47 protein-coding genes (1 of these 47 running past the window's edge) are annotated in these 47,714 nt (G+C 60.1%); 24 read left to right on the top strand and 23 right to left on the bottom strand.

The annotated features are described in order from the left end of the window. The first annotated feature begins 266 nt into the window (after window positions 1-266). Together NW812_RS06600 and NW812_RS06595 are read left to right on the top strand one after the other, a co-directional pair. A complete protein-coding gene (locus NW812_RS06600) occupies window positions 267-674 on the top strand; it encodes a hypothetical protein (protein WP_414395143.1) in 408 nt (135 codons plus the stop codon). Window positions 675-876: 202 nt separating this feature from the next. Beyond that, window positions 877-1,884, top strand: a complete 1,008-nt coding sequence (locus NW812_RS06595; protein WP_414395142.1) for an SPOR domain-containing protein — start codon at window positions 877-879, stop codon at window positions 1,882-1,884. Window positions 1,885-1,936: 52 nt separating this feature from the next. On the opposite strand, the gene NW812_RS06590 is transcribed toward NW812_RS06595, so the two are convergent. From NW812_RS06590 to NW812_RS06580, 3 genes are all read right to left on the bottom strand, one after another. After that, on the bottom strand, window positions 1,937-2,731 hold the full coding sequence (locus tag NW812_RS06590; protein WP_414395140.1) for a DsbA family protein: 795 nt from the start codon (window positions 2,729-2,731) through the stop codon (window positions 1,937-1,939). Window positions 2,732-2,807: 76 nt separating this feature from the next. Continuing rightward, window positions 2,808-3,290 carry an RNA recognition motif domain-containing protein gene (locus NW812_RS06585; RefSeq protein ID WP_414395138.1) on the bottom strand — a complete coding sequence of 161 codons (483 nt, stop codon included), beginning with the start codon at window positions 3,288-3,290 and terminating at the stop codon, window positions 2,808-2,810. Window positions 3,291-3,437: 147 nt separating this feature from the next. Next, on the bottom strand, window positions 3,438-4,790 hold the full coding sequence (locus tag NW812_RS06580; RefSeq protein WP_414395136.1) for a glutamate-5-semialdehyde dehydrogenase: 1,353 nt from the start codon (window positions 4,788-4,790) through the stop codon (window positions 3,438-3,440). A 223-nt stretch (window positions 4,791-5,013) separates the two neighbouring features. Here NW812_RS06580 and ctpC point away from each other — a divergent pair, with 223 nt between their 5' ends. Together ctpC and argF are read left to right on the top strand one after the other, a co-directional pair. Further along, on the top strand, window positions 5,014-6,309 hold the full coding sequence (ctpC, locus tag NW812_RS06575; protein ID WP_414395134.1) for a carboxyl-terminal processing protease CtpC: 1,296 nt from the start codon (window positions 5,014-5,016) through the stop codon (window positions 6,307-6,309). Window positions 6,310-6,383: 74 nt separating this feature from the next. Then, a complete protein-coding gene (gene argF / locus NW812_RS06570; RefSeq protein WP_414395162.1) occupies window positions 6,384-7,301 on the top strand; it encodes an ornithine carbamoyltransferase in 918 nt (305 codons plus the stop codon). A 29-nt stretch (window positions 7,302-7,330) separates the two neighbouring features. Here the strand turns inward: argF and NW812_RS06565 are convergent, their stop codons facing one another. After that, the gene (locus tag NW812_RS06565) at window positions 7,331-7,753 is read right to left on the bottom strand and encodes an ExbD/TolR family protein (RefSeq protein WP_414395132.1); all 423 of its coding nucleotides are present in this window, start codon (window positions 7,751-7,753) and stop codon (window positions 7,331-7,333) included. Between the two features lie 3 nt (window positions 7,754-7,756). After that, entirely contained in the window at window positions 7,757-8,443 is a 687-nt protein-coding gene (locus NW812_RS06560) for a MotA/TolQ/ExbB proton channel family protein (RefSeq protein WP_414395161.1), read from the bottom strand. 209 nt (window positions 8,444-8,652) lie between these two features. On the opposite strand from NW812_RS06560, the gene purH reads away from it, so the two are divergent. Continuing rightward, window positions 8,653-10,266 carry a bifunctional phosphoribosylaminoimidazolecarboxamide formyltransferase/IMP cyclohydrolase gene (gene purH / locus NW812_RS06555; RefSeq protein ID WP_414395130.1) on the top strand — a complete coding sequence of 538 codons (1,614 nt, stop codon included), beginning with the start codon at window positions 8,653-8,655 and terminating at the stop codon, window positions 10,264-10,266. A 10-nt stretch (window positions 10,267-10,276) separates the two neighbouring features. Here the strand turns inward: purH and NW812_RS06550 are convergent, their stop codons facing one another. The 4 genes from NW812_RS06550 to NW812_RS06535 all read right to left on the bottom strand — a co-directional run bounded on the left by NW812_RS06550 (window position 10,277) and on the right by NW812_RS06535 (window position 13,045). Next, window positions 10,277-11,077 carry a transporter substrate-binding domain-containing protein gene (locus NW812_RS06550; protein WP_414395128.1) on the bottom strand — a complete coding sequence of 267 codons (801 nt, stop codon included), beginning with the start codon at window positions 11,075-11,077 and terminating at the stop codon, window positions 10,277-10,279. A gap of 5 nt (window positions 11,078-11,082) precedes the next feature. Beyond that, on the bottom strand, window positions 11,083-11,439 hold the full coding sequence (rplT, locus tag NW812_RS06545) for a 50S ribosomal protein L20 (RefSeq protein ID WP_414395127.1): 357 nt from the start codon (window positions 11,437-11,439) through the stop codon (window positions 11,083-11,085). Window positions 11,440-11,519: 80 nt separating this feature from the next. After that, window positions 11,520-11,720, bottom strand: coding sequence for a 50S ribosomal protein L35 (rpmI, locus tag NW812_RS06540; protein WP_414395125.1), 201 nt, complete (start codon window positions 11,718-11,720; stop codon window positions 11,520-11,522). 92 nt (window positions 11,721-11,812) lie between these two features. Beyond that, a complete protein-coding gene (locus NW812_RS06535; protein ID WP_414395124.1) occupies window positions 11,813-13,045 on the bottom strand; it encodes a class I SAM-dependent methyltransferase in 1,233 nt (410 codons plus the stop codon). A 61-nt stretch (window positions 13,046-13,106) separates the two neighbouring features. On the opposite strand from NW812_RS06535, the gene glcD reads away from it, so the two are divergent. Then, the gene (gene glcD, locus NW812_RS06530; RefSeq protein WP_414395122.1) at window positions 13,107-14,597 is read left to right on the top strand and encodes a glycolate oxidase subunit GlcD; all 1,491 of its coding nucleotides are present in this window, start codon (window positions 13,107-13,109) and stop codon (window positions 14,595-14,597) included. Here glcD and NW812_RS06525 read toward each other — a convergent pair. From NW812_RS06525 to NW812_RS06515, 3 genes are all read right to left on the bottom strand, one after another. Further along, window positions 14,594-16,459: an AAA family ATPase gene (locus NW812_RS06525; RefSeq protein ID WP_414395121.1), complete on the bottom strand. Its 1,866-nt coding sequence runs from the start codon at window positions 16,457-16,459 to the stop codon at window positions 14,594-14,596. The genes glcD and NW812_RS06525 overlap by 4 nt on opposite strands. Before the next feature lie 83 nt (window positions 16,460-16,542). Next, window positions 16,543-17,091, bottom strand: coding sequence for a phycobiliprotein lyase (locus tag NW812_RS06520; RefSeq protein WP_414395120.1), 549 nt, complete (start codon window positions 17,089-17,091; stop codon window positions 16,543-16,545). Window positions 17,092-17,138: 47 nt separating this feature from the next. Continuing rightward, on the bottom strand, window positions 17,139-17,681 hold the full coding sequence (locus NW812_RS06515; RefSeq protein WP_414395118.1) for an HNH endonuclease: 543 nt from the start codon (window positions 17,679-17,681) through the stop codon (window positions 17,139-17,141). Between the two features lie 119 nt (window positions 17,682-17,800). On the opposite strand from NW812_RS06515, the gene NW812_RS06510 reads away from it, so the two are divergent. Both NW812_RS06510 and pip read left to right on the top strand, forming a co-directional pair. Then, window positions 17,801-20,002, top strand: coding sequence for a glycoside hydrolase (locus NW812_RS06510; protein ID WP_414395116.1), 2,202 nt, complete (start codon window positions 17,801-17,803; stop codon window positions 20,000-20,002). Between the two features lie 14 nt (window positions 20,003-20,016). Further along, window positions 20,017-20,967 carry a prolyl aminopeptidase gene (pip, locus tag NW812_RS06505; protein ID WP_414395115.1) on the top strand — a complete coding sequence of 317 codons (951 nt, stop codon included), beginning with the start codon at window positions 20,017-20,019 and terminating at the stop codon, window positions 20,965-20,967. Window positions 20,968-21,012: 45 nt separating this feature from the next. Here the strand turns inward: pip and NW812_RS06500 are convergent, their stop codons facing one another. The 6 genes from NW812_RS06500 to pstS all read right to left on the bottom strand — a co-directional run bounded on the left by NW812_RS06500 (window position 21,013) and on the right by pstS (window position 26,422). After that, on the bottom strand, window positions 21,013-21,189 hold the full coding sequence (locus NW812_RS06500) for a hypothetical protein (RefSeq protein ID WP_414395113.1): 177 nt from the start codon (window positions 21,187-21,189) through the stop codon (window positions 21,013-21,015). 450 nt (window positions 21,190-21,639) lie between these two features. Continuing rightward, window positions 21,640-22,467, bottom strand: a complete 828-nt coding sequence (locus NW812_RS06495) for a TlyA family RNA methyltransferase (RefSeq protein ID WP_414395112.1) — start codon at window positions 22,465-22,467, stop codon at window positions 21,640-21,642. Between the two features lie 65 nt (window positions 22,468-22,532). Beyond that, on the bottom strand, window positions 22,533-23,360 hold the full coding sequence (gene pstB, locus NW812_RS06490; RefSeq protein ID WP_414395110.1) for a phosphate ABC transporter ATP-binding protein PstB: 828 nt from the start codon (window positions 23,358-23,360) through the stop codon (window positions 22,533-22,535). 36 nt (window positions 23,361-23,396) lie between these two features. Then, window positions 23,397-24,296: a phosphate ABC transporter permease PstA gene (gene pstA / locus NW812_RS06485; RefSeq protein WP_099883929.1), complete on the bottom strand. Its 900-nt coding sequence runs from the start codon at window positions 24,294-24,296 to the stop codon at window positions 23,397-23,399. A gap of 6 nt (window positions 24,297-24,302) precedes the next feature. Continuing rightward, the gene (gene pstC / locus NW812_RS06480) at window positions 24,303-25,271 is read right to left on the bottom strand and encodes a phosphate ABC transporter permease subunit PstC (RefSeq protein ID WP_414395108.1); all 969 of its coding nucleotides are present in this window, start codon (window positions 25,269-25,271) and stop codon (window positions 24,303-24,305) included. Window positions 25,272-25,342: 71 nt separating this feature from the next. Continuing rightward, on the bottom strand, window positions 25,343-26,422 hold the full coding sequence (gene pstS, locus NW812_RS06475; RefSeq protein WP_414395107.1) for a phosphate ABC transporter substrate-binding protein PstS: 1,080 nt from the start codon (window positions 26,420-26,422) through the stop codon (window positions 25,343-25,345). A gap of 348 nt (window positions 26,423-26,770) precedes the next feature. Here pstS and rplI point away from each other — a divergent pair, with 348 nt between their 5' ends. From rplI to glmS, 8 genes are all read left to right on the top strand, one after another. Then, window positions 26,771-27,232, top strand: coding sequence for a 50S ribosomal protein L9 (gene rplI / locus NW812_RS06470; protein WP_414395105.1), 462 nt, complete (start codon window positions 26,771-26,773; stop codon window positions 27,230-27,232). 110 nt (window positions 27,233-27,342) lie between these two features. After that, window positions 27,343-29,118, top strand: a complete 1,776-nt coding sequence (dnaB, locus tag NW812_RS06465; RefSeq protein WP_011430392.1) for a replicative DNA helicase — start codon at window positions 27,343-27,345, stop codon at window positions 29,116-29,118. A 109-nt stretch (window positions 29,119-29,227) separates the two neighbouring features. Further along, entirely contained in the window at window positions 29,228-30,121 is an 894-nt protein-coding gene (locus NW812_RS06460) for a universal stress protein (protein WP_414395103.1), read from the top strand. A gap of 23 nt (window positions 30,122-30,144) precedes the next feature. Next, a complete protein-coding gene (gene larB, locus NW812_RS06455; RefSeq protein ID WP_414395101.1) occupies window positions 30,145-30,951 on the top strand; it encodes a nickel pincer cofactor biosynthesis protein LarB in 807 nt (268 codons plus the stop codon). Window positions 30,952-31,193: 242 nt separating this feature from the next. Continuing rightward, window positions 31,194-32,006, top strand: a complete 813-nt coding sequence (locus NW812_RS06450) for a TerC family protein (protein WP_414395099.1) — start codon at window positions 31,194-31,196, stop codon at window positions 32,004-32,006. 256 nt (window positions 32,007-32,262) lie between these two features. Beyond that, complete coding sequence (locus NW812_RS06445) at window positions 32,263-33,000, top strand: ABC transporter ATP-binding protein (protein ID WP_414395097.1); 738 nt, start codon at window positions 32,263-32,265, stop codon at window positions 32,998-33,000. Beyond that, window positions 33,000-34,226: an MlaD family protein gene (locus NW812_RS06440; protein WP_414395158.1), complete on the top strand. Its 1,227-nt coding sequence runs from the start codon at window positions 33,000-33,002 to the stop codon at window positions 34,224-34,226. Before NW812_RS06445 ends, NW812_RS06440 begins: the two co-directional genes overlap by 1 nt. Window positions 34,227-34,299: 73 nt before the next feature. Continuing rightward, window positions 34,300-36,147 carry a glutamine--fructose-6-phosphate transaminase (isomerizing) gene (glmS, locus tag NW812_RS06435; RefSeq protein ID WP_414395096.1) on the top strand — a complete coding sequence of 616 codons (1,848 nt, stop codon included), beginning with the start codon at window positions 34,300-34,302 and terminating at the stop codon, window positions 36,145-36,147. 23 nt (window positions 36,148-36,170) lie between these two features. Here glmS and kaiC read toward each other — a convergent pair whose 3' ends face one another. From kaiC to NW812_RS06420, 3 genes are read right to left on the bottom strand one after another with little or no spacing between them, the layout of a single operon-like run. After that, complete coding sequence (gene kaiC / locus NW812_RS06430; RefSeq protein ID WP_414395094.1) at window positions 36,171-37,760, bottom strand: circadian clock protein KaiC; 1,590 nt, start codon at window positions 37,758-37,760, stop codon at window positions 36,171-36,173. A 14-nt stretch (window positions 37,761-37,774) separates the two neighbouring features. Continuing rightward, a complete protein-coding gene (gene kaiB, locus NW812_RS06425) occupies window positions 37,775-38,077 on the bottom strand; it encodes a circadian clock protein KaiB (protein WP_414395092.1) in 303 nt (100 codons plus the stop codon). 2 nt (window positions 38,078-38,079) lie between these two features. Then, window positions 38,080-38,967 (bottom strand): circadian clock protein KaiA, encoded by an 888-nt coding sequence (locus NW812_RS06420; protein WP_414395091.1) that lies wholly within the window; start codon window positions 38,965-38,967, stop codon window positions 38,080-38,082. Between the two features lie 179 nt (window positions 38,968-39,146). On the opposite strand from NW812_RS06420, the gene NW812_RS06415 reads away from it, so the two are divergent. Genes NW812_RS06415 through NW812_RS06395 form a run of 5 tightly spaced genes read left to right on the top strand, consistent with a single transcriptional unit; the run spans window position 39,147 to window position 43,064 of the window. Then, entirely contained in the window at window positions 39,147-40,079 is a 933-nt protein-coding gene (locus NW812_RS06415; RefSeq protein ID WP_414395089.1) for a nucleoside hydrolase, read from the top strand. A 16-nt stretch (window positions 40,080-40,095) separates the two neighbouring features. Then, window positions 40,096-40,665: a CDP-diacylglycerol--glycerol-3-phosphate 3-phosphatidyltransferase gene (gene pgsA / locus NW812_RS06410; RefSeq protein ID WP_414395087.1), complete on the top strand. Its 570-nt coding sequence runs from the start codon at window positions 40,096-40,098 to the stop codon at window positions 40,663-40,665. Continuing rightward, complete coding sequence (ruvC, locus tag NW812_RS06405; RefSeq protein WP_414395085.1) at window positions 40,622-41,149, top strand: crossover junction endodeoxyribonuclease RuvC; 528 nt, start codon at window positions 40,622-40,624, stop codon at window positions 41,147-41,149. Before pgsA ends, ruvC begins: the two co-directional genes overlap by 44 nt. Window positions 41,150-41,202: 53 nt before the next feature. Further along, entirely contained in the window at window positions 41,203-41,850 is a 648-nt protein-coding gene (locus NW812_RS06400; protein ID WP_414395084.1) for an LON peptidase substrate-binding domain-containing protein, read from the top strand. A gap of 26 nt (window positions 41,851-41,876) precedes the next feature. Continuing rightward, window positions 41,877-43,064 (top strand): GNAT family N-acetyltransferase, encoded by a 1,188-nt coding sequence (locus NW812_RS06395; RefSeq protein WP_414395082.1) that lies wholly within the window; start codon window positions 41,877-41,879, stop codon window positions 43,062-43,064. A gap of 4 nt (window positions 43,065-43,068) precedes the next feature. On the opposite strand, the gene NW812_RS06390 is transcribed toward NW812_RS06395, so the two are convergent. Beyond that, window positions 43,069-43,743, bottom strand: a complete 675-nt coding sequence (locus tag NW812_RS06390) for a response regulator transcription factor (RefSeq protein WP_414395080.1) — start codon at window positions 43,741-43,743, stop codon at window positions 43,069-43,071. 158 nt (window positions 43,744-43,901) lie between these two features. Here NW812_RS06390 and NW812_RS06385 point away from each other — a divergent pair, with 158 nt between their 5' ends. Together NW812_RS06385 and NW812_RS06380 are read left to right on the top strand one after the other, a co-directional pair. Then, window positions 43,902-44,639, top strand: coding sequence for a rhomboid family intramembrane serine protease (locus NW812_RS06385; protein WP_414395078.1), 738 nt, complete (start codon window positions 43,902-43,904; stop codon window positions 44,637-44,639). Between the two features lie 43 nt (window positions 44,640-44,682). Next, window positions 44,683-45,246 (top strand): Uma2 family endonuclease, encoded by a 564-nt coding sequence (locus tag NW812_RS06380; protein ID WP_414395076.1) that lies wholly within the window; start codon window positions 44,683-44,685, stop codon window positions 45,244-45,246. A gap of 24 nt (window positions 45,247-45,270) precedes the next feature. Here NW812_RS06380 and NW812_RS06375 read toward each other — a convergent pair whose 3' ends face one another. Beyond that, on the bottom strand, window positions 45,271-46,863 hold the full coding sequence (locus tag NW812_RS06375) for an NAD(P)H-quinone oxidoreductase subunit 4 (protein ID WP_414395156.1): 1,593 nt from the start codon (window positions 46,861-46,863) through the stop codon (window positions 45,271-45,273). Window positions 46,864-47,195: 332 nt separating this feature from the next. Here NW812_RS06375 and NW812_RS06370 point away from each other — a divergent pair, with 332 nt between their 5' ends. Further along, window positions 47,196-47,714 carry the 5' portion of an adenosine deaminase gene (locus NW812_RS06370; RefSeq protein ID WP_414395074.1) on the top strand. Its footprint extends 516 nt past the window's final position, so only the first 519 of its 1,035 coding nucleotides appear in the window; its start codon is at window positions 47,196-47,198; the stop codon falls past the right edge of the window.

Genomic DNA, 47,714 nt, shown 5'->3' with positions numbered 1-47,714 from the left:
GGCAGGAGGGATCCGGCTGCAGGTAGTGGCGAACCTCGGCAGGGCTGCGGAGGCCGCGGTTGAGCAGGATCTGAGCCAGCAGAGGCGAAATCCCCACCGCCTCCGCCAACTGGCGCGCCCTTGGCTGGTCCTCAGGCTGGAATAGCCAGCGCTGCTCGAGGATTGCCGCCATCGCCGGAGTTAGATAGCCAAATGGCAGTGCTACAGTGAGCCTAGAGATCCTTTTTGAGCTTACTTCAAAACGCTCCTCCGCTGGCTGGCTGCCGATGTACTCTCTCCTACTTACCTACAGCCTCAACCCCCTGAGGGGACTGAAGCTGCTGGTCCGAGCCTCTGAGCAGGCGTCCCTGGGGAGTTTGGCGCGTCAGCTCTGGAGATCCCGGCAAGGGGGGCCGCGTCTTCAGATTGCGCTAGGCCGCCTGGTGCCCGAGCAAACCAAGCCCCTTTCCCCCTGGGAGGTGCTGCTGCGCTCGCAGTTTTTCATCGCCCTCGAAGCTGCTTGGCCAGATTCCTCTCTGCCAGCTCTTCCCTCTGGCCAGGGATCCGCCATTCAGCTTGCCCGCTACACGGAAGGCTCCCAACCCTACAAGACTGAGATCATTCGCTTTTCCCTGGGAGGATCCCCTGCCCCTGCTGTCCCGCGTCGCTACAGCTACCGTCGCCGTCGCTTCTAGGGAGTGCAGGCAGCAAGCGTTGCCAAATCCTCCTCACTATACTGGAGGTAGACCTCATTGCGCTTCTCCTGTGAACGCTGGGCTGCGCCACTGCCGCCAAAGGAGAGACCAACAGTGGGCTAGGTGGGGGGGAGAGACTAGTCTCTTGCCTAGCAGGGCTTGGCCAAGGCTGACAATGGCGGCTTGGTGGGGCAGCTCCCTGGTGGCTAGTCTCCTTGCCCTGCCGCCTGCCTTTGCCCTAATCCGTTACCAAGTCCATGTCCTGGCTGAGCGACCAGAAGCCTTAGCTCAGGTGCGCAGGCAGGTGCCGGATGCCTATTTTGTGCAGGGGGATGGCCAGGTCTTCATTCTGGCGGGAACGTTTGTCAACCGCAGCCACGCCCAACGCCGCCAGGCCGAGTTGGAACAGCTAGGGCTGCCCGTGCGGGTGGTGAGCCGCCAAGACAGGGATCCACCCCTGCTGCCGGCCTTTCTTGCCCCGCCAACGGCTCCTCCTTTCGACCCGCAGCGGCCCTTTGCCACCCAAGTGCCCAACCCCAGCAGAGATCCACGGCTGGAGGAGCGGGTGCGCCGCTTCTTTCCCCAGGCTATAGAGGTGCGTTACCGCGGCCAGCCTGCCCTACAGACGGGGACTTTCTCTCGCCTATCACTGGCGCAGGAACAGGCCCGCTGGCTGACTGCTCAGGGCTTGCCGGCAGTGGTCGTGTCGCTGGCAGAAGAGAATGCCGCTTCACCACCTGAGGAGCCTGCCCAAGGGGAACGCTATTGGGTGTTGGTGGCCGATCCCAGCGGCGAAAAATTGGCTGCTTTGGAGCACCTGCTGCCGGGATCCCTGCCCCTAATCTACGACAGCCGGCGGGTTGTGCGCACCGGCGGCTTTGCCGATCTGGCAACGGCCAGCGAGCAAGTGCGCTACCTAGCTAGCCACGGCTACAAGGCAGGGATCTTTCCCGCTGACCTGCGCCGCTCCCAACCTATCCTGGTTCGGGACTCTCCTCCCTCCTTGCCTGAGGCTAGCTCGGCCGGGTTTTGGGTGGTGGTTCAGGCTGGCGAAGAGGCGCTGCCCAAGGTGCGGCAGTTTGCCCCCAATGCCTTTGTGCGCGGCTCAGTGATTCAGGTGGGCACCTACCGGCAGCGGGCCAATGCCGAACGAGCGCGGCGCAGCCTAGCCGAGGCGGGGTTTGATGCCCGCATTTTGCCGGTGAAGTAAATGCTCCCCCTTCAGGCCTGCCGTGCCGTGAGAGGGAGACAGGGGTGGAGTCCTAGCGAGCCTGCTTGGCCTGTTGCAGCGTCTGCTCAAACACTTCCAAAGGCTGAGCCCCCGAGAAGGCAATGCCGTTCAAGATGAAATGGGGGGTACCGCTGATGCCCAGTTGAGAGGCCAGATCCATGTCTCGCTGTACAGCCCGCTCTGCCGCCCGGCTGCGCCGATCCCGATTGAACTTCTCCACGTTCAAGCCCAGCTTTTGGGCTGTAGCTACGTAAAATTCCTCCCCCAGCTGGGACTGGTTGGCAAACAGCTCGTCGTGGAACTCCCAAAACTTGCCCTGGCGGTGAGCAGCCCAAGCGGCGCGCGCTGCCGCCATCGCCTCAGGGTGAATGCTGGTCAAGGGCAGGTGCTTGTACACCAAGGTTACCTCGTCCCCATGTCTAGCCATGAACTCCTTCAGAGTCTGATGGGCACGGGCACAGAAGGGACACTGAAAGTCGGAAAACTCCACCAAAACTAGCCGCAAGGACTCGGAGCCGGTTCTGGGGGAATCGCCAATGACAGCGCGGGGGTTCTGCCGCAACTGCCGGCCAAACTCTTCTGCTAGCTTCTGCTGTTGCCGCTGCTGCTCTTCATACTGCCGCTGCTGGTACTCCTGCACGGCCTCCAGGATCACCTGCGGATTCTTGCGGATGATCTCCAGCACCTGCTTTTCTAGCTCTGCCGGAGCTGCAAAGACAACAGGTGCCGTGCCGCTCATTCCCAGCCAAACTAGGAGCATGCCGAGCAGGCCGAGCTTGGCCAGCCCTTGTCCCCACCTGCCAAAAGCCCTCGCCAGACTTCCCATCCCAACTCCCCCTCGAGTACAAGCTTTTATTAGGCTAAGCCCAGGCGGCAGCCCTGTCTACCACCCCTTCGGGGGGTTAGGAGTGGGTGGCTTGCAAAAGCTGCTCCTTGATCCGCTGCAACTGGCTGGCCCAGCGGGGATCCGGCTCAACAGCCTCTTTTGCCTCAGGGCCCGCCTTGACACGCTGGCGCTGCTTCTTGCCTGAAGTAGACTTCTCCCCTGCCGTTTTGGAACCTTTGGCCGGTTCCCGGGCGGAGTCCTTGGCGGGGGAAGGGGAGACTGCTGCTTTGGCTTCGGCACCTTCCCGTTTCTCGCGCGGCTGGGCAAGTTCAATGCGCAAGTTGACGTCGCCAAAGCTGTGGCCGTTGAATTTCTCGATATACTGCTGCGCCTGTTCCTCAGTGCTTACCGTAACAAAACCAAAGCCGCGGCACTTGCCGGTCTTCCGATCCCGAATGACCTTGGTGGAAATGACCTCACCTGCAGATCTGAAGAGCTTCTCCAGGGCCTCGCGATCTACCTCTGCCGGCAGATTTCCAACGTACAGACGAACGGGCATAAAACCGTGAAGCTCCTTAGCGAGAGGACAGAAGTCCAGCCTGCACAGGGCCAATCCAGAAGCGCCGCATAAGGCCACCTTTTAAAAATTTACCTCAACTTTTAGCCAAAAAAGTTAAGACAACCCAGCTGGTCAAGGGGATCCCTTCTAGGCTAAGCCGGTAACGTTTAAGCGATCCCGATGCAGGAAGGGACGGGCCTGAGGGCCGGTATAGTCAGCTACAAGATGGCCTCGCCCCCGCAGTTGGTAGCGGTAGGTTACTAGGCCTTCCAAGCCTACCGGGCCCCGGGGTGGCAGCTTTTGGGTGCTAATGCCCACTTCTGCCCCAAAGCCGTAGCGAAAGCCATCGGCAAAGCGGGTGGAGGCGTTGTGAAAGACCCCTGCTGCGTCCACTTCGTCGAGAAAGCGCTGGGCAGCGACGGCATCTTCGGTCACGATGGCCTCGGTGTGCCGGGATCCGTACTGTTGGATGTGGGCAATGGCCTCGTCGAGGGAATCCACCATTTTAATGGCTAGAATCAAGTCGGCGTACTCAGTGCTCCAGTCAGCTTCAGTGGCCGGGATCAGATCGGGCACCAGCTCGCGGCAGCGGGGATCCCCGCGCAACTCTACCCCTTTCTCGCGCAGCGCTTGCACGGCCAGAGGCAAAAACCGGGGAGCAATCTCTGCATGGACTAATAGGGTCTCGATAGCGTTGCAGGCGGCAGGGTACTGGGTTTTGCTATCTAGGGTTAGCCTCACCGCCATGTCCACATCAGCAGCCCGATCCACGTACAGGTGGCACAGCCCATCCGCATGGCCCAGAACCGGGATGCGGGTATTCTCCATAATGTAGCGGACAAAGCTGCTGGAGCCGCGGGGAATGATTAGGTCCACCAGACCTTCCAGTTGCAGCAGCTCTTTAATCTCCTCGCGACGGGTGAGCAACTGCAAAGATCCCCTAGGAAAGTCGGGAACTTGCCGCAGCCCCGCCTGCAGCGCGGCCATCAACGCTTGGCAGGAGCAGAGCGCCTCCGATCCGCCTTTGAGCAGGACGCTGTTGCCCGTCTTGACTGCTAGGGCAGCAATTTGCACCAGGGCGTCGGGCCGCGACTCAAAGATGACGCCTAGCACTCCCAGGGGATAGGTGCGCCGCTCCAGCACCAGCCCCTCGTCCAGCTCGCGGATGAGGAGGGATCGCCCTACCGGGTCGGGCAGCCGCCTCACCTGCTGGACTCCGGCTACCATCTCCGCCAACTTGTGGGCATCCAACTTTAGGCGGGCATAGGCCGCAGCCGACAACTCCCCCCTTTTAACCTGCTCCGCTGCCCGCTCCAGATCTTCCCGATTGGCCGCTAGGATGGCCTCTTGCTGTTCCAGTAAAGCTGTGGCCATGGCCTCGAGAGCCGCATCCCGAACCTCAGTGGGCAAGGTGGCTGTGCGCTGGGCGGCAGCTCGAGCCGTCTGCACCTGGACTAGCAGGGAGGAGTTGGCAGTTCTTGCAGGAGCTCCACGAGACATGGGCAGAGAGGCAACAAAACCCAACCCAAAAGGCTACAAAAAGTTCCAACCTAATGGGATCCTGGGAGCAGCCTTGCCAGAATCCCTATGCTAGCTTGGGCAAAACTGGGCAGCACTCTCAGCAGCCTATCAGAATTTGGGCACTGCTAGCTGCCCCTAGAGGATCCTAGTCTGGCGAAACCCAGCCCATCTTCAACCAGTACCGTGTTTTCCAGGAGGGTCAATGAGAAAGCGGGGGTTTGTGGTGAGTGCAACGGCTGCCGTGGTTACAGCCGTGTCGTTGGTTGGCGTGCAGCTATCCATGCCAGGTTGGGCGGGGTTTCGCCGGGATCCCAAAGAAGTGGTGGACGAAGTTTGGCAGATTGTCAATCGGGAGTACGTCGATCCTTCCTTTAACTCCGTCGACTGGGAAGCGGTGCGCCGCGAGCTGCTCAGCAGAGAATATGCCACCCGCGAGGAGGCCTACAAGGCCATTCGCGAGGCCCTCAAGAAGCTCAACGATCCCTACACCCGCTTCTTGGATCCGGAGCAGTTTGCCAGCATGCAGATCGACACCTCGGGGGAGCTGACCGGCGTGGGGATCACGCTGGGTGTGGATCAGGAGACCAATGAGCTGGTTGTGATCTCGCCAATTGAGGGATCCCCTGCCGATCGCGCTGGGATCAAGTCCAAGGACGTTATCGTGCGTATCGACGACAGATCCACCGAGGGCATGGACACCAATACTGCCGTCAGCCTCATTCGCGGTGAGCCAGGCACCCGGGTGCGGCTAACCATTCGCCGCGAGGGAGAAGGGCTGAAGGTGTTTGACTTGGTGCGGGAGAGAATTGAGCTAGCTACAGTACGCCACGAGGCTCGCAAAGAAAATGGCCTGCTCATTGGCTATATCCGCATCACCCAATTTTCCGGCAACGCCGCCGAAAAGGTGCGCCAGGCCATTCGCGACCTAGAAAAACAAGGGGTGGCTGGCTACGTGCTGGATCTGCGGGCCAATCCTGGGGGGCTGCTCCACGCCAGTGCCGAAATTGCGCGCATGTGGATCAATCGGGGGAGCATTGTCTCGACGGTGAATCGGCAAGGGGAGCAGGATCGCCTTGTGGCCAACAACAGCGCCCTCACCGACAAGCCTTTGGCAGTCTTGGTGGATGGGGGTTCTGCCAGCGCCAGCGAGATCCTCTCCGGCGCCTTGCAAGATAACCGGCGCGCTGTGATTGTTGGCACGCCAACCTTTGGCAAGGGCCTGGTGCAGTCGGTGCATCCCCTCTCCGACGGGTCGGGGTTGGCAGTCACCATTGCCCGCTACCGCACTCCCAAGGGCACCGAGATTGACCAAAAGGGCCTCACCCCCGACATTGTGGTGGAGCTGTCGGAAGCAGATCTGAAGCGCCTCAGCAAGAACCGCGAACTGGTAGCCACTGCCGCTGATCCGCAGTACGCGGCTGCTATTCGCGCCCTCCAGGCCCAAATTGCGGCCCGCCAGCAAAAGGCTCCCAGTGTTGCTCGTTCCTCTTCTCGGTAGCCGGTGCTAACCCTGGGTAGGAAAGGCCTTATTCTCGGCAGGTAGGGTAGGCAAGGAGGGGAGGATCCATGAATTTGAACTTGGCCGGACGGGATCTGCTCAAACTCAGCGACCTGAGCCCGGCGGAGCTGGCGGCCTTGCTGGCCCAAGCGGCGGAGCTGAAGCGGGATCCCTACCGGGCAGACCTGCGGGGTCGAGTGCTGGGACTGCTATTTCAGAAGGCTTCCACCCGTACCCGGGTTAGCTTTACCGTTGCCATGGCCCAGTGCGGGGGCAGCACCCTGGACTTGGTGCCAGCGGCAATGCAAATAAGCCGCGGCGAGCCCCTGTCGGATACAGCCCGCGTCCTCTCCCGCTACTTGGACGCCATTGCCATCCGCACCTACGACCAGCGGGAGCTGGAGCTCTTTGCCGAGTATGCCGAGATCCCCGTGATCAACGCCCTCACGGATCAGTTTCACCCCTGCCAAGTTTTGGCCGATCTGCTCACCATTCAAGAGAACTTCGGGCAACTGGCAGGCCTGACCTTGGCCTATTGTGGCGACGGCAACAATGTTGCCCATTCCCTCCTGCTGGGCTGTGCTCTAAGCGGGATCCACATCCGCGTTGCCACACCCCCTGGCTACGAGCCGGACGCGGCAGTGGTGGCAGAAGCGCAGGCCTTGGCCCAGGGATCGCAGGTGCTGGTTTTGCGGGATCCCTACGAAGCCGTTGCGGGAGCCCAGGTGGTCTATACCGACGTCTGGGCCAGCATGGGCCAAGAGGATCAGGCGGCAGCCCGCAAAGCCCACTTCCTGCCCTACCAGGTCAATGCCGAGCTCATGAAACACGCAGATCCGGAGGCGATTGTGCTCCACTGCCTGCCCGCCCACCGGGAGGAGGAGATTACTGCCGAGGTTTTGGAGGGATCCCAGTCCCGCGTTTGGGATCAGGCGGAAAATCGCCTTCACGTGCAAAAGGCGCTGCTAATCCAACTGCTGGGAGCAGGGTGAGGATCCTCACCCCCGGCTCGAAGAGAGGGTCAGCGGTTGTTGGGGCGGCGGGCAGCGATCGCCAGGCTGACGTTGGGCAGCCGCTGCAGAGCATCCATGACCTCCACCACCTTGCCGTGGGAGAGGGCCAAGTCAGCGTTGATGACCACTAAGCGCCGCCCTTCAGCCGGCTTCTCGGCCAGAATACGTTCCACCGTGGGGATCAGGGCACCAAGATTGGCAATTTTCTGCCGGTTGACAGCAATTTGGCCTTCGGCCGTGATGCTCACCGTAACGTCTGGCTGACGGCGGGCTTCGGCTGTGGAGGCCTCTGGCAAGTTGACATCGAGCGCCTCGGACCGGGTAAGCACTAGGCTGGCGATGACGAAAAACACCAAGATCGAGAAGATGACATCGATTAAGGGCACGATGTTGATCTCGGCGGGCCTGAAGTTCTCCTCTGGGATGCGCATAGGCTAGGAGGGCTCAAGCGGGGAGTAGGGAGGAAGAGTGGAGCTGGGGCCGGGCTTGGCGTAGGAATACTGGGGAAGCTGCTGGGCTTGCATCTCTAGCCGCTGCCGATGCAGCAACTCCAGCTCGCCGCCGTACTCCTGGATCTTGGAGAGTTGCCGCAGGTACAGAGAGCGAAAGACATTGGAGATCAGCAAGGTGGGAATAGCCACGATCAACCCGAAAGCCGTCGAGTAGAGGGCTTCGGCGATGCCTTGTCCCACCCCCTGCGTATTGGTGCCGCCAATATCCCCCAGTTGGATGGAGCTGAGGATTTGGATGATGCCGGTAACCGTGCCCAAGAGGCCCAGGAAGGGAGCAACGGTAATCACCGTGTCAAAGAGAGTGTTGAAGCGCTTTAATAGCGGCACCTCTGCAGCCAGGGCTGTCTCAAGGGCCAGTTTAAAATCCTCAGGGCTGGCTTCGTTGAGCTCCAGGGCAGCCAAAAAGATGCGCGCAATGGGCAGGTCGGCATTTTGCTCCAGCAGGTACTGGGCGGCCCTGGGGTTGCGGCGGTACTGGCTGAGGGCTTGCCGCACCACCTCCTCCTGCCGATGGGTAACCTTCCACCAGAACAAGGCCCGCTCGAGGCAACAAGCCACCGAGAGAACCGAGAAGGTCAACAGAGGGATGGAGTAGTACCAACCCTGGATCAGAAGCTGCAGGACTCTAGCCATAGGATCCGGATGACCCCCTCCCAGCGGCACCTCACGCTCATCCTGTCATAGCACTTTCCCGCCGGAGCTGGGATCCCTTTTTGCCCACTTGGGGTTGCTTTTTAGGACAAGCTGCTGATTTTCTGGCAAGGGCGCTATCCTATGGCGTGGAATCCAGAGGCCACCAGCGTATCTACCGACAACCTATGCCTACTCAGCCCTTCCCCCCTTTGGCCCTCCTCAGCGTCTTTGATAAAACTGGCCTTGTCCCCCTGGCTAAGGCACTTGTCCAGGAGCACGGCTTTCAACTGGTCAGCAGCGGCGGTACGGCCAAGGTGCTCTCTGAAGCTGGGATCCCGGTTACCCCCATCTCGGCCCACACCGGTGCGCGGGAGATTCTGGGGGGACGGGTGAAAACGCTGCACCCCCGCATCTACGGCGGCATTTTGGCTCGCCTGGAGCGCAGCGAAGACCGGGCAGACTTGGAGGCGCTGGGGATCCCGCCCATCCAACTGGTGGTGGTCAACTTCTACCCTTTCGAGCAGACGGTGGCCCAACCCGGAGGGGCTCTGGAGGAGGCTTTGGAGCAGATCGACATCGGCGGGCCGACGTTAGTGCGGGCAGCGGCCAAAAATTATCCCTATGTTACGGTGCTCACGGATCCCAGCCAGTACCCTCAGTATTTGCAACTGCTCTCTAGCGCCTCCAGCGAGGCGGAACGGCTGGCCTTTCGCTTCCAGTGTGCCCGCCGCGCCTTTGAGCGGGTCTTAGCTTACGACCGCGCCATCGTCAACTATCTGGCCCGCTCAGAGCTGTCCCAACCCTCTCAACCTCCAGCTTCTGCAGGCGCTGCTGAACAGGTTTTTCACCTGCAAGGGATCCCGTGGCAACGCCTGCGCTACGGGGAAAACCCCCACCAGGCTGCCACCTGGTATGTGGTGGATGCGGCTGCCCCTGGCTGGCATCGAGCCAAGCAGTTACAGGGGAAAGAGCTAAGCTACAACAACCTGCTGGATCTGGAAGCGGCCCGCGCCCTGGCGGCAGAACTGAGCATAGGACTTGCCAACGGCTCTAAGCCAGCGGTAGCGGTGGTTGTCAAGCACAACAACCCCTGTGGGGTAGCCGTTCGCCCAACCCTAGCTGCCGCTCTGGAGGCTGCTTTGGCTGCCGATCCCGTTTCCGCCTTTGGGGGCATCGTTGCCCTCAACCAAACCTTGGATGCGGAGACCGCCCGGCGGCTGGCGGAGCCTTTTTTGGAGTGCGTGGTTGTCCCCGGCTGCACGCCTGAAGCGGCAGAGCAACTGGCGGCCAAAAAGAACTTGCGGCTTTTGGTTTTGCCGGACTTTGAGGTGGGGCCAGCCCAAACCATTCGCACCTTGGCCGGCGGCTTTCTGGTGCAAGAGGCCGACCGACTGCAGGGATCCGTTCGCCAACCCTCCTGGCAGGTGGTGACCGAGCGCCAGCCTACCCCCGAGGAGTGGGCGGATCTGGAGTTTGCCTGGATAGTCTGCAAACACGTGAAATCCAACGCCATCGTCGTTGCTCGCCAGGGGCAAACCCTCGGCATCGGGGCAGGGCAGATGAACCGGGTGGGGGCCGTCGAGCTTGCCCTTCGCCAGGCCGGTCCACGGGCCGCGGGAGCGGTTTTGGCCAGCGACGGCTTTTTCCCCTTTGCCGACAGCGTCGAGGCGGCAGCCCGCGCTGGGATCCGCGCCATCATTCAGCCGGGAGGCAGCATCCGCGATGCCGACTCCATTGCCGCCGCCAATGCTGCGGGTATCGCCATGGTCTGCACCGGCATCCGTCACTTTTGGCACTGAGGTCAAGAGCTCAGGGCAGACCCCAGGCTCTGGCCCGCTCTGCCAGCCAGCCCTCGGCACGCAGGTTTTCTAGCTCGCGGCGCACCCGCAGCCGCAACTCAGCGTGCTCCAGCCCCTTGGGCATGGCAATGCCCAGCCCCACCGCCCCCAAGGGGGATCCCAAGAACTGAAACTGGGGGTGCTCCGCCAGCCACCCGGCCAGCACCGACCGGTCTGCTGTCCAGGCCTGCACCGATCCTTTCAAGAGCAACTCCGCCCCTTCCCGATAGGAATCCACCGGCACCAACTCGACCCCTGAGAGGTAGCGATTGAGGTGAGGAATAGCGGCAGATCCGCGCAGGACGGCAACGCGAGCGCCGCGTAGCTCCGACCAGCTTGTCCAGTTCTGGGAGCGGGCCACCACCAAGCTGGGGCCATCCTGATAGTAGGCAGAGGTAAACTCCACCTGGCGGGCCCGATCCGGCGTGATGCCAATCTGGGCAACGGCCAGATCCACCTCCCCCGCGGCCACTGCCTGCAGCCGCTCCACATTGGCCACCGGCACCAGCTCCACCGCCTCTCTTGACCCCAGGAGCCGGGATCCCAGCTCGCGGGCTAGCTCAATCTCAAACCCCTGCAGCTTGCCCTCGGGATCGCGAAAGCCCAGCGGCCTCAAGTTGTCTTTGACCGCAACTCGCAACTGCCCCGAACGGACAATCTCCGGCCAAGGGCGGGCAGCGGCAGGGCTCCCCCTTCCCAGGCAAACCAAAGCCAAGCTGGCCGCCAAGCAAGATTTCTGGATTGCCGCGGCCAACGGAGACCAGGATCCCATTCCCCCTAGGAAGCGCGGGACTGGCGGGCTGCTTCCACCACCCGGGTAAAGGCCTCGGGATCCAGGAAAGCCAGGCGGGCCAGCATTTTGCGGTTGAGCTGGATATTGGCTTTTTTGAGGCCGTCGATGAATTCGCTGTAGCGCAGGCCCTGGGCGCGGGTGGCGGCATTGATGCGGGCAATCCAGAGGCGGCGGAAATCCCGCTTCTTGCGGCGGCGATCCCGGTAGGCGCTGCGCAGGGCTTTCATCACCTGCTGGTTAGCCGTGCGGAACAGCTTGGAGCCAGCTCCGCGGAAGCCTTTGGCCAGCTTGAGGATCTTCTTGCGACGCTTGCGAGCAACGTTGCCGCGTTTAACTCTCATAGCAGTAACCCAATACCGGCAAGTACACCTTGCAATTGACAAGCCCAAAGACTTTTGGCTGGGCCGCAACCGGTGAGGACCTAGTGGGCGTTGGGCAGCATCAGGCGCACGTTGGCCAGATCCTGTTTGCTCACCAGGGCCACGCCAGCCAACTTGCGTTTGCGGTTGCTGGTTTTGTGCTCGAGCAAGTGGTTGTGCCCCGCCCGGCGGCGCATAAACTTGCCGTTGCCGGTGAGGCGAAAGCGTTTTGCGGCGGCCTTGCGAGTTTTGATTTTGGGCATGGGAGTGAGCTGGAGCAAAGTCACAGCCTTCCAGCATAGGGTAGAAAGGCCTGGGGGAGCAAGTTTTCTCCGCGGCTAAGTGGCGAGGGCGCTCAAAAACCGTTCTCTTGCGGCTCCAACAGCAGCACTTGCCAGCGCAGCAACTGCTGTAGCTGCGACCAGCTTAGGGGAGAGGCTAGGCTCTCTTGAATGGCTTGGACGGTGCGGATCCCGTCTACCTGCTGCAGGAAGGCAAAGGCCTCCTCGCTTAGGGAAATGGCCTCGTAGGCGTAGTTGAAAATGCTCCGCCCCGGCCACAGGCCCAGGCAGGGACTGAGGTGGGCCACAGCCGAGGCCACAGCTTCTGGACTGGTCCATTCCCAGCGGGGGAGGGGGGGCCTGCCAAGAAACAGCTCGTAGTGGGCCACCACCGGGTCCAGCAACTCAATCAAGCGGTAGCGCTCCAGCTCCGGCAGTTGAGCCGCCTGGGCCAGTAGGGCCTCGTCCTGCCCCAACACCCGTTCCAGCCGCCAGAACTCGGGGTTGGAAAAGCGCAGAAACTGCAGCCCTGAAGCCCGAATGAGCTCAAACAGGGTCTCAATGTTGTAGTCCACCTCCTGCGGGTGCAGGTACATGTCAGCAAAGCATTCGTCGTCCACGTTCTCGAGGGCCCAGCGGGCCTGTTCCTGCTGCTGGATGCGGTTGCTTGCCGGCAAGATCTCGAAAAGGCGGCGACCTACCTGGAGGCCCTTTTGCAATTGCTCGGGGGAGGCGAGAGGTTGGTGTTCGGAGCCGGTGACCAAGAGGCGAATGGCCTTCTGCATCAGGCGAATCTCATGGCGGCCCAGCTCGCCGTAGACAAACAAATGCAGGATCCCGCCAGGAGCTAGTTTGCTCGCCAAAGCCTGCAGCCCCGCCACCGGGTCCGGCAAGTGGTGGAGCATGCCCACGCAGTTGATGAAGTCGAACTGCCCTGGCAGCCGGTCGATGTCGTAAACGTTGAGCTGGCAAAACTGCACTGGCGGCGCCTGGGAAGCCCGACAGCGAGCCTCGGCAATTTCAAGGGCGCGGCTACTTAGGTCAAAAGCCCAGATTTCGGCGTTGGGGTTCTGGTGGGCGATATACTCCGTCCCTACTCCGGAGCCGCAGCCGGCATCCAAGATGCGCACCTTGCGCCGGCCCGGATGGGATCCCGTGCAAAAGGCATAGGCCTGGGGCCAACTCCAGCGCCAGTTCCACCCCGGCGGGGGAACAGTGCCGATGGGCTGCGGTGGGAAAGGGTAGAGCTCGTAGAGCTGCCGCACTTGCTGGAGGATCTCTTCTGCACTGCGGGAGGAGGGCTGCATAGGCGCTGTCGGGTTAAGCTGGACCTCAAGACTCCAGAGACGATATCCCCCTGCAGTTTAAATGGTTGTCCGCTCCTCTCACCTTTTGCAAACCGGCCTGACTTTCGATTGGATCAAGCTGACGGCTGAGCTGAAAAAGGTTTTGGATCCCAAGCGGGTGATTAGCAAGCCGGAGGAGCTGCTGGTCTACGAATGCGACGGGCTGACCAGTTACCGGCAAAGGCCGGCTCTGGTGGTATTGCCGCGCACAACAGAAGAGGTGGCCCAGGTGGTAAAGCTGTGCAGCCGCTACGGGGTGCCCTTTGTGGCGCGGGGATCCGGCACTGGGCTATCGGGGGGAGCGCTGCCTGTGGAAAACAGCGTCGTCATCGCTACCACCCTGATGAAGCAAATCCTGGAAATCGACTTGGAGAACCGCTGCATGGTGGTGCAGCCGGGGGTGATTAACGCCTGGATTACCCAGGCAGTGGCTGCCCAAGGCTATTTCTATGCCCCGGATCCCTCTAGCCAGTCAGTTTGCTCCATCGGCGGCAATGTGGCGGAAAACTCAGGCGGCGTCCACTGCCTCAAATACGGTGTAACAGCCAATCACATTCTCGGCCTGACGGTGGTGCTGCCGGATGGGGAGGTGGTGCGCTGGGGGGGCAAGATCCCGGAGATGCCCGGCTACGACTGGGTGGGCCTGTTTGTCGGCTCCGAGGGCACCCTGGGGATTGCTACCGAGATTACCCTGCGCTTGCTCAAGGCGCCGGCCCAGGTGCAGGTTTTGCTGGCGGATTTTAACAGTGTCGAGGCAGCAGGAGCTGCCGTTTCCGACATCATCGCCGCTGGGATCATCCCCGCCGGCCTGGAGATCATGGACAACTTCAGCATCAACGCCGTTGAGGATGTGGTGCAGTCGGGCTGCTACCCACGGGATGCGGCGGCCATCTTGCTGGTGGAGGTGGACGGCCTGGAGCTGGAGGTGGAGGAAGCCAGCCAGCAGGTAAAGGCCCTGTGCCTGAAAAACGGGGCGCGCCAGGTGCAAGTTGCCTCCAGCCCAGAAGAGCGGGCGCGTCTGTGGAAGGGGCGCAAGGCAGCCTTTGCCGCCATGGGCAAGCTCAGCCCCAACTACTACGTCCAAGATGGGGTGATCCCCCGCAGCCAGCTCGCCTATGCCCTAAGAGAAATCGAGCGCCTCAGCCGCGAATACGGCTACCCGGTGGCCAACGTGTTTCATGCCGGCGACGGCAATCTGCACCCCTTAATCCTCTACGACGAGTCGGTGCCGGGATCCCTAGAGCAGGTGGAAAAACTGGGGGGCGAGATCCTCAAGCTCTGCGTGCGTCTGGGGGGCAGCATTTCTGGCGAGCACGGCATCGGTGCCGACAAGCGCTGCTACATGTCGGAGATGTTTACGCCCACGGACTTGGAGAGCATGCAGTGGGTGCGGCAGGTGTTCGACCCGCAGCGCCTCGCTAACCCTGACAAGATCTTTCCCACTCCCCGCACCTGCGGCGAGGCAGCCCACGCCCACCGGCAACCGGAATGGCAAGGGATCCCCGTTTTCTAGCTAACCTGTCGCTGCTGCTGTAGCTCGGCAAAGGCCTGGGCAAAGTCTTCCTGGCGGATGACCAGAGCCTTGGGATCCACCTCCTCAGAGGTGGCCCGGTGGCGGCGGATGGCAACGATGGCGGCGCGGTTGCTCAATAGAGCAAGATCGGCCCCACTCCAGCCTTCCGTGCGCTCGGCCCACACCTCCAGATCCACATCTGGCCCTAGGGGCCGCCTGCGGTTGTGCACGGCCAGGATTTCCCGCCGTGCGGCGCGGTCCGGCAGTTCCACGCTTAGGTGCAGCTCCAGCCGGCCAGCGCGGGTGAGGGCGGGATCCAAACTGGCTTTGCGGTTGGTGGCAGCCACCACCAAGACTCCCTGGCTGGGGCGGATCCCATCCAGTTCGGCCAGCAGTTGGCCCAGGACGCGGTCGCTGACGCCGCTATCCCCGGAGTAACTGCCCCGCGCCGGCGCCAGGGTGTCGATCTCGTCGATGAAAATCACGCAAGGAGCGCACTGGCGGGCACGGGCAAAGAGTTCCCGCACCGCCTGCTCGGAGGATCCCACCCACTTGCTCAAGAGCTCTGGGCCGGAGACAGCAATGAAGTTGGCCTTGGCCTGGGAGGCGATGGCCTTGGCCAAGAGGGTTTTACCCGTGCCGGGCGGCCCGCTGAGGAGGATCCCTTTGGGCGCATGGGCCTGGGCCTGCTCGTAGAGCTCTGGGTGCAGCAGGGATCCCTCAATGGCCTCCTGCAGCACCTGCTTGGCCTGCTCCAGGCCGCCAATTTGATCCCAGCTCACCTGGGGCGACTCGACTTCCACTGAGCGCAACACCGCTGGCTTCACCTGTTGCAGAGCTTCCTGAAAGTCCGCTGCCGTTACTTTCAGGGATTCTGGGATAGGGGATTCCAGATCCGGCACCTGGCGCCGTAAGGCCGCATAGGCCGCCGCCTGGCACAGGCCGCGCAGATCTGCCCCCACAAAGCCCAGCGTTTGCTCTGCCAGGCTATCCAAATCCACATCCTCTGCTAGAGGCATGCTGCGAGTGTGAATGGCGAGAATTTCCCGCCGCCCCTCCCGATCCGGCACCTTGAAGACAATCTCGCGGTCAAAGCGCCCCGGTCGCCGCAGGGCCGGATCCAGGGCTTCGGGTCGGTTGGTAGCCGCTAGCACAACAATGCCTTTTTGGGCCACAAACCCGTCCATTAGCCCCAGCAGCTGGGCCACCAGGCGTTTCTCCACCTCCCCCTCGACGGTGCTGCGGTTGGGCACAAGGGCGTCAATTTCGTCGATAAACACCAGGCAAGGGGCAGACTTAGCCGCTCTCTCAAACAGCTGCCGCAGGCGTGCCTCCGCCTCGCCGTAGTACTTGCCCATTAGCTCCGGGCCAACCACGGCAATGCAGTTCACCCCCAAACTCTCGGCCAGGGCGCGGGCCGTCAGGGTCTTGCCAGTGCCAGGGGGGCCAACCAACAACACCCCCCGCGGCGGCTCTAGCCCCAACTTGGCCAGTAGCTCGGGCCGCTTGAGGGGGATCTCCACCAGCTCCCGCAAGGCTTGGAGTTGCTCCTTGAGTCCCCCCACGTCCTTGAGGCGCAGCCCCGACCTCGACTCTGGGCGCTCAGCGGAGATTGGCCCACTAGCCTCGGGGGCTTCCTGAGAGCAGGTTGCAGCCATCCCCTGGAGCTTGCTGCTCCAGCCGGGATCCCCTGTCTGGAAGTGGCGGGGGATAGAACCAGAGCGAGGGATGGAGGTCGATAGAGGCCGGGTCTGGATGCGGATCTCGGTTCGCAGTTCTCCACTTTGTTTTTTCTCCTCCAGCTTTTGGGCCAGCTCGATCAGCTGCTCTATGCCCTGGATAAAGTTGCTGAGATCCACCATAGCCGGGCTTTCCCCACCAGTTGACCTGCCAATGGAATCCTCCCCAGCCTTCCAGCCAACTCCCAAGAGGGGGAAGCTGGCGCCTAAGCCGCCGCTGGGCTGGGAGAGGGGCTGGGCGGGAGTTTGCGCACCTCAGAGCAGAAGGAAGCCATGCTAAAGCCGCCGAAGCGCTTCACAAGGCTGGTCCGCAGGCGCAGGTTGGGGCTGGCAAACCAAATGCGCTCCTCCGACTCAGTCATCTCGTACTCGGTGTAGAGGGTGAGGGCGCCATCGGCTCCCATCACGTAGGTACCGGCCACCGGCACTTTCTCGGCATAGCCTTGATCCCGCAACAGTTGCCCGCGCATGGGGTTGTCAGGATCGGGAATTGGGACCAGCACCACCTCGCCCTTGTACTCTTCGTTGTCCCAGTCCTGCTCCCCATTCCACTGGACTCGCGCCGCCCCCACGGCTCGCCGTGGATCTACCTTGAACAGCTCGCAAACCCGAATGACTTCCGGATCGGTTGCGGCCAGGGTAACAATTTGCAGCTGCGACCTTCCCCCTTCAGAGCGGCGAAAGGCCAGGTGATGGCTGGTGCGCTGACACATCCACTCGCCAGCGCTGAGGGCAAAAAACTCCATTACGGTCATCATGGCCGACGCGGATCCTCATCGATAGCAACCGGGATTTGCCGATTCTAGCTTGGGCTGTAGCCAGAGATTTGCTCTTGCCGAGTTTGCTGTTGCCGCCAGAACTGCTCTGCAAAGGCCACGGTCGGATGGAGGGGAGCTCGCGGCTTACTGCGCAGGACCATCCCCGCCTCTTCGGGGGTGCGGTCGCCCTTGCGCTGGTTGCAGCGCTCGCAGGCAGTCACCACATTGTCCCAGGTGTGGGAACCACCGCGGGAAAGAGGGATAACGTGGTCTAGGGTCAGGTTATGGGTGCTGCCACAGTACTGGCAGGTGTAGTGATCCCGCCGCAGAACCTCGCGCCGAGTAACAGGAGGCACCCGCCAGGGCCGCTCTTTGCCCTTGATGGTGAGGCGAATGTGCTCAGGCACCTCGATGACCCGGCTGGGGGAGCGCACCTGCCACACCCGCACATCCATCATCCTCAGCGGCTCTGCTTTGCCTGTTAGCAGCAGGACAATCGCCCGCTTAATATTGACCCGGCTAATGGGCAAATAGTTTTGGGAGAAGACGACAATCGACTGTTCTAGAACGTTGGTGGCAGCAGTCATGGCCTGGCTTTTCCATCTGCCGCCATTGTCTTGGGAAATTGGGCCAATGGCAAGTTGGTTCCCTAGAGACCTGGACAGATGGGCTACTATCCGGGTGATGGTTGGAGCCCGTGCCTCCCATGACCCACCCCCTGTATGTTGCCCTGGTTTGGCACCAACACCAGCCCCTCTACAAAAGTCCGCTGGCAGGCAAGTATCGCTTGCCCTGGGTGCGCCTGCACGGGATCAAAGACTACTTGGACTTGGTTTTGCTGCTGGAGCGCTATCCCCGCCTGCACCAAACGGTTAACCTGGTGCCTTCCCTGATTGTGCAAATTGAAGACTACGTGGCCGGCTCGGCCTTCGATCCCTACTTGGAACTGACCCTCTCCCCCGTTGAAAAGCTTACCCTAGAGCAGCGGCGCTTTATTGTCGAGCGCTTCTTCGACAGCCACTACCCCACCATGATTGAGCCCTACCCCCGCTATCGCCAACTCTACGAACAGCGGGAATCCCAAGGGATCAACTGGTGCCTACAGTACTGGACACCGCAAGACTTCAGCGACCTCCTGGCCTGGCACAATCTGTCCTGGTTTGATCCCCTCTTCCACGAAGATCCCGAGATCGAGGGCTGGATCAAGATGGGATCTGGCTTTACCCTTTCGGATCGGCAGCGGATCTACGCCAAGCAGCAGCAGATCCTGGCCGCCATCCTGCCCCAGCACGCCAAGTTGCAAAGTAGCGGCCAACTGGAGCTGACCACCAGCCCCTACACCCATCCCATCTTGCCTCTATTGGTGAGCGAGCGCTCGGCGCGGGTGGCTCGGCCTGGCCTGCCCCTGCCCCGCTACCCCTTCCACTGGGAGCAGGATGTCCACAGCCAGCTGGAGCGGGCCAAGCAGATCTACCGGGAGCGCTTTGGCCGCGAGCCGCGGGGGTTGTGGCCTTCCGAACAGGCGGTCAGCCCCGCTATCGTGCCTATCGTGCGCAAGCAGGGCTTTGAGTGGATCATCTCTGACGAGGGAGTGCTGGGCTGGAGCCTGGGCCAGCCCTTTCACCGCGACGGGCAGGGCCATGTCCTCGAGCCGGAAAAGCTCTACCGCCCCTACCGTCTGGAGAGCGAGGCAGGGGATCTGGCCATTGTCTTTCGGGATCACCGCCTTTCCGATCTCATTGGCTTTAGCTACAGCGCCATGCCTGCCGACGCTGCCGCCAAGGATCTCATTGGACACTTGGAGAACATCCGCAACCGCCTGCCTCCCGAACAGCCTTGGCTGGTCACCATTGCTCTGGATGGGGAAAACTGCTGGGAGTACTACCCCCAAGATGGCCGGCCCTTCTTGGAAAACCTCTACGCCCGCCTCAGCCAGCACCCCGCGCTGCGCCTAGTGACGGTCTCGGAGTTTTTGGAGCAGTTTCCCCCCACCGAGTTTCTGCCGGCAGAACAACTGCACAGCGGCTCCTGGATTGAGGCCGACTTGACCACCTGGATTGGGGATCCCGTCAAAAACCGCGCCTGGGAGCTCTTAGCCCAGGCCCGTCAGGTGATTCAAGATCACCCCCGCGCCAACCCCCAAGCCTGGGAAGCTCTGTGGGCCGCCGAGGGATCCGATTGGTTCTGGTGGTTTGGGGCAGGGCACTCTTCCGCCCACGACGCCGTTTTCGACCAGCTGTTTCGGGAACACCTGCAGGCAATCTACATCGCCCTGGGGGAGGCGGTGCCGGCGGTGCTGCAGTTTCCCCTCGAGGATCACGACGGCCTAGGGGATCGGCTGCCGCAGGGGTTTATCCATCCCGCCATCAACGGCCGTCCCAGCGAACGGGAGTGGAGCCAGGCCGGGCGGGTGGAGATTAGCGCCGCCAGGGGTACCATGCACCGCAACAGCGCCGTCCGCCGCCTCTGGTATGGCTTCGATCACTTCCACCTCTATCTGCGGCTGGATTTTAACTCGGTGGTGCAGCGGCCCAAGCAATTGCTGGTGCTCTGGTTTTATCCCAACTGCATTACCCTTAACAGCCCCATCCCTCTGCAGGGACTACCCGCAGAAGCCCCTCTCAACTACCTCTACCGCCACCTGTTGAGGCTGTCGCTGCCGCCCCCTAGTCAACGCCCGGCGGAGGTAGAGGCTCAACTTCTCCAAGCAGGGGAGTACCACACCTGGCACTCCCTCAGCCATCAGGTCAAGGCCGTGGTAGATACCTCCCTGGAGGTGGCCATTCCCTGGAGCAATTTGGGCGCCCAGCCAGGGCAGGAGCTGCAGTTTGCCATTGTGGCTGCTGACGGCGAAACCTTTCTGGAAGGGATCCCCCCCAAGGCCACCATTGCCCTGCGTAGACCCTAGCAAGTATCCCGCCTATGCAGCGCGAGCTTTACCCTCCCATCGAGCCCTACGACCAGGGCTTTCTGCCCGTCTCTTCCCTGCACACCCTCTACTACGAGCAGTGCGGCAACCCAGAGGGCAAGCCAGTGGTGTTTCTGCACGGGGGCCCAGGGGGCGGGATCGAGCCCCTCTACCGGCAGTACTTTGATCCCCGCCGCTGGCGAGTGGTGCTGTTTGATCAACGCGGCTGCGGCCGGAGCCGCCCCTACGCCGAGCTGCGGGAGAACACCACCTGGGATTTGGTAGCCGATATTGAGAAGCTGCGCCAGCACTTGGGCATTGAGCGCTGGTTTGTCTTCGGAGGGAGCTGGGGCAGCGCCCTCGCCTTGGCCTATGGCCAGACCCACCCCAACTCCTGCCTGGGCTTTATCCTGCGCGGTATTTTCCTGCTGCGCTCCTTCGAAATTCGCTGGTTTTACCAGGAGGGGGCCAGCTACCTTTTCCCCGATGCCTGGCAACACTACCTCGAGCCCATTCCCCCCGAGGAACGGGGTGACCTGCTGGCAGCCTACTACCGCCGCCTTAACGACCCCAATCCGCAGGTGCGCCTGAAGGCAGCCCGTGCCTGGGCCATCTGGGAGGCCAGCACCAGCAAGCTTATCCCCAGCCCTGAACTCATCGAGCGCTTTGGCCAGGAGAGCTTTGCTGAGACCCTCGCCCGCCTCGAGTGCCATTACTTCATCCACCGCGGTTTTTTGGAGACAGAGGATCAACTCCTCAAGGGGGTAGAGCGCCTGCGCCACCTGCCAGCCGTCATCGTCCAGGGGCGCTACGACGTCGTCTGCCCTCCCCTTTCCGCCTGGGAGTTACATCAGGCCTGGCCGGAGGCAGAGTTTCACCTGATCCCCGACGCTGGCCATTCCATTACCGAGCCTGGGATCCGCACCGCCCTCCTGGCGGCCACCGATCGCTTTGCCCAGCTCTAAGAACGGCTGCAAAGAGGGCCTGCCGTTGCCTAGCAGCAGCAAGCCTCAGCCTGGCTCAAACTGAAGGGCTTCAGGATCTACGTAGTAGCAGCGGGCATTGTCCGCACAAATGAGCGCCCAGCCGTTGCAGTTAGCCTCGACTAGGATGTACTCCGATTGCGGGATAAAATGACCTTGATGGTTGCGGGTCTCCTCCTTGATCCAGACCGTCTGATAGTTCATCCCAGCGTCCCTCCAACTCCTCCTCAAAAAGACTTAAGAACAGGACTTAACCTTGCTGCAAGCAGTGGCAAAGCTAGGCAAAAACTAGAGGCAACAAACTCAACCCCTTCTCGAGGTTCAGTAACCGAGCGCTCGAGGGTAGGTCAGCTAGGCAATACCTTTAACTGGGTAAGAGAAGTCTAGCACTGCCTCTATGAGAAGAGCGTTAAGAGTTACAGACTAAGGCAAAAAGCTCTGGATTTTCGTAAACTCTTGTTGCAAAATTGGCTCGAGCCCGCTTAGACTTCTTCAAATGACCCGTGGTGAATCCTGCAACCCATTGAGGCGGCGATTCCCTCCCTCCGTCAAGTTGGATTTGACACCAGCAATCTGCTACCAGCGTGCCCCTGTTTTTTTCAGTTCCAGCGCCGCCAAGGTCAAGTCTACCCCGGGTTTTAGCTCAGCGCGGAGCTACGGGCACAGAGCTGCTCTTGCCTGCTCGCTCATCTGCTGAAGTGCACCGAGGTCGGGGAGAGGGATCCCTTCCCCTTCAGCAAGCCATAGCCAGTACTCGATGTTGCCGGCAGGGCCAGTGATAGGCGACCACGTATAGCCCTGCACCCGCCAACCGCGACTCACTGCCGCCTGCATCACCGTCTGGAGCACGCGAGCGTGGATAGCCGGATCCCGCACTACCCCCCTTTTGCCCACCTGGCCTCGGCCCGCCTCAAACTGCGGCTTGACTAGCAGCAAGGCTTCCCGCGGCGAGCGCAACAGCTTCCACAGAGGATCCAACACCTTAGTCAGGGAAATAAAGGAGAGATCCACCACTGCCAGATCCGGCCAGTTGGGAGTGGGCACCTCGGTTCCGTAGAGATCGGCTGGCTGAAGATAGCGCAAGTTGGTTCGTTCCTTAAGGATTACCCGCGGGTCAGTTCGCAAAGACCAGGCCAATTGGCCATAGCCCACATCCACCCCATAGACCCGCTGCGCCCCTCGTCGCAGGAGGCAATCGGTGAAGCCCCCAGTGGAGATGCCAGCATCCAAACAGATGCGACCCTGGACTTGAATGGGAAAAGCTTGCAGTGCCCCCTGAAGCTTTTCTCCTCCTCGCGAGACAAAAGCAGACTTGGCCTGGATGTGGACTACAGGATCTCCGCTTACCCACGTCCCGGCTTTTTCCGCCCGTACTCCGTTGAGGAAGACTTCTCCCGCCAAGATAGCCCGCTGCGCCTGCTGGCGCGAAGAAAAATACCCTCGCTCCACCAGCCAGGTATCCAGGCGGACTCGATCGGCCATGCACTAGCCACTGGCCTTCCACTCCATCAGGATAGACGACCGGGATCCCTTCTGTCAGCCGCGACTTAGCCAAAGCGCCCGCTCACATACTCTTCCGTCTCGCGGTTGGCGGGAGAGTTGAAGATCTTCTCGGTGCGGTCAAACTCTACCATTCGTCCGTAGCGGATCCCTCTCTCGTCAAGTTCAGTGTTGAAGAAGGCAGTGAAGTCGGACACGCGAGCTGCCTGCTGCATGTTGTGGGTGACGATGATGATCGTGTAGCGACGGCCCAATTCCTTAAGCAGCTCCTCAATGCGCAGCGTAGAAATCGGATCCAGCGAGGAGCAAGGCTCGTCCATTAGAATTACCTCCGGCTGAATGGCCAGGGTGCGGGCAATGCAGAGGCGCTGCTGTTGTCCACCGGAGAGGGAAAGGGCGCTCATCCTCAACTTATCTTTCACCTCATCCCAGAGAACGGCCTGGCGCAGTGCCCGCTCCACGAGCTCGTCCAGATCCCCCTGGTAGCCATTAATCCGGGGCCCAAAGGCAATGTTGTCGTAGATGGATTTGGGGAAGGGGTTGGGCTTCTGAAACACTAGGCCAACCCGCCGCCGCACCTCAGAGGGATCCACATCCGGGTCGTAGATGTTTTTCCCGTGGAAGATAACGGAGCCTTCTACCCTTGCCCCTGGGATTAAGTCATTCATGCGGTTGAAGCAGCGCAAAATAGTGCTCTTGCCGCAACCTGAGGGTCCAATAAAGGCTGTGATGTGATTTTTCGGGATCTTCAGGGAAACCTGCTTAACCGCCAGGTGGGAGCCGTAGTAGACGCTCAGATCCCGCGTCTCTAGTTCAACCTCCAACCGGGTGGATTGCTCAGGAGAGCCCGACTTGTCAGAGAGTGGAGAGCGCATAGGCGTGTTGAAAAGAGGATAACGTTGCTGCAAGGCTTAGATAGTGATGGCTTCTTGGCGACGACTCACAAGGAGCCGGAAACTGACGGTGGTAATCAGGACCAAAATCACCAGAGCCAAAGCCCCTCCCCAGGCAAGCTTCTGCTGGTTTTCAAAGGGGACAAGGGCAAAGTTGTAGATCAACACAGCCAGCGAGGCCACTGGCTTCAACAAACCGCTGGGCCAGAGAAAGCTAAACAAAGCCGTGAAGATCAGGGGCGCCGTCTCACCTGCAGCGCGGGCAATGGCCAACGTCACCCCCGTCAGGATCACCGGCAGAGCCGCTGGCAACACCACGCGAAACACCGTCTGCACTCGCGAAGCCCCCAACGCATAGGCAGCAGCCCGCGTATCGGCCGGCACCAGGCGCAGCGCCTCTTCACAGGACAAAATGATGATAGGCAGGGTCAGCACCGATAGAGCCATCCCGCCGGCAAGGGCCGAGAAGGTTTTGGAGGAAAGCACCAGCACCCCATAGGCAAACACCCCGGCAATGATGGAGGGAACCCCCGTCAACACCTTGATAACGAAGCGCAGAAAGGAGGCCGCGGGGCTGTTTTTGCCAAACTCCGAGAGATAGATGGCTGCGAATAGACCAATGGGGAATGTGATGGAGATAGCAATCGACACCACAATAATCGTCCCCAGCACCGCATTGCCAAATCCGCCCACCTGATCGCCCGGAGGAGGGGGAAGCTGGGTCAGCGTCTGCCAGTTCAGGCGCTCGATGCCCCTGGTGAAAACGTAGTAGAGGATGAGAGCCAGCACAAAAATGGCAAAGATGCTGGAGATAGCTGTCAGCGCTGTCATTCCTACATCCAAGAAGATGCGCTGCCAGGGCTTCGCTCTGCGCTTAAACCAATTGCCTTGCTCTACCGCCTGCACTTGCGCCGTCATGTTCCTCTACTCCCGCGAAGCTGTTAGCGCAAACTTGACACGGCGTATCATCAGCTCCGCCGCAATGTTAACCACCAGAGTGATGGCTAACAGAATCAAGGCCAAATACATAAGTGCTGCAACCTGCTCGGGGCCCGCTTCCGCAAACTCGTTGGCCAATAGGGCTGGGATGCTGCTGGCAGGAGCCAGAAGCGAGATGCTAATGCCGCGGGCATTCCCAATCAGCATCGCTACTGCCATCGTCTCCCCTAGGGCGCGTCCCAAACCCAAAACCACCGCTCCCAGGAGGCCGCCAATTGCTGCCGGCAGCACGACACCAAAGATGGCTTCCCAGCGAGTGGCTCCCATCGCATAGGCAGCCGCCCGCAACTCTGGCGGAACGGACACCAGCATTTCCCTGGCGATGGCAGTAATGATGGGGATGATCATGATCCCCAAGACAACCCCCGATGTCAGCATCCCAGGCCCTACTGGTGGTGTGCTGAAAATGGGCAGCCAGTTGAAGTGCTGGAACAAAAACATCTGTATAGGGCGGAAGAAGGGGATGAAGATAAACAACCCCCAAATGCCGTAGACCACACTGGGAATGGCTGCCAGCAGCTCCACCACGATGATCAAGGCTGTGCGCAAAGGCTTGGGCAAAAAGTCCTCGCTCAAAAAGATGGAGATGCCAAAGCTTAAGGGAACGCCCACGATCAGAGCAATCAGAGAAGTTACCAGTGTGCCGTAGATCTGGGGCCAAGCACCGTAAATGTCCTCAACAGGGTCCCAGGTGGTGCCCCAGAAAAAGCCCAGTCCGAACTTCCGAATGGCAGGTAGCGCCTGAATCCCAATCTCCAGGGCAATCCACAACAGTAGGAAAGCCGAGAAAAAGACGGCGATCCGCGTTGCCCAAATAAATAGCCAGTCGCGCCGGCGCTGGAAGACGGGCCGGGGCCGAAATAGAGAACTGCTCTCCGAAAAGGTAGTGGTCATCTGCTGGGTAGGGGGTACAAACCTCTACAAAGTGATGCTTTCCAGGGCAGCCAGAGCTTTCTTCCAAACCTCTACGGAGTGATTTTTTCCAGGGCAGCCAGAGCTTTCTTCCGCGTTTCCTCCGGCAAAGGCACATAGCCCAGCGGCTCCGCAAAGGATTGCCCTTCGGTGAGGGCGTAGCGAAGAAACTCTTTGACAGCCTTGGAGGTTTCAGCTTTGGGGTAGACTTGGTAAGCCAAGATCCACGTGTAGCCCACAATGGGGTAGGAGTCTTCCCCTTCGGGATCTGGGTCAACCCCCAGCAGCCGCTCGTCGAGCTTGATTCTCGCCAGCGCTGCCTGCTCCGTCTCAACTTTGGGGACGACGAACTTGCCTGCCCGGTTTTCCAGGCGAGCGAAATTTAGGTTGTTGAGCTTAGCAAAGCCGTACTCCACATAGCCGATTGAGCCAGGAATCTGCTTGATTTGTTCAGAAACGCCTTCGTTACCGCGAGCTCCCACGCCAGTTGGCCAGTTCACGGAAGAGCCACGGCCCACTTTTTGCCGCCATTCGGGGCTAATGGCGTTGAGGTGGGTGGTAAAGATGTCGGTGGTGCCACTGCCATCAGAGCGGTGCACAACAGTAATCGGCAGATCTGGGAGAGTCACCCCTGGGTTAAGGCCAGCCAGCAGCGGATCGTTCCACTTCTTGATCTTGCCCAGGAAGATATTGGCCAGCGCCTGGCGAGAGAGGCGAAGTTCAGGACCTACGCCGGGGACGTTATAGGCTGCCACCAATGCCCCGCCCACCATAGGCACGGCCACCATGCCCTTGGGAGGGTTGGCTTCACCCTCAATCTTGCTAATCTCCTCAGGACGCGGCACGCTATCACTGGCGCCGAAGTCGACAGTGCGGGCCACAAATTGCTGACGGCCAGCGCCGCTCCCCACCGATTGGTAGTTGACTTGGATGTTGGGGTTTTTCTTGCCAAATTCTTGGGCCCACGTTTGGTAGAGGGGGGCCGGGAAGGTAGCTCCAGCGCCGTTGATGGTTATCGTCTTCTGCTGGGCAAACACTCGCTGCCAGCCGGCCTGACTTGCCGCAAAACCAGCAGCAACTGCCGACAAGGACTTAAGGAAAGAACGACGACCCAAGGAATGCGACACCAACATACAGAGATCTCTCCACTGAAGAGCGTGTCCTAGCCCAGGTCCAAAAGCTGCAACTGTGAAACCTAAATCCAAGAGTTCAGTCCACCGGGCCGAAGAAAGCACAGGATCTCGTTGAGACCGCAGCCTTTGCAACTCAGCCGTTAAATGTAACGTAAGGTCAACCCTTTTTTGGTTAACAAGAGGTTAAATTCAGGTTATTTCTAGGTTATTTCCAGGCCCAGCAGCCGAGGTCGCGACTGTCGGGCTTGATCAGGGTAGAGACCCCAGGGGGAGGCTGGGGCTGGGCTGACATTGGTCGGGGGAATGCCTAGAATAGAAGGCTGTCAAGAGAGTGGGTGCCTTCCTCCTATGGCAAAAGATGTGCAGGTGATGCTGCGCCAGGCGGTTCCTGGGCTCGGCAAGCCGGGAGAGGTGGTGAGTGTCAGGCCGGGCTATGCCCGCAACTACCTTTTCCCGCGGCAGATGGCGGTGCGGCTTACGCCTGGACTTCTCAAGGAGCAGCAGATGCGGCGGGAGCAGGAAGCAGCCCGCAAGCTGGCTGAGAAGCAACAGGCGGAAAACTACAAAAAGGCTTTGGAGACGATTGGCCGTTTTGTCATCCGCAAGAAGGTGGGCGAAAAAGACCTGCTCTTTGGACAGGTAACTGCCAGCGATATTGCCGAGGTGGTGCTGGCTACCAGTGGCCTCGATATCGACCGCCGCAATGTCCTACTCGATGAGGAGATCAAGAAAACTGGGGTTTACCTGGTGCAGGTGAAGTTACACCCCGAGGTTACCGCTACGCTGCGCATTCAGGTCACGCCTGGGTAGAAAAGAGGTTCTGGTTCAGACGGCTATGCCCACTTGGCCCGCTGCGCTAGGGTGTGCAGCCTAGCAGTCGGAGAGCGGGGGAGAGCTTGGTTTTTTTACCCTAGCTGGTGGTGATTAGCGATTACGACCTGACCGGTGGGGATCGGCTTCCGCCTCAGAACATAGAAGCTGAGGAGGAGATCTTGGGCGGCATCCTCCTTGACCCTGAGGCGATGGCGCGGGTGGCGGAGCTCTTGCGGCCTGAGATGTTCTACCTCTCCGCCCACCAGGAGATCTACCGAGCTGCTCTGCAGTTGTACAGCCAGGGCCAGCCCACTGACCTGACCACTGTTTCTGCCTGGTTAGCAGATCACCAGCTCTTGGAGCGGGTGGGAGGAACGGCGGCAATTCGCCGCCTAGTGGAGCAGACGGTTAGCAGTGTCAACATCGACCAGTATGCCCGTCTGGTGGTGGACAAATACATGCGCCGCCGGCTGATTCAAGTCAGCAACACCTTGGCGCGTCTGGCCTACGACACTAGCCAGCCTCTCCCTCAGCTCCTGGATCGAGCCGAGCAAGAGGTGTTCAGCCTCACCCAGGAACGGGTGCAGCGCAGCCTTGTTCCAGCCTCGGAAGTTTTGGTAAACATCTTCTCAGAGTTGGAGGAGAGGTTCCAGAGCGGGGCTCAGATCCCTGGGATCCCGACCAAATTCATTGACCTCGACAACCTGACCCAGGGCTTGCAGCGGTCGGATTTGGTCATCCTAGCCGGCCGTCCTTCGATGGGAAAGACCAGCCTGGCTCTTAACATTGCCCAAAATGTGGCTGCCTACGTCAAGCAACCGGTGGCCATCTTCAGCCTGGAGATGTCGCGGGAGCAACTGGTGCAGCGGCTCTTGGCCAGCGAGGCGCGCATTGATAGTAGCCGTCTGCGATCCGGGCGCATCAGCGAGAATGAGTGGCAACGCCTGGGGCAGGCGATTGGCTTTTTGTCGCAACTGCCTTTGTTTATCGACGACACGCCCAACTGCACGGTTACAGAAATTCGCTCTAAGGCGCGGCGTCTGCAGGTGGAGCAAGGAGGGACGTTGGGGTTGGTGTTGATCGACTACTTGCAGCTCATCCAGGGATCTGAGTCCGACAACCGGGTGCAGGAATTGTCGCGCATTACCCGCGGCCTCAAGGCGCTAGCCAAAGAGCTGATGGTGCCGGTGCTGGTGCTATCTCAGCTCAGCCGGGCAGTGGAGTCGCGCTCAGACAAGCGTCCGCAACTGGCAGATTTGCGGGAGTCGGGTTGTCTAGCCGGCGATACCCGCGTGAGGGACGTGGATCGCGGCAAGATCTGGCGGCTGGAGCAACTGGCAGCCCTGCCGCCTTCAGCAGAACTGCCGCGCCTGCTTAGCCTCAATGGGCGCGGGCGGCTGGTGCCCCAACAGCCAGTGAGGGTATTTTGCAGTGGGCGGCAGCCCACATGTCTTCTAAAAACCCGCCTCAACTTTTCCATTCGTGCCACTGGCAACCACCCTTTCCTAACTCGGGACGGCTGGAAAACCCTCGACGAGCTGCAACTGGAAGAGGAGGTGGCGGTGGTGGTGCAGGAGGGGTTGATCTGGGATCCCGTCGTCTTCATTAGCGAGCCGGGGGAGCCGCAACCGGTTTACGACATCGAGATGCCCCGCCACCACAACTTTGTGGCCAACGGCCTGCTGGTGCACAACAGCATCGAGCAGGATGCCGACGTGGTGATGATGATCTACCGGCCCGAGTACTACGATCCCAACACCAGCGATCGCGGAATTGCGGAGGTAATTGTTGCCAAACACCGCAACGGCCCCACGGGCACGGTGCGCCTTTTGTTTGAAAGCCAGTACACCCAGTTTCGCAACTTGGCGGATCCCTATCGGTGAGCGAAAGCCGCGGTAGAGAAGGACAGCCCCAGGCGTGCGAGGTGTTAGCCTGAGATTGCCCCCTAGGGCAGGTCGCTGTTGCTGGCTACCTCCCTCTGCCTAAAGCCATATGTTCAAAAGCCTGTTGATCGCCACCGATTGCCGCGATGGACTGCAGCGTTTTGGCAAATGCCTAGAAGAGCTTTACCTGAATGGGATTGAGCGCGTTGCTTTTGTGCATAGCGTTGCTCGGCAGGACGACGACATTGGCCTTCCCGAAGACCTCACCCCCAAAGTGCAGGCGCAACAGGCTCGCTTACAAGAGGTGTTGAGCGCCGTTCCTGCAGGGCTGGAAGTCAAAGTCTTGGTGCAGGCGGGCAAGGCGGTGGATCTGATTTTAAGAGGGATCCAAACCTGCAGCTCCGACTTGCTAATCACAGGCATGGGGATCCACAATCTGCTCACCGAAAAACTGTTTGGAAGCACCACCTTGGAGCTGCTGCCGAAGTTGACCATCCCGGTAATGGTGATGCGTCCGCAACTCATCGCCGCCTTTACTCTGGAAGAATTGCGCCTGCGCAGCCGCCACCTATTTCGCTCCCTCCTAGTGCCTTTTGACTTTGAGGAGCCCCGCCGGCAGCTCCTCAGCCGTCTTGGCCAACTGCTGCCAGGAACTTCCCAGTGTCAGGCCATTACGCTGCTCTATGTGGTGGATCCCAGCGCTCGCCGCAACCAGGGATCGCCGGCAGAAGAGCTCAAGCGCAGGGCCGAGGCCGACTTGGCCCGGTTAGTCGAACCGCTGGTCGAGCAGGTAAAACCGGTGCAGTTGCGGGCCTTGGTGCGGGTGGGATCCCCGCTTCAGGAAATCCTAGCCACCGCTGCTGAGGAGGACATGACCGCCATTGCCACCGCCTCCCCACGGGTGGGGACCTTTTGGGAGTGGTCAATCCGTAGCCTCACCGGCGAGATTCTACGGCAAAGTTGGCATCCGGTGTTGTTTTTCCCGCGCGGTTCCTTAGCGTAGTAGAGCTGCCCAACCCCCCTTCTATGCCGCTTGACCAAACCTTGAAGGAACTGTTCCAGGCGGTGGCTCAGGGGAAGCTCTCTCCCGAGCAGGCCCTGCAAGCCTGTCGCTTCCTGCCTTTTGAGGCGGTAGGAGACTTCGCCCGTGTGGATCACCATCGCCTTCTGCGCACCGGCTTTCCCGAAGCCGTGTGGGGGCCGGGCAAAACTCCCGAGCAGATTGCCCAGATTCTGGAGCGGCTGCACCGCCAGGGATCCCTAGCTTTGGCCACCCGCGTCGATCCCTCGGTCTATGCCCAAGTTCGCTGCCGCTTGCCCCAGGCCCAGTATTCTCCTGTAGCGCGCTTGTGCTGGATCCCTCCCCAAAAGGTGCATAGCTATCCCGGCCAGATTAGCGTGATCTCCGCTGGCACTGCCGACGTGCCGGTGGCTGAAGAGGCCGCTCTCACCGCCGAGCTCTCCGGGTTTCAGGTCAACCGCCTCTGGGATGTGGGAGTGGCCGGGATCCACCGCCTGCTGCACCACCGCGCCGCTCTGGAAGCCGATGTGCTCATTGTAGTGGCAGGCATGGAGGGAGCCTTGGCCAGCGTGGTGGCGGGCCTGGCAGACTGTCCGGTAATCGCTGTGCCCACCAGCGTTGGCTACGGGGCCAGCTTCCAGGGCTTGGCTGCCCTACTGACCATGCTCAACTCCTGTGCGGCGGGAGTGGGAGTGGTGAACATCGACAACGGCTTTGGGGCGGCCATTTTGGCAGGCCAGATCCTGCGCTGTGGACAGCGGCTAGCGACGCGATTGCCTTCGCCTGCAACTCCTGGAGATAGGGAAGGTTAAGAAATGTAAAACGATCCTAAGCTGGACAAGCTATACTCGGGCCATAGCTATGCTGGAGCTTTGAAGTTCTCCGCTGGGAGGAAGCTGAGGGGTCGAGCCTTTCTCCAGCTACCCTTCTTGGGGCGCTTCCTCAACGACCACAAAAATCTTCCGAAAGGGGGGTTATGGACGTAGGATAGCCGTCTGGGGTTGGCTGCACGGGACGAACGACTCTTTGACCGGAGCACAGGAAGCTCGCTGCTATGGCAATCAAGGCAATAGACACCGCTGTGGCTCTTGTTCAAGGGATAATTCAGTCCTTTAGTTGGGCGGATCTCTTTTTGGTGGTGGCTCTGGTGTTTTTGGAGGCGGCCCTCTCTGCCGATAACGCTGTCGCCTTGGCTGCTTTGGTCAAGCATTTGCCCACCCCCCAGCAGCAGAACCGGGCTTTGCGCTGGGGCATCGTCGGCGCCTATGGCTTTCGTATTGCCATCGTGTTTGCAGCGGTGTGGTTGGTCGAGTACCCGCCCGCGCGATTCTTGGGGGCCTGCTACCTGCTCTGGCTGGCCTGGCAACATTTTCGCGGGGAAGAAGAAGGCCCAGCGCAGGACATCACTCGCCAGGCCAATTTTTGGCAAACGCTGGTCATGGTGGAGCTCACCGACCTTGTGTTTTCCTTCGACAGCATTGCTGCTTCCGTGGCCGTCTCCCGCAAGGCGTGGGTGATCATCCTTGGCGGTATCCTCGGCATTACCCTGATGCGCTACATGGCCTCTTTGTTCTTGCGCTGGCTGGATGAGTTTTCCCGCCTGGAAGATGCTGCCTTTGCCATCATCGCCCTAGTGGGAAGCCTCATGCTGCTGGAGGTGTTCTTCCCCCAGATCGAGATCCCGGACTGGGGAATGGTGGTGGCTGTGTTCCCTGTATTTGTCTGGGGCTTCTCCCAGCGCCGCAGTCCTTCTCCCCCAGCCGTGGCCCAGCCAGATTCGGCTCTGCCCCGTCTAACAGAGGAGATCCCCGCCGGCTTAGCCGCTCTTGCTGAAGTGGAGTCTGCCGCCGAGCTACAGTTGGACTAAATCGCCAGCAGGTTGTCCGGGCAGGGGAAGGGCCTTGTAGACTAGCAGTGGAGGCAAGCCACCGGAGGAACGTACCCTGATTCCGCAGTTTTGCCGGAAGTGGTGGACAAAGTGCTGCCAGCAAGCCATTGCCACAAGCAAGGACAACCACCAGAAGCCCCCAGCAGGGGTAGAGGGTGGACACTCTCCAGCCAAGGTAGACGAGCCGATCCCTCTGGTAGAGCTGCGGCAGGTCTCTAAGCGCTTTGGGGCTACGGTGGTGCTGGATCGGATTGACCTCAAAGTGTACCGGGGCGATGCCCTAGGACTGGTGGGGCCTTCCGGCACTGGCAAGTCGACCCTGTTGCGCATCATCGCGGGCCTAACGGAGCCCGACGCTGGCGAAGTGCTCTGGTGCGGCATCCCCCTGCCAGAGATTCAGGCCGGCCACCGCACTCCCCCCTTGCGGCTGGGCATGGTATTTCAGCAAGCGGCTCTATTCGACTCCCTAACGGTGGAGGAAAACGTCGGTTTTTTGCTCTACGAGCACTCGCGGCTGCCGCGAGCCCGCATTCGGGAACTGGTGGCGGCCAAGCTGGAGGCGGTGGGGCTGGCGGGTAAGGAGAACAGCCTGCCGGAAGAGCTCTCTGGGGGGATGCGCAAACGGGCTAGCTTTGCCCGCGCCATCATAGAGGATCCCTCTCTGCCCCAGGACGAGCCGCAACTGCTGCTTTACGACGAACCCACGGCGGGCCTGGATCCCATTGCTTCCACCGTAATCGAAGACCTCATCCGGGATCTGCAACAGGTGAAAAAAGCTTGCGAGAGCTACATCGTCGTAACCCACCAGCACAGCACCATCTACCGTGCCACCGACCGCGTTGTGCTCTTGGCCCAGGGGCGAGTGCAGTGGGAGGGATCCGTGCAAGAGATTGAGACGAGCGACAACCCCTTTGTGCGGCAATTCTTCAGCGGTAGTGTAGAAGGGCCAATTCAAGTGGCAGGGCAGGTGTGATGCGTTCGCGAGCCATCCGAGAAGGGGCAGTGGGCCTGTTGATCTTGGCGGGGGCGCTGATCTTTGCCGGGCTGTTTCTGTGGATCTACAACCTGCGCTTTGGCAGCCGCGGCTTTCGGTTTACCGTCACCTATCCCGGCGTGGCCGGCCTGGCGGAGGGCTCTAGCGTGCGGCTGCGGGGGGTAGCTGTGGGCCGGGTGGAGCGCATCGTGCCTCAGGCAGCTCAGGTGGAGGTCCAGGTGGCCATCGACCAGCCCTTGATCATCCCTCGCGATGCTCTGTTTATTACCAAGCAAACAGGGTTGGTGGGGGAGACGGTGGTGGACATCTTGCCTAGGGGGAGTGTCGAGGGGGCAGTGGGATCCCCCCTAGCTGCCGATTGCGACCGCAGCCAAATCATCTGCGATGGCGATGTGGTGGAGGGCACACCGGGGGTGGATTTTGGCCAGTTGCTGATTCCCCTGGAGCGGTTGCTTGCACGGGTTGACGATGATGAGGTTTTTAGCACCCTTAACGCCACCCTAGAAGGGATCACCCGCGTTGCCGACAGCGTGGCCAACCTCTCGGAAACCCTGGAAGAGCGGGTGGCAGCCCTGCGCACGGAAGATCTGGACTTGTTGCAATTCACCGAGGCGGCTAGAGCAGTGAGCCAAACTGCCGCAAGTCTCCAGGAGGCTGCCGACCAGTTCACGGCCCTGCTTCTAGAAAATCGCGCCTCGCTCCAGGCCGCCCTAGAGAATATCCAGCAGGTGAGCGCCGATCTGGAGGCGATGTCGAGCGCGGTTCGCCCGCTGCTTACCGATCCGCAACTGCAGGAGGAGGTGCGCCAGATCCTAGTAGGGGCGCGAGTAACGGCGGAGAACGCGGCCAAGGCCACTGAGGATCTGCGGCAGCTTGCGGCTGCCCTAAGCGACCCGGGCACCCTGGCAACCTTGCGCCAAACCCTGGACTCCGCCCGCATCTCCTTTCAGAACGTGCAAAAGATCACGGCTGACATCGACGAGCTTACCGGGGATCCCCAGTTTCGCCGCGCCCTGCGAGAGCTGGTGTTGGGGCTGAGCAACTTGGTTTCCAGCGCCCCTTCCAACAACGGGATTCAGCCCGCTGCCGTCCAAGTCGCGCCCGTTTCTTTTACCCTCGCCCCTATGGGGCAGCAGCCGGTTCCCCAAGAGGAAGCCAAGATCCCTGCCGAGATCCGCTCCCCTAGCAGCGGCAAAAGCCATTGAAGGGATCCCGAAGCTGGGGTAGGCTTTGCGGGTATAGGACGCCGCGCCGTCGACCAGGGTTGAGGTGTGAGGAATGTGTGGCATTGTCGGCTATGTGGGCTTTCAGTGGGCTGCCCCCATTCTGGTGGAGGGCCTACGCACCTTGGAGTATCGCGGCTATGACTCCGCAGGCATTGCCACCGTGGATCCAGAAGAAGGCTTGAGGATCGTGCGGGCCACCGGCAAGCTGCACAACCTGGTGGTGAAACTCACTACAAACATGCCCACAGCCAAGGTGGGGATTGGGCATACCCGCTGGGCCACTCACGGCGGCATTAGCGAAGAAAATGCCCACCCCCACTGCGACGTCCAGGGGCGCGTCGTGGTTATTCAAAACGGCATTGTGGAGAACTACCTGGAGCTAAAGGAAGAGCTGCTGCGGCGAGGGGTTACCTTTCGCTCCCAAACCGATACCGAAGTCATTGCCCAACTGCTCGGTCTCTACGTCGAGGAGCTGGGATCCTTTGAGGTGGCCTTTGGCAAAGTGATGGGACGGCTGCGGGGGGGAAATGCCGTGGTGGCTTTGGATCGGGAGGCGCCGGATCGGCTGATTGCCGCCCGCCTGGGCAATGCCGGGGCTGTGGTGATTGGGGAGGGGGAAGGGGAAAATTTTGTGGCCTCAGATCTGCCTGCCATCATCCGCCACACCCGCAGGGTGGTGTTTCTGGAAGATGGAGAGATGGCCATCCTCACCGACTCCAGCGTGCGCTATCAGCGCATTACCGGCGAGGAGCTGCGCAAAACCCCCCTTACAGTGGCCTGGGATCCGGTCTCGGCGGCCAAGGGCGGCTACAAGCACTTCATGCAAAAAGAGATCCACGAGCAGCCGCGCACCATCACCGAGACGCTGCGGGGGCGGGTGGATCTGGAAGCAGGCCGGGTGAACTTGGAGGGGCTGGCCCTGACAGAAGCGCAACTGGCTCAGGTGGAGCAGATCCACGCTGTGGCCTGCGGCACTGCCTGGCACGCCTGCCTGGTGCTCAAGTACTTCATTGAGAGCCTGGCCCGCACCCCGGTGCAGGTGGACTACGCTTCCGAGTTTCGCTACCGCCAGCCGGTGCTGCGTCCCCACAGCCTGCTTTTGGCTCTTACCCAGTCCGGCGAGACGGTGGATACGCTGGCAGCCATGAGCGAGGCCCGTAGCCAAGGGATCCCCACCCTAGCCATCGTCAACGCCATCGGATCCCAGGCCACCCGCCTGGCGGATGCGGGGGTTATCTACATCCACGCCGGGCCGGAGATCGCCGTGGCTTCCACCAAGGTCTTTACCGGCATGTTGGTGGCAGGGTACCTGCTGGCCCTGCAACTGGCCCAGGCCAAAGGGATCCTCAGCCCAGCCCAGATCCAACCCCACCTGCAAGCTTTGATCGAGCTGCCAGCCAAGATCAGCCTCTTGTTAAAAGACGCCGCCCTCTACGACCACCTGGCGGAACAGTACCACCATGTCACCGACATGCTCTACCTGGGCCGCTGGGTCAATGCCCCCATTGCTCTAGAGGGGGCGCTGAAGATGAAAGAAGTGAGCTACATCCATGCCGAGGGCTACCCAGCAGGGGAGATGAAGCACGGCCCCATTGCTCTCATCGACGAGCGCATGCCAGTGGTGTGCATTGCCACCCGCGATCCTGTCTACGAAAAAATGCTCTCCAACATCGAGCAGGTGCGGGCGCGGGGCGGGCGGGTCATTGCTCTAATTAACCCGGAAGATACCCAGGTGCGGGAGAAAGCCGACCACGTCATCGAGGTGCCCAGCACCACTCCTCTGCTGTCAGCGGTTTTGAACGTCATCCCCTTGCAGTTGTTTGCCTATGCCATGGCCCTCCGCCGGGGAGCCGACGTGGATCAGCCGCGTAACTTGGCCAAGTCGGTTACGGTTGAATGAGCAGCGTTTGGTGAACCTTTCACCTAATCTAGGTTTTGCACAATTCGGGAAAGCTCACTTCTCTCGTCCACACTGATTCGGGTCGGGGATCCGCTGATAATCCGCTCGTAGCCGCGGAAGGAATCGCGAATTTCAATGCCCGAGTTGGAGATGACGTACTCGCGGATGCCCTTGTCGTGCCAAGATCCCCGCATCTTAAAGACGTTGAGGGCCCGCGCCATCTCGCCCCGAATCTCCACGTACTGCAGCAGAATAATTGTGTCGGTAATGGTGGAGATGTGGGACTCAGTGATGGAGTGGGATCCCATGAATTGGTCAGTAGTGTTGGTGAAAAAGCCAGTGATCTCCTCCTGCTTGGCTAGGCTAGTTACACCAATAACAAACTGCCGAAAAGCATCTTGGCTTACGCCCCGCGCCAGCGCCGAGAGGGAGTCAATGGCCATGCGGGAAGGTTTGAAGGCCATCATCTCCGCTTTGATCCGCTGCAGATGGTCTTCCAGACCAGCAGACTCGGGGTAGGCGCAGATGATCTTGAGGAGGCCCTGCCGTTCAAACCCCTCTAGGTCGATGCCCCAGGAAGAGGCATTGCGGGCAAGCTGCGCCCGCGACTCTTCATAGGCAAAGAGAAGGCAGCGCTCCCCATTCAGGCAGCCCCGCTCGAGGAACTTGCTCACTAGCGAAGTCTTGCCAGTTCCCGTGGCGCCGGTGGCCAGGATAATTGAGTCCTTGAAGAAGCCACCGCCACACATTTCGTCCAGCTTCTCAATTCCAGAAGAGATGCGCACATTGGAGGAGCGCTGAGTAAGTTGCATCGCCCCCAAGGGGAAGATGCTGATCCCCTCGTTGGTGATGGTAAAGGGATATTCGCCCTTCATGTGGGTGGTGCCGCGCAGCTTCAAGATCTCGATGGTGCGCCGCCGTTTCTCTCCTTCCAGGATGTTGCGCAGGATTACCACGTTGTCGGAGACAAATTCCTCCACCCCGTAGCGAGCAATCGGGCCGTACTCGTCCGTGCGCTCCGTGGTCATGACGGTGGTGACGTTGGCCTGCTTGAGGCGGGCCGTCAAGCGGAAGAGCTCCCGCCGCACCACGCCGGCAGGGTCGTACTGCTGAAAGATGGCGGTCACCGAGTCGATGGCAACCCGCTTGGCCTTGTATTTGCGAATGGCGTACTGGATGCGTTCGATGAGGCCAGACAAATCGAAGTTGCCGCTGACCTCGTAGCCCTCCGGGTCTGGAGAAGCATCCAAGATAAAGAGCTGACCTTTGTCGATGAGGGCCTGCAGATCCCAGCCAAAGCTGGAGGCGTTGCGGATAATGTCGGCAGGGGTTTCCTCAAAGGTAACGAAGATTCCCGGCTCTTGGTACTTGACGATACCGTTGTAGATAAATTGCAAGGCAAACAGGGTCTTGCCCGTACCCGAGGTGCCGCTGACCAGGGTGGCGCGCCCCAGGGGCAGGCCGCCGTGGCTGATGTCTTCAAAACCTTCGATGCCCGTTTGCTTCTTGGGGATCCCGCGCAGCTCTGGGCTGCCGTTGCGGCGGCTAAGGATCTCCTCGGCAGCATTCTCCTGCAGGTTTTCCGGCCCAGAAGGTTCCAATGGCTGGCTCATCCTACTCTCTCCTCTTAATCCTCTTCGTCCGCTTCTTTGCAGAGTAGATCTAGGCCGATGAGCACCTTCTCGCGGTTGGACAAGTCGCCAATGATCTTCCGTACCGGCGGCGGCAAAACTTTGGTCAGGGTTGGTGTCGCCAAGATCTTATCCTCCTCTGCCAGTTGCGGGCTCTTCAAGACATCGATTACCTTCAGGCTGTAGACGCCGCCGAACTCCTTTTCCAGGATCTCTTGCAAGGTGTTGAGGGCGCGCAGAGAACTGGGCGTATTGCCCGCCACATAGAGCTTGAGGACATAGGCTTTGCGACTGGACATGGCTAGGGATCTCTTGGAGCAGGTTGGGGAAGGGAGCGGCGGTACATTTCACTGAGGTGAGCCATCACGTCGATGAGGGTGAGGCGGTAATCCAGCAGGATCTCTTCGCTGCGACCCTCCAGCTTCAGTTGTTTGGCAAAATCCTCCATCAGGTTCATGTGCAGCTCCAAGAGTTGGGCAGCACTGATGTCGGCAAAAAAGGCAAGCGCCACCAGCTCGTCAATGCGGGCATTGACCGTCTCAGGAGATTGGAAATAGTCCAAGACAATGGCCTGGTAAAGATTGCGCAGCCGCCGCATGAGGGCCTGTTGCTCCTCGGGGGGCAGGTGGCGATAAAACAGGGCTGGATCCCGATGGTAGTACACCCCGGCATAGCCCAGCCGCTCCCGCAGCTTTTCTGCCAGCCGCTGCTGTTGCCGGTAACTGTCCTCGGGGTGGGGGAGGGCTGGGGGCAAGCTGCAGATGGGAGAAACCTGGAGAAAGAAGGCAATGGCCCGACTAACAAGCAGCTCCAAGGTGGAAGGGGAAGTCGGGGTCGGGGGGCAAAGCAGCTCTTGGGGCGAGACAAGACGAACCAGGGTAGCGTTGTGGTAGAAAAATTGCTCTCGCTTCAGCAAAGCTCTGGCCTCTGGAGAAAGGGGAGGCTCAGCGGGGGGGCTGGCAGCTTTTTCTGGTTGGAGCTCTGCCGCCTCTGCAACCATAGCCACCACGGCTGGCAACAGCAGCCCCTGCTTGCAGAGCTGTTGGCCTAGCGCCTCCAGCGTGGGTAGCCGCTCCAAGGCTACCAAGAGCACCAGGCAGTCTGGATGGCTTTCTTCCTGTTGCAGGGCTTCCAGGAGAGTCTGGGGATCCTGGAAAACCTCAGTGACAAAACGGTCTGGCGGCAGCAAAACCTCTAGCGCCAGCTGCTTTCCTCCAGCCGGCTCCCAGGCGAGCAAAAAGCAAACGTGCAGCGGATAGGCGCTGGTCTCCAACAGGATATAACGATAAGAACTGTCTCTAATCTTAAATCTTCCTAAACGGCCTGGAATCTGCCTCGCGCTCAAGAAGCCTACACGGGGGGTGCCCCATGCTGCCTTTGATTATCGACTGTGACCCTGGCCAAGACGACGCTGTAGCCCTGCTGCTGGCGCTGGCCTCGCCTGAGCTAGAGGTGCTGGGCATTACCACGGTAGCCGGCAACGTCTCTTTGGAGAAGACTAGCCGCAACGCCCGGCAGATCTGCGAGTTGGCCGGCCGCCCGCAGGTGGGAGTTTATGCCGGCTGTCCCCGCCCGCTGTTGCGCCCCTTGGAAACCGCGGAGGAGGTGCACGGCAAAAGCGGGATCGACGGGGCCAATTTGCCGGAGCCGCAGATGCCGCTGGGATCCCAGCACGCGGTGCAGTTTCTCATGGAGACCCTTAGGGGGGCGCAGCAGCCCGTAACCTTGGCGTTGTTGGGCCCGATGACCAACCTGGCGGTGGCCCTAGTGCAGCAGCCCCAGATTGTGGAGCGCATCGGGCGGCTGGTGTTTATGGGAGGATCCGCTTTTGAGGGCAATGTCACGCCGGCTGCCGAGTTCAACATCCTCACTGATCCCCACGCCGCCCAGATTGTCCTCAGTGCCGGGATCCCCGAAGTCGTCATGCTCGGCCTAAATGTTACCGGACAAGTCCTCAGCACCCCAGAGCGGATCGAGCGCATCCGCGCTCTGGGCACTCGCGTTGGGCAAACGGTGGCCGACATGCTTACCTTCTACGGCAAGTTTGATGTCCGGCGCTACGGCCTACCGGGAGGGCCCTTGCACGATCCCTGTGTCATTGCTTACCTCCTGCAGCCGCAGTTGTTTGAGCTCAAACCCTGCTATGTAGAGGTGGATACCGTCAGCCCGCTCAACCTGGGCCGGACGGTGGTGGATCGCTGGGGCCTCAGCGGCCGCCCGGCCAACGTGCAGGTGGCCTTTGGGGTGGATGCAGAAGGGTTCTACCGCCTGCTCACTGAGCGCTTGGGCCGCTATCGCTAGCTAAATGAGGAAAACAATGAGCCAGACCCTCCCAGCTCCCTTTGGCAAACCGGCGTGGCTAAACCTGCCCACGGCTTTTACCCTGCTGCGCCTAGTAGGGATCCCCTTCATCCTGGGGGGACTGAGCCTGAGATCCCCAGAGGGGGAAAGACTGGCCCTCTGGGCGTTTCTAGGGGCAGCGGCAACCGATTGGCTGGATGGCCACCTGGCCCGCCGCTATGGGCTGGTCACCGACCTCGGCAAGGTCTTGGATCCCTTGGTGGATAAGCTGCTGGTGCTGGCGCCGCTGCTGGGCCTAGTGGAGCTGGGGCGGATCCCGGCCTGGGGGGCTTTCCTGTTGGTGGGGCGAGAGCTAGCCATCGCTGGCTGGCGGGCCAACCAAAGTCAGGTTCACAGCGCCAATTTCTGGGGCAAAGCCAAGACGGCAGTCCAAATCCTGGCCATCGCCCTGCTAATCCTCAATTGGCCGGGTGGGATCCCCTGTTTTTGGGTGGCGGTGGCCCTTACCCTGATTTCGGGGCTAATCTACTTGCGCAGCAACCATGCCGCCGCAACCTCTTCCCCCGCAAAAGACTCCCTGGCCTGACAACCTCCCCGAGCAGCGCATCCTCGGCCTCGACCCCGGCTTGGGGACGGTGGGCTTTGGCTGCATTCTGGCCAGAGCCGATGGTCTCCAGTCTCTGGACTACGGCATCATCAGCACGCCCGGGGAGCAGCCCATCCACGAACGGCTGCAGATTCTCTACGAGGATTTGAGGGAGCTCCTGCGGCAGCTGCAGCCTCAGCAGGTGGCCCTGGAAAAGCTCTTTTTCTACAAGATGAGCAACACCATCCCCATTGCCCAGGCGCGGGGGGTGATTTTGCTCGTCTTGGCCCAGCATCAGCTAGTGCCGGTGGAGTTTACCCCCGCCCAGGTGAAGCAAAGCCTAACAGGCTATGGCCGCGCCGACAAACAGGCCGTACAGGCTGCCGTGGCCCGCGAGCTCAACCTGCCCTGCTTACCCCGTCCCGACGACGCTGCCGATGCCCTAGCCCTTGCCATCACCCTCTGGCACCACCGCTTTGCCTAGGGCTTTTTCGGGATCGCTAAACTAGACTCAGGAGCGCAAAATACAAAAGCCTTATGCCTTCCTCTTCTGTGGATGTTTGCGAGCTGCCCCTATTTCCCCTGCCAGAGGTGGTGTTGTTTCCAGGCCGTCCCCTGCCGCTGCACATTTTTGAGTACCGCTATCGCATGATGCTCAACACCATCCTGGAGACGGATCGGCGCTTTGGGGTGCTGATGTTCGATCCCCAAAAGGGATCCCCTGTCCAAGTGGGCTGCTGTGCAGAGGTGGTGCAGGTGCAAAGGCTGCCGGACGACCGCATGGATATTATGACCGTGGGACGGCAGCGCTTCCGCGTGCTGGACTACGTGCGGGAAAAGCCTTTCCGGATTGGGCTGGTGGAGTGGATTGAGGACGAGCCCCCCCAGGGCGATCTTCAAGACTTGGTCGCTCAGGTTTCTACTCTGCTCCAGGAGGTGGTGCGCCTCTCCAGCAAGCTGATGGAACGGGAGGCGGCACTGCCAGACTCGTTGCCCACCGACCCTGTAGAGCTATCCTACTGGGTTGCTAGCCACTTCCATGGAGCCCCTCGCGATCAGCAGGCGCTATTGGAAATGGTCAGCACTGAAGCTCGGCTGCGGCGGGAAGCCGAGATCCTCGAGTCCGCCTGCAAGCACTTGGCTGCCCGCACTGCCCTCAAGGATCTCTTTTCCAAGAGTTCTTGAAGTTGCCCAAAAAGCGGAGCAGGTCAATGTCAACGGGCTTGCAAGTGCGCTGGTGTCACGATATCCGCCAGATCCCTGCCTCTAGTTGGCACGCTCTGCAAACGGAGCGCACCTCTCCCTTTTTGGAATACGAGTGGCTATACAGCTTAGAGGCTTCCGGCTGTGCCAGCCGCAACACGGGTTGGCTGCCTTGTCACCTGCTTGTGGAGGCGGGGGGGCAGCTGATTGCGGCGGCTCCCTTGTATTTGAAAAGCCACAGCCAGGGAGAATTTGTCTTTGACCAGGAGTGGGCTGCTGTGGCCGCTCGACTGGGGGAACGCTACTACCCTAAGCTCATCGGCATGGCTCCCTTTACGCCGGCCACCGGCTATCGCCCTCTTGTCCACCCCGACTACTCAGAGGCAGAGGTGTGGCCCTTGATGTTGGCCGCCATCGATCGCTTCTGCCAAGAGAACGATATTTCCGTGTTCAGCCTGCTCTACGTGGATTTGGAGTGGCGATCCCAGCTAGAAGCCGACGGATTCACCCCCCGAATTACCCACAACTACCAGTGGCACAATCCTGGCTACCGCTCTTACGAAGACTTTTTGAGCCAGTTCAACGCCAACCAGCGGCGCAATATCAAGCGAGAGCGGGCCGCCATGGAAAAAAGCGGCATAGAACTCAAGGTCTACACCGGTGAGGAAATCACGCCGCGTCTACTTTCTCTCATGTACGACTTCTACAGCAACACCTGCGCTCAGTTTTGGAACTGGAGCAAATACCTTAACCGCCGCTTTTTTGAATCCCTCTATCCCAACTACCGGCAGCGACTGGTGCTAGTAGCCGGAGAGCGAGATTCAGAAGTGATAGGAATGTCTTTTTGTGTCCGCAAAGGGGATCGCCTCTTTGGGCGCTACTGGGGCTGCCGAGAAGAGGTGAAGTTCTTGCACTTTAACGTGTGCTACTACGAGCCCATTGCCCTAGCCATCCGGGAGGGGATCCGCAACTTCGATCCCGGAGCCGGGGGATCCCATAAGATCCGACGGGGATTCCCAGCCACGCCAGTGTATAGCTACCACCGCTTCTATCGTCCACGGCTAGGGCAGGTTTTGGTGCCCTATTTAAACCGCGTCAATCCCCTCGTGTTGGCCGAGCTGGAGAGAGTCAATCAGAACGAGGTTCCCTTTCGAGAAGACATTCTGCCTTCTTTGTCTACCCTCACTCGAGGCTAAACAACTACCACTGGATGAGCTTTCTCTGAACTGCTGCCATGCACATGGCAACGCGAGCATTGATCTCATCTTCCGACCCAAAGATATCAAGCTTTTCTTTGAGTCTTTGAATACAGTTTTGTACGGTCTTTTTGCTCGTGTGGATGCGGTCAGCAATGGCCTGGTCAGTAAGGGCCTCCTTGCAGAGTAAGTTTAAGACTTCAATTTCCCGCTCCGTCAACTTCGTTAGGCCGCGCAACTCTCGCGGCATGCGCAATTCCCCGTTGAGAGCACTTTTGGCCCCTTCCAGGAAGACGCTGCGCCGCTCCATTTTGTTGACGGCGGCAAATCCGCCCTGGTGCTTGCTGATTAGGCCCACCAGGGGAGTTAGCAGCAGGGGCTCGCTGGAATAAACCATCACGTTCAGGGTGGGGTAGTTCTCAAAAATATGGCGCAACAACTCTAGGCCTGGCTCGGCAGACTGCTCGCCAGTGGTTTGACCGTATAGCAAGTCGGCCACCACCAAGTCTGGCTGCTCCCGCTGCAACCGCCGGATGGCGTCCATCGGATTGGCAACAGCAATGCACTGGGCATCGGCTGCAATCCGCTGTAGCCACTCGCAATTGTTTTGGGCGACCTCGGGATGATCCTCGACCACCAAAAACTTAAGCGGGGCAGTTCGGCTCTCAACCTCAGACATCAATCCTCTCCTCAAATCCACTGTCAGCTGTGAGGGACAGCAAGCACACCCCTGCAGTCTAGGGATCCTACCAGCAAGCTACCCTAGTGTAGCCTCAAGCTGGGTCGGGGAAGACCTATCGAGCTAGGCTAGAGGGTGATGTCAACCGGATTCTAACCGTGGTACCCCTCCAAGATCGCAACCCCACTACCCGCCCGGCCTATGTTACCTATGCCCTGGTCCTCATCAACATCCTGGTTTTTGTGTATGAGCTTACCCTATCCCCGCAAGAACTGGTGGCCTTTTTCCGAGAGTGGGCAGTGGTGCCAGCGGAACTAACAGCCAGCTTCCGAGGCGAGATCACCTCTTCGCTGCGCCCCGAATGGGTAACTCTATTCACCTCACAATTTTTGCATGGGGGCTTCCTGCATCTTGGCGGCAACATGCTCTTTTTGTGGGTCTTCGGCAACAACGTCGAGGATCGCCTGGGCCATGTGCGCTACCTCATTTTTTACCTAACTTGTGGAGCCTTGGCCGCCCTAACTCAGTGGTTTTTCGATATGGAGTCCGCCATCCCTTCGCTGGGGGCAAGTGGGGCTATTGCGGGGGTGTTGGGAGCCTACATCCTGCGGTTTCCCCAGGCTGAGATCCTGACTTTGGTGCCCCTGGGCCTTTTTACCACAACCGTCTATGTTCCTGCCTGGGTGTTTTTGGGCTTTTGGTTTGTGCAACAGGCATTTTATGGCATTGCTAGCCTGCAGACTCCTATCAATATTGGCATGGAGGGGGGAGGGATCGCCTACTGGGCCCATGCCGGAGGTTTTGTGTTTGGCCTCATCTTGGGGCCCTTGATGGGGCTGTTTGCTGGCAAAAGCCCCTATGACCGCCAGCAGCACTACCCAGACTTAGATCTGTAGCTCTGACTGTCAGATTCCAAAGGCAACTTGCGAGGAAAAAAGCATGGTCAGTCTACCTGACAAGTCTTTAACTCTGGAGGAGTTTCTACAGCAGCCGGAAACTGAGCCTCCTAGCGAGTTCATGGAAGGAGAAATTACCCAAAAACCGATGCCACAAGCAAAACATAGCCGTCTCCAACTAAAACTGGGCAGCTTCATCAACGAGCTGTTGGAGCCTCCTCAACTAGGGATGGCCTTTCCAGAGCTACGCTGCACTTTTGCCGGATATGCAATTGTGCCCGACATTTCTGTAATCGTCTGGGAGCGGATCCCTGTGGATGAAGACGGCACTATTCAAAACCTCATACCTTTCTGCCCAGATTGGGTGATCGAGATCCTCTCTCCCGATCAAAACCAAGTGAAGCTGGTCAAAAAAATCTTGATCGGCTTGGCCCACGGCTGCCAAATGGGGTGGATCGTAGCTCCCGAAGAAAGGGTTGTTTTTGTCTACCCTGCCGGGCAACAGCCGACAGTGCATGAGGATCCCCAAGAGGTTATCCCCGTTCCCGCCTTTGCCCAAGGGATCCAACTGAGCATCGAGACATTGTTTGGCTGGCTGCGGGTTTAAGCCGGCAAAAGGCAGCTACCTCCTTCAACGGCTGTTGGAGAGAGCAGGAGCTTGGGCAACTGTCCCACTGGCCTGGGGCAGTTCCTGCCGCAGCAGGGCCACCAAGGCATTCGTGGACTGGTCGTAGAGGCTAGTTACCAGCTTGGGGTAAAGCCCAATGCCGATGACAGGGATGAGCAGACAGGCGATGATGAACACCTCCCGCGGCTCGGCATCCACCAATTCTTCGTGTTCGGTGAGCTCTTTGTTTTCCGGGCCAAAGAAGATCTGGCGCAGCATCGACAGCAGGTAGATGGGAGTCAGGATCACTCCAACGGCGGCTAGGAAAACCACCACCAGCCGGAAGGGAAGGGAGTAGGCATCGCTGGTGGCCATGCCGACAAAGACCATCAGCTCAGCCACAAAGCCGCTCATGCCGGGCAGCGCCAGAGAGGCCAACGAGCAGGCGGTGAACATCGAGAAAATCTTGGGCATCTTTAGGCCGACGCCGCCCATTTCTTCCAGCTCCAGGGTATGAGTGCGGTCGTAGGTGGCCCCCACCAAGAAGAAGAGGCTGGCCCCAATGAGCCCGTGGGAGATCATCTGCAGCATGGCGCCACTCATGCCGATCTCCGTTAGGGATCCGATGCCGATGAGGACAAAGCCCATGTGGCTGATGGAGGAGTAAGCGATCTTCCGCTTCAAGTTGCGCTGGGCAAAGGAAGTGAGGGCAGCAAAGATGATGTTCACCACCCCCAGCACGATCAAGACGGGTGCAAAGTAAAGGTGGGCATCCGGCAGCATGCCCGCGTTCATGCGCATCAGGGCATAGCCCCCCATCTTGAGCAGGATCCCGGCCAGCAACATGTGAACGGGTGCCGTGGCTTCGCCGTGGGCATCGGGCAGCCAGGTGTGCAAGGGGAAAATGGGCAACTTCACCCCATAGGCAATGAGGAAAGCTCCGTAGAGCAACAACTGGAAGTTCAGTGGATAGCTTTTGCTAGCCAAATCCGTCATGTCAAAGCTGACGGGATCCCCGTAGAAGGCCATAGCCAAGCCCGCCACCAGGATAAACAAGGAGCTGAGGGCGGTGTAGAGAATGAACTTGGTAGCCGCATAGAGGCGGTTAGGTCCCCCCCAGATGGAGAGGAGCAAATACACCGGGATCAGCTCCAGCTCCCACATCAGGAAAAACAGCAGCATGTCCTGCACGGCGAACACCCCAATCTGGCCGCCGTACATAGCCAACATGAGAAAGTAAAACAAGCGCGGCTTAAGGGTAACCGGCCAAGCGGCCAAGATGGCGAGGGTGGTTACAAAGGCCGTGAGCAGGATCAGCGGCATGGAAAGGCCATCAGCCCCAACTGACCAACTCAAGCCCACCTGGGGCACCCAGGTGTAGCGCTCCAGCAGTTGCAAGCCCGTCTGACTGGGGTCGTAGCCCACATAGAATCCAGCCAGCAGGATGAGCAGGTCAGTAACCGCAACGAACAGGGCAAACCAGCGGATCCGCTCCGCCAACTTTTGGGCATAGGCCCGGGTGGTGGGATCCCCCGCCGGCGCCGGGATCACCGGAATGAAGAGGGCGGCCACCACCGGATAGACAATGACCGTGGTCAGCCAGGGAAACTCGTGCAAGCTGGGCAGCGCCATGAAGATAACCTCGTTACGCTAAGTTCGTGCCACACCCTTCCAGGAAGATTGCTGTCGGCTACAGCCAACAGCCCTTCATCAGTATCTCGGCTCAGTAAACCTCCAGGACTATCTTACTCAAGGCTCCTTCGCTCTTCGTCGCCGGGGATGCTCCAACCGGTGCCCCTCCCAAGCCTCACTGCCTGATCCCTGGTCAGCCAACCCTGCACAATTGGGCCTGGACAAGGCCACTGCTGCTGGATAACAATAAGCAGAAACAGTACTTAACAACCAAGCCAAGTCTGCTCCAGGGGTGGCTCCAGGCGAAGCTTCAAGGTATGGCACTGCATGCGGAGTTGCACCGCCACCTAGGCGGTTCGGTTGTTCCTAGGATTTTGTGGCGCTACCTGCATCGCCACGGCTCTCCCCTAGCAGAACGCTTTCCCGACTACGCCGAGTTTGAGGAGTTCTACACCCGCCCCCGCAACACCCTGGAAGAGTACCTAGAGCTGCACACCCTGGTGGAGCAGGTGCAGACTCTAGAGAGCTTACCCTATTTCGTCTATCGCCTGATCCGGGGGGCCTATGTCTTTGAAGACCTGGCCTATCTGGAAATTCGCTACACCCCCTACCTACGCACGGATCCTAAGCTGGACGAGGCCGATCGCCTCAAGCAGATGCGGCAGGTCATTGAGATAGTGGGGCAGGCCTGCCAGCAGCGAGAATATCCCATCATCACTACCCAGATCGTGTGTTTGCACTCCCGCCTGCCCAGCCACATCAACCGCGCCATGGTCGAGGCGGCTGCTGAGTCGGAGTATGTCAGTGGCATCGACCTGGCCGGAGGAGATAAGGCC

Source organism: Synechococcus sp. O70.2, from assembly GCF_047462135.1.
GTDB lineage: Bacteria > Cyanobacteriota > Cyanobacteriia > Thermostichales > Thermostichaceae > Thermostichus.
This window is presented reverse-complemented; position numbering and strand designations above follow the sequence as displayed.

Bases quoted from the DNA above. Each gene is read 5' to 3' on its own strand.
- NW812_RS06600 (WP_414395143.1), top strand. From the start codon at position 267: ATGTACTCTCTCCTACTTACCTACAGCCTCAACCCCCTGAGGGGACTG.
- NW812_RS06590 (WP_414395140.1), bottom strand. From the start codon at position 2,731: ATGGGAAGTCTGGCGAGGGCTTTTGGCAGGTGGGGACAAGGGCTGGCC.
- NW812_RS06585 (WP_414395138.1), bottom strand. From the start codon at position 3,290: ATGCCCGTTCGTCTGTACGTTGGAAATCTGCCGGCAGAGGTAGATCGC.
- NW812_RS06580 (WP_414395136.1), bottom strand. From the start codon at position 4,790: ATGTCTCGTGGAGCTCCTGCAAGAACTGCCAACTCCTCCCTGCTAGTC.
- ctpC (WP_414395134.1), top strand. From the start codon at position 5,014: ATGAGAAAGCGGGGGTTTGTGGTGAGTGCAACGGCTGCCGTGGTTACA.
- NW812_RS06565 (WP_414395132.1), bottom strand. From the start codon at position 7,753: ATGCGCATCCCAGAGGAGAACTTCAGGCCCGCCGAGATCAACATCGTG.
- purH (WP_414395130.1), top strand. From the start codon at position 8,653: ATGCCTACTCAGCCCTTCCCCCCTTTGGCCCTCCTCAGCGTCTTTGAT.
- NW812_RS06550 (WP_414395128.1), bottom strand. From the start codon at position 11,077: ATGGGATCCTGGTCTCCGTTGGCCGCGGCAATCCAGAAATCTTGCTTG.
- rplT (WP_414395127.1), bottom strand. From the start codon at position 11,439: ATGAGAGTTAAACGCGGCAACGTTGCTCGCAAGCGTCGCAAGAAGATC.
- rpmI (WP_414395125.1), bottom strand. From the start codon at position 11,720: ATGCCCAAAATCAAAACTCGCAAGGCCGCCGCAAAACGCTTTCGCCTC.
- NW812_RS06535 (WP_414395124.1), bottom strand. From the start codon at position 13,045: ATGCAGCCCTCCTCCCGCAGTGCAGAAGAGATCCTCCAGCAAGTGCGG.
- glcD (WP_414395122.1), top strand. From the start codon at position 13,107: ATGGTTGTCCGCTCCTCTCACCTTTTGCAAACCGGCCTGACTTTCGAT.
- NW812_RS06525 (WP_414395121.1), bottom strand. From the start codon at position 16,459: ATGGTGGATCTCAGCAACTTTATCCAGGGCATAGAGCAGCTGATCGAG.
- NW812_RS06520 (WP_414395120.1), bottom strand. From the start codon at position 17,091: ATGACCGTAATGGAGTTTTTTGCCCTCAGCGCTGGCGAGTGGATGTGT.
- NW812_RS06515 (WP_414395118.1), bottom strand. From the start codon at position 17,681: ATGACTGCTGCCACCAACGTTCTAGAACAGTCGATTGTCGTCTTCTCC.
- NW812_RS06510 (WP_414395116.1), top strand. From the start codon at position 17,801: ATGACCCACCCCCTGTATGTTGCCCTGGTTTGGCACCAACACCAGCCC.
- pip (WP_414395115.1), top strand. From the start codon at position 20,017: ATGCAGCGCGAGCTTTACCCTCCCATCGAGCCCTACGACCAGGGCTTT.
- NW812_RS06500 (WP_414395113.1), bottom strand. From the start codon at position 21,189: ATGAACTATCAGACGGTCTGGATCAAGGAGGAGACCCGCAACCATCAA.
- NW812_RS06495 (WP_414395112.1), bottom strand. From the start codon at position 22,467: ATGGCCGATCGAGTCCGCCTGGATACCTGGCTGGTGGAGCGAGGGTAT.
- pstB (WP_414395110.1), bottom strand. From the start codon at position 23,360: ATGCGCTCTCCACTCTCTGACAAGTCGGGCTCTCCTGAGCAATCCACC.
- pstA (WP_099883929.1), bottom strand. From the start codon at position 24,296: ATGACGGCGCAAGTGCAGGCGGTAGAGCAAGGCAATTGGTTTAAGCGC.
- pstC (WP_414395108.1), bottom strand. From the start codon at position 25,271: ATGACCACTACCTTTTCGGAGAGCAGTTCTCTATTTCGGCCCCGGCCC.
- pstS (WP_414395107.1), bottom strand. From the start codon at position 26,422: ATGTTGGTGTCGCATTCCTTGGGTCGTCGTTCTTTCCTTAAGTCCTTG.
- rplI (WP_414395105.1), top strand. From the start codon at position 26,771: ATGGCAAAAGATGTGCAGGTGATGCTGCGCCAGGCGGTTCCTGGGCTC.
- NW812_RS06460 (WP_414395103.1), top strand. From the start codon at position 29,228: ATGTTCAAAAGCCTGTTGATCGCCACCGATTGCCGCGATGGACTGCAG.
- larB (WP_414395101.1), top strand. From the start codon at position 30,145: ATGCCGCTTGACCAAACCTTGAAGGAACTGTTCCAGGCGGTGGCTCAG.
- NW812_RS06450 (WP_414395099.1), top strand. From the start codon at position 31,194: ATGGCAATCAAGGCAATAGACACCGCTGTGGCTCTTGTTCAAGGGATA.
- NW812_RS06440 (WP_414395158.1), top strand. From the start codon at position 33,000: ATGCGTTCGCGAGCCATCCGAGAAGGGGCAGTGGGCCTGTTGATCTTG.
- glmS (WP_414395096.1), top strand. From the start codon at position 34,300: ATGTGTGGCATTGTCGGCTATGTGGGCTTTCAGTGGGCTGCCCCCATT.
- kaiC (WP_414395094.1), bottom strand. From the start codon at position 37,760: ATGAGCCAGCCATTGGAACCTTCTGGGCCGGAAAACCTGCAGGAGAAT.
- kaiB (WP_414395092.1), bottom strand. From the start codon at position 38,077: ATGTCCAGTCGCAAAGCCTATGTCCTCAAGCTCTATGTGGCGGGCAAT.
- NW812_RS06415 (WP_414395089.1), top strand. From the start codon at position 39,147: ATGCTGCCTTTGATTATCGACTGTGACCCTGGCCAAGACGACGCTGTA.
- pgsA (WP_414395087.1), top strand. From the start codon at position 40,096: ATGAGCCAGACCCTCCCAGCTCCCTTTGGCAAACCGGCGTGGCTAAAC.
- ruvC (WP_414395085.1), top strand. From the start codon at position 40,622: ATGCCGCCGCAACCTCTTCCCCCGCAAAAGACTCCCTGGCCTGACAAC.
- NW812_RS06400 (WP_414395084.1), top strand. From the start codon at position 41,203: ATGCCTTCCTCTTCTGTGGATGTTTGCGAGCTGCCCCTATTTCCCCTG.
- NW812_RS06395 (WP_414395082.1), top strand. From the start codon at position 41,877: ATGTCAACGGGCTTGCAAGTGCGCTGGTGTCACGATATCCGCCAGATC.
- NW812_RS06390 (WP_414395080.1), bottom strand. From the start codon at position 43,743: ATGTCTGAGGTTGAGAGCCGAACTGCCCCGCTTAAGTTTTTGGTGGTC.
- NW812_RS06380 (WP_414395076.1), top strand. From the start codon at position 44,683: ATGGTCAGTCTACCTGACAAGTCTTTAACTCTGGAGGAGTTTCTACAG.